The following is a 57,671-nucleotide window of genomic DNA, read 5'->3' as shown; positions in this document are numbered from 1 at the left end:
TCTTCGGACTCTCACCCGCACCCGAAGTGACGACCCCTGGGGCCGTCGGTGAACTGACCACCTGGCAGCAGCAGCCGGTGCTGCGCTGCGGTGACGCCTGGGTCAGGGTCGAACAGATCCAGCCCTTCGGCAAGGCCCGGATGGCCACGGCCGACTTCCTGCGCGGCCGCGGAGACGTGACCTTCGACCCCTATACCGAAGAGGATGCATAAAAGCCATGGCTGAGTCAGCAGGCAGAGACCGCCGAGGCGGCAGCCGCGGAAACGACGGCAATCACGGGCAGCGCCGAGGCGGCCCCCGAAACACAGAACGAGCGGGTAAGAACCTGCCGCGGCGCATCGCCTGGGAAGTCCTCCTCGACGTGGCGACGAAAGACGCCTACGCGAACCTGCTGCTGCCGGCTAAACTCTCCCGCACCCATATGGGCGCTCAGGACGCTGCCTTCACCACCGAGCTCACCTACGGAACCCTGCGTCGGCAGAAGTTCTACGATGCGGTCATCGAAATCGCCTCGTCCCGAGCCGTCGACAAGATCGATCCCGAACCCCTGGCCGCAATGCGGCTCGGCGCCCACCAGCTGCTGTCGATGCGGGTGCCCAACCATGCTGCACTGTCCGAAACCGTGGCCGTGGTCAAACGATCGGCGGCGAAGACCGCCGGATTCGTCAATGCCGTGCTCCGCCGTATCTCGGAAGCCGAACCCACCGAGTGGCTCGACCGCGTCACCGCCGAGGCCGACGAGACCACCCGACTGGCGATCGAACACTCCCATCCCGAATGGGTCGTCCGGGCATTGAACCAGGCGCTCAAGGGACATGGCCGCGATGCCGCCGAGCTCGAAGCTCTCCTCGAAGCCGACAACGCACCCGCAAAGGTCGGAGTGACCGCCCTGCCCGGACTCATCGACCGCGCCGAACTGCCGGGTGAACCCACCCCGCTGTCACCGATCGGCGTCACCCTGGAGACCGCGGTTCCCCGGGACGTGGCAGCTGTGGCCGACGGACGTGCCCGCGTCCAGGACGAAGGTTCCGCGCTCGTGGCCCTCGCTTTGGCCGATATCGACGCACCCACCGGAACCTGGGCCGACCTGTGCGCCGGACCCGGCGGCAAGGCCGCCGTCCTCGCAGCCAGAGCCGCCGGCGAATCGACGACATTGGAGGCCTTCGACTCCAGCGAGCACCGTGTCGACCTCGTCCGCGACTCCACCAAGGCGCTGACCAACGTCATCGCCGCCGTCCGCGACGGACGCGACGCCCGCGGACCCTACTCGAAGATCCTCGTCGACGTACCCTGCTCCGGACTCGGTGCCCTGCGCCGCCGTCCCGAAGCCCGCTACCGCAGACGGCCCGAAGACATCACTTCCCTGACCGGACTGCAGCGCGAACTTCTCGCCGCTGCCCTCGATGCCTGCGCGCCCGGGGGAGTGGTCGCCTACTCGACGTGCTCTCCGCACTACGCCGAAACCGTGCTCATCGTCGACGAGGTTCTGCGCCTGCGAGCCAAGTCGGGAAGCGCGGACATCGAGGTCCTCGACACCCCGGCCGCGCTGTCGGCGATCACCGGCACCGAGGCAGAGTCGTTCGCGTCGGTGACCCGGGAAGGCGGGCGATACGCCCAGCTCTGGCCCCATGTCCACAACAGCGACGGAATGTTCCTGGCTCTCCTGCGAAAGGCGAAATGACCCATGTCGATCGACATCAACCCCTCCATCCTGTCCTCGGACTTCTCCGATCTGCGCGGTGAGCTTACGAAGATCAGGACCGCCGATATGGCCCATATCGACGTCATGGACAACCATTTCGTGCCGAACCTCACCTTCGGCCCGCCCGTCGTCGAACGCATCCAGGCGATCTCGCCGATCCCGCTCGACGCCCACCTCATGATCGCCGATGCCGACCGCAACGCTCCCGTGTACGCGGAGATCGGCTGTGCCTCGGTGACCTTCCACGCCGAGGCAGCCGCCGCCCCCGTCCGTCTCGCCCGGGAACTGCGCCGCCTCGGGGCCAAGGCCAGCCTCGCCCTCAAACCGGCCACCCCGATCGAACCCTTCATCGACCTCCTCGGCGAATTCGATCAGATCCTCATCATGACCGTCGAACCCGGATTCGGTGGTCAGAAGTTCCTCGACGTGTGCCTGCCGAAGATCACGCGGACCCGCGAAGCGATCTCTGCTGCCGGACTCGAGATCAAACTGCAGGTCGACGGGGGAGTCTCCGCGGCGACGATCGACCGTGTCGTCGACGCCGGCGCCGACGTCCTCGTCGCCGGCTCCGCCGTCTACGGAGCCGACGATGCGGCAGCCGCCATCAGCGAACTGCGCACCCTCGCCGCCGCACACACCCACTGACCGAACCGAGCCGAACTATGCTTACGGCCCACACCTGAAGAGAGCCTGCGATGGACCTGTTCGACTGGTTGAACACCCCGGCATTCGAACTGCTGGGCAAGCCTGTGCCGTACTCCGACCTGTTCGGCAACATCTGTGCGCTGGCCACGGTCGTCCTGGCGCTGCGCCGGAACATCCTGTCCTGGCCGGTGCAGATCCTCGGCTCCATCCTCCTCTTCTCCGCAAGCCTCTCCGCCGGCCTCGGCGGCAACGCCTCTCGGCAGGTCGTCATCATCGTCGCCGCGGTCTGGGGATGGACGCAATGGAAGAAGTCCAAGGCCGCCGCCGGTGAAGTCCTCGTCCGCTGGGCGAGCTGGAAGGAACGGGCGATCCTGCTCGCAGCTCTCGTCATCGGCACCGGAGTCTTCGGCTGGGTCCTCGCCCTGGGCGGATGGTCCTGGAACCCCTACCCCGACGCCTATATCTTCATCGGTTCGATCGTGGCCATGTACGCCCAGGGCCGAGCCATCGTCGAATTCTGGTTCGTCTGGCTCGCCGTCGACCTCGTCGGCATCCCGCTGGCGATCTCCGGCGGACTCGTCTTCTCCGGAGCCGTGTACCTGTTCTTCCTCGTCATGGTCATCCTCGGACTCATCGACTGGTCGAAACGGTCACGCCAGACGATCTCTGCGCCTCACCGTCCGGCCACCGACATCGGCCGCGACCCCGAGGACTGAGGTCAGCCGCCGGCAGCACCAGTGAGACCCGGCCTGCCGCGTTCTAGAACATGAGACCCCGAATGCTGCGGCCGATGCAGATGCATTAGGCTGGAGAAGTGAAGACCTTTGAGACTCTCTACGCCGAACTCCAGCAGAAATCCCTCGATCGCCCCACCGGTTCGAAGACCGTGGCCGAACTCGACGCCGGAGTCCATGCGATCGGCAAGAAGGTCGTGGAAGAGGCCGCCGAAGTATGGATGGCCGCCGAATACGAAACCAAGGAAGAGCTCGCCGAGGAGATCTCGCAGCTGCTCTACCACGTACAGGTGATGATGATCGCCAAGGGACTGACCCTCGACGACGTCAACACCCACCTGTAAGACCCTCCCACGAACCTGACCGACCCGACGCCATCGAACTCCAAAGGGACCCCATGCTGCGTGTAGCCGTGCCCAACAAGGGCGCACTGTCCGAAGCCGCCTCCGACATGCTCAGCGAGGCCGGATACTCCACTCGACGCGGAACCAAGACCCTGGTCCATCAGGACGAGGTCAACGGAGTCGAATTCTTCTACCTGCGTCCCCGCGACATCGCCATCTACGTCGGCTCCGGAATCCTCGACGCCGGAATCACCGGCCGTGACCTGCTGCTGGAGTCACAGGCCGAAGCCGAAGAGGTGCTCGGACTCGGATTCGGTGCCTCGCGCTTCTTCTACGCCGGCACCGCCGGCTCGTTCACCTCGGCCGAGCAGCTGGCCGGTGCCCGCATCGCCACGAGCTTCCCGAACCTCGTGGATGCCGACCTGCAGCGACGCGGAATCGCGGCAACCACGGTGCAGCTCGACGGGGCGATCGAGGTCTCCATCCAGCTCGGAGTCGCCGACGCCATCGCCGATGTCGTCGAGACCGGCTCCACGCTGCGCGCCGCGGGACTCGAAACCTTCGGCGAGCCGCTGCTCGAATCAGAAGGTGTGCTCATCCAGCGCGCCGGAGCCGAATCCCGCATCGGCGTGCTCAAACGCCGCCTCGAATCGGTCATGGTCGCCCGCCAGTATGTGCTCGTCGACTACAACATCGAACAGCGCCTGGTTCCCGAGGCGATCTCGCTGACCCCGGGGCTCGAATCCCCGACCGTGTCCCCGCTGCAGGAGACCGGGTGGGTCGCTGTGCGCGTCATGGTCGAAGCGAAGGAAGTCAACAACGTCATGGACCGGCTCTACGGAGTCGGGGCGCGTGCGATTCTGGTGACGAACATTGGCGCCTGCCGAATCTGATCTGGCCGTGTTCCGGCCCCGACAGGTGCGCGTCGTCAGCATCGTCGGTGCCGTTGCCGTGACCGCTGGGTTCGCGGTCCTGTCCGTGGCGCTGTTCGTCGTGGACTGGGAACCGTGGACAGTGCTCGACATGATATGGATGAACCTGCTGGGCATTCTCTTCGGAGCCGCCCTGCTGCGCATCTCCGATATCCAGGCCCGGCCCACCGAGGACGGTCTGGTGGTCAAGAACATGGTGCGCACCCGTCGGCTCGACTGGGGACAGATCCTCGGTGTGACGTTCTCACCCGAGGGCGATGATCCGTGGCCCCTGTTGGACCTCACGGACGGCACCACCTGCGCGGTGATGGCGATCCAGCACGCAGACGGTCGCCGCGCCCATGCGGAGGTCGCACGATTGCGTATGCTCATCAAGAGACGCACCCACTTCAAGGAGGATTAGGAATGGCGAACGAGACACCCGAGGCAGGCCCCCTGACCGGATACACCGTCGTCGATCTCTCTCGTGCCCTGGCCGGCCCTCATGCAGGAATGATGTTCGGCGATCTCGGCGCGCGGGTGATCAAGGTCGAGAACCCCGGCAAGGGCGATGATTCGCGGTCGTGGGGACCTCCCTTCGTCGGGCCTGCGGACAATCCTCAGGCCACCTACTTCTTCTCGTGCAACCGCAACAAGGAATCCATCGCCCTCGACCTCAAATCCGACACGGGCAAGGACACCCTGACCGGACTCATCGCACGCGCCGATGTTCTCATCGAGAACTTCCGCTCCGGTGTCCTCGACCGACTCGGCTTCTCCACCGCCCGCTGCATGGAGATCAACCCGCGCCTGGTCATCCTGTCCATCACCGGATTCGGCCACGACGGTCCGGAAGCCTCCCGCGCCGGCTATGACCAGATCGCCCAGGGCGAAGCCGGGCTGATGTCGCTGACCGGCTCGGGACCCGATGATATGCAGCGCGTGGGCGTGCCGATCGCTGACCTGCTGGCCGGAATCTACGGCTCATACGGCGTGCTGGCGGCCCTGCTCGAACGCGAACGCACCGGCAAGGGCAAGGTCGTGCGCACCTCGCTCATCGCGGGAATGGTCGGCGTCCACGCCTTCCAGGGCACCCGGGCCACGGTCGCCGGTCAGGAACCGCAGCCCGGCGGCAACCACCACCCTTCGCTGTCGCCCTACGGACTCTTCAACTGCCGCGACGGCGCCGTGCAGATCTCCGTGGGCAACGAGAACCTGTGGCAGAAGTTCTGCACTGCCTTCGAGATCGATCCCGCCACCGAGGGCATGGCCGTCAACTCCGAGCGCGTGGACAACCGCGCCGCCGTCATCGAACTCATCGAAGACCGCTTCTCTGCCTACGACGCAGCCGATCTGCTGAACAGGCTCACCGAGGCGGGAATCCCGTCCGGCACGGTGCGCACCCTGCCCGAGGTCTACCAGTGGGAGCAGGCACTCAGCCAGGGACTCAAGGTCTCCGTCGACCACCCCGTGCTCGGCGACATCGACCTGCCCGGACCGCCGCTGCGTTTCTTCGACGCCGATTCCTCCGGTGAGGTCGAAACCACCCGCACCGCTCACGATGCCCCGCCGCTGCTCGACGAAGACGCGGAATCCATCGTGGCGTGGCTCGCCGACGGAAACTGAACGGAATCGCCATGACGCGTCTCAACGCACTCGAGCTCGTCGACATCGTCCTCGACGAAGGATCCTATCTGTCCTGGGACACCACTCCCGTCCAGCCCGCCGGCGGGATCTCTGACGCCTACGCTGCTGAACTCGAAGCCGCGGCGCAGAAGTCCGGAGTCGACGAATCCATCATCACCGGCGAAGGCACCATCGCCGGCCGTCGCGTGGCCGTGATCGCCGGCGAATTCCGCTTCCTCGCCGGGTCGATCGGCGTGGCCGCGGCCGAACGCCTCGTCGATGCCATCGAACGTGCGACCCTCGAAGGGCTGCCCCTGCTGGCCGGTCCCGCCTCGGGCGGCACCCGCATGCAGGAGGGCACCATCGCCTTCCTGTCGATGGTGAAGATCACGAACGCCGTCATCGCCCATCGCAAGGCCGGACTGCCCTACCTCGTCTACCTGCGCCATCCCACCACCGGAGGAGTCTTCGCCTCCTGGGGATCGCTGGGGCACGTCACCGTGGCCGAACCCGGATCCCTCATCGGATTCCTGGGCCCTCGAGTATTCGAGGCCATCTACGGAGAGAAGTTTCCGGAGAACGTGCAGACCGGGGAGAACCTGCACAAGATGGGCATCGTCGACGCCGTCATCGGACCCGAACGCATCGCCGGTACGGTCTCCCGCGTCCTCGACGTGCTCATGGGCGCCAAGGAGGTTCCCAGCTCGGTGCCGGACCCGGACACGGCCCCGGACAGCGTCGACCCGAACTCCGATGCCTGGGCCGCGATCACCAGCTCGCGTCGCCCCGAACGTCCCGGGGTCCGTGATCTGCTGCGCACCGCAGCGAACACCGTGCTGCCGCTCAACGGCACCGGCGAAGGGGAGAAGGACCCCGGACTGCTGCTGGCCCTGGCGAAGTTCGGTTCCGCACCGTGCATCGTCCTCGGCCAGGACCGATTCCGGCAGGACTCCCGCGAACCGATGGGCCCGGCGGCCCTGCGTGAGGCCAGACGCGGAATGCGATTGGCCGCGGAGCTGCACCTGCCGCTCGTGACCGTCATCGACACCCCCGGCGCGGCTCTGTCGAAGGAAGCCGAAGAAGGCGGCATCGCCGGCGAGATCGCCCGCAGCCTCGCCGACCTCGCCAACCTCGACGCTCCGTCCGTCTCGCTCATCCTCGGTGAAGGATCCGGGGGCGGAGCACTGGCCCTCATCCCGACCGATCGGGTGCTCAGCGCCGAACACGGCTGGCTCTCGCCTCTGCCGCCCGAAGGCGCCTCGGCGATCGTGCACCGCACGACCGAGAGAGCCGCCGAGATGGCTCAGAGCCAGGGCGTGCACGCTCCCATGCTGCAGGCCAACGGAGTCGTCGACCGAATCATCGCCGAACATTCCGACGCCAGCGACGAACCGCTCGACTTCGTCGCCAGGGTCGGTGAGACACTCGAATACGAACTCATCTCGCTCATGCGCGAACCTTCGGCCAGGCGGCTGGCCCGCCGAATGGATCGCTACCGGGGCCTGGGAATCTAGGAGGACTGCGTGGTAGCTGTCAGAGTCATCCCCTGTCTGGACGTGGACGGCGGACGCGTCGTCAAGGGAGTGAAGTTCGCCGACCTCAGGGACGCCGGCGACCCCGTCGAGCTCGCCCGCCGCTACGGCGAGTCCGGAGCCGACGAACTCACTTTCCTCGACGTCACGGCCAGCAGCGGTGACCGGGAGACCGTCCACGACGTCGTCCGCGCCTGCGCCGAAGAGGTCTTCATCCCGCTCACCGTCGGCGGAGGGATCCGCAGCGTCGCCGACGTCGACCGGCTGCTGCGCGACGGAGCCGACAAGGTCTCGGTCAACACCTCGGCGGTGAAGAACCCGGAACTCATCAGCGAGATCTCCCGACACTTCGGCAACCAGGTCCTCGTCCTCTCCCTCGACGCACGGCGCGCACAGGGCGCGAGCACGGAATCCGGCTTCGAGGTCACCACTCGCGGCGGCCGCGAAGGCACCGGCCGCTGCGCCATCGACTGGATCCGGGAAGCCGCCGACCGCGGGGTCGGCGAGATCCTGCTCAACTCCATCGACGCCGATGGCACACGTGAGGGGTTCGACCTCGAACTCATCCGCGCCGCCCGCGCCGCCGTCGACGTACCGCTCATCGCCTCGGGCGGCGCCGGAAAGGTCGAACACTTCGCTCCAGCAGTGGAAGCCGGAGCCGACGCCCTGTTGGCTGCCAGCGTCTTCCACTTCGGCACCCTGAGCATCGCCGAGGTCAAGGACGCCCTGCGCGCGGAGGGAATCGACGTCCGATGAGCAGCGACATCGACGCGACTCCGGAGAACTGGCGGGAGATCATCCGAACGAACGACGACGGGCTCATCCCTGTCATCGTCCAAGAGGCCACGAGCGCAGAGGTGCTCATGCTCGCGTGGATGGACGTCGAAGCCGTCTCCCGCACACTGGAGACGAACCGGGCCACCTACTGGTCCCGATCCCGGCAGGAATACTGGGTGAAGGGGGAGACCTCGGGTCATGTCCAGCACGTCCGCTCGCTCAGCCTCGACTGTGATGCCGACGCCCTGCTCATGCTCGTCGACCAGACCGGACCCGCCTGCCATACGAACACCCCGACCTGCTTCACCGGAAGGACCATCAGTGTCGACTGACCCAGCGGCGAACCCCACCGACCTGCCGATCCGACCCAGCCTCGACGAGTTCCGCGCCCTCGGCGCCGACCATCGCCTGGTGCCGGTCCACACCCAGGTGCTCGCGGACTCGGAGACCCCGCTGAGCCTCTACCGCAAACTCACCGACGGCGGACCGGGCAGCTTCCTCTTCGAATCCGCCGTCGCCGGATCCTGGGCCAGGTACTCCTTCATCGGCTCGGCGCCCGTGGCCACCCTCATCTCGACCGCAGACGGATTCCACTGGACCGGCACGCCTCCGGTCGGCGTCCCCACCGACGGCGACGTCCTCGACGCGGTCACCGCCACCCTCGACCTCCTCGCCGTGGCCGAAGCGGAATCGGAGCTGCCGCCCATGGTCTCGAGCTTCGTCGGCTACTTCGGATGGGACATCGTCCGTCGCTTCGAGAGGCTCGGGCCGCCGCGGCCCAACGAACACCACCTGCCGACCGTGCAGCTGATGATCCCCGGCGATATCGCCGTCTTCGACCACTATTCGGGAATGGTCACCCTCGTGGCCAACGTATTCAACGTCAACGGCGCCGATACCGGCATCGACGACGCCCACGCCTCGGGAGTCGCCCGCATCGCCGCGATGTGCGAGCGTCTGCAGCAGCCCAGCCCGGCAGATGTCCTGCGCCCCCGGAAGGCCGACCCCGAGGTGTCCACCCGCACCCAGCCGCAGGTGTACCTCGACGGTGTGGAGACGGCGAAGCAGAAGATCGTCGACGGTGAGATCTTCCAGGTCGTCATCGGCCAGCGCTTCGACACACCGTGCGAGGCCGATGCGCTGAGCGTGTACCGGATGCTGCGGCATGCGAACCCGAGCCCCTTCATGTACCTGCTCAACCTCCATGACGACGGAGGGGAACCGGTGAGCATCATCGGCTCCTCACCCGAAGCACTCGTGACCGTCCGGTCGGGAGAGGTGGTCACCCACCCGATCGCCGGTTCCCGCCCCCGCGGGACCACACCGGAAGCCGATGACTCTTTGGCCCGAGAGCTCCTGGCCGATGAGAAGGAACGAGCCGAGCACCTCATGCTCGTCGACCTCGCCCGCAACGACCTGGCGAAGGTCTGCGCGGCCGGAACCATCGACGTCAGCGAGTTCATGGACATCGTCCGCTACAGCCACATCATGCACATCAGCTCGACCGTGCGCGGCGAACTCGAACCCGGAACCACCGCCATCGATGTGCTGCGGGCGACGTTCCCCGCCGGCACGCTGTCGGGTGCGCCCAAACCCCGGGCGCTGCAGATCATCGACGAACTCGAACCCGTCGGACGCGGAATCTACGGGGGAGTGGTCGGCTATATGTCCTTCACCGGCGACCTCGACCTCGCCATCGCCATCCGCACCGGGGTGCTCCGGAACGGCACGATGAGTGTCTACGCCGGAGGCGGACTCGTCGCCGACTCCGTGCCCGAGTCCGAGTACCAGGAATCCGAGAACAAGGCCGCAGCTGTGCTGCGTGCCGCCGCCGCAGCCGACGCATTGGATGCGGCGGAGGGAAGTCAGAGGTGAGGCCATGACGAAATCACGTGGAGTCCTCATCATCCTCGTCATCGCCGCTGCCCTGTGGGCGCTGACGATCTCCGCCTGGCAGGCCGGTGCCGGAGGCGACACGCTCGGACCCAGCGGAGTGGCAAAGGTCACCGAGGATCCGAGCTCCCAGACCTCACCCGTGGCCACCGCGTGTGTGGCGATCATCGCGGTCTCGGGACTGCTCGCCGCAATGCTCGGACGGATCGGCCGCTTCGTCGTCCTGGGACTGGCCGGCATCGCCGGAATCGGCTACGGGATCACTGCACTGAGCGCCGCCTCGGCGCCGGGAGCCACTTCCTGGGCGATCATCGCCGCAGTGGCCGCAGGCATCGGCGTCATCGGCATCGTCTGGGTCGCCGTCGCCTCGAACGGGTGGACGAACTCCAACCGCTACGCCCGCACCGCCGAATCCGCTTCCGGGGAATTCGATTCCGCCGCGACCTGGGACGCACTGTCCCGCGGAGAAGACGTCGAAGACGCACCCGACGACGAAACGTCGACCGACCCGGACACCGACCCGGATTCGAAATGACCTTGTGACCGGGTCGGTGTCCGGTCAGCCGAAGAAGCGTGACACAATGGAGGAAAGTTTCCACACGCGTGTCACGCACTCACACAAAGGAGCGCCATGTCGCAGTCCCTCGCCCGCAACGGAGCCGCAGATCTCGACAAATCCACGATCGACTACGCAGCGATCGCCGATCCCGGTCACGGCAACTCGGTGGCGGGATGGACCGGAGTCGTCATCATGCTCATCGGCGTCACGGTCGGCTGTGTGGGATTCACGATCCACAACCCCACGATCACCTACATCTCCATCGGCATCGTCGCCCTCGGCGTCGTCGTCGGCCTGATCCTGCGCGCCATCGGACTGGGCAACAAGCCGAAGAAGAAATGACAGTCCTCATCGACATCATCTCCGGCGTGCGGGAAGATCTGCAGGCACGCCGGAACGAGGTACCGCTGAGCGAGATCACCGCGCGGGCCGCTGCGGCCGAACCGGTCCGCCCCTTCGACCTGTCCGCCGACTTCGGCGTCATCGCCGAGGTCAAGCGGAAGTCACCCTCCCGCGGTGACCTCGCCGAGATCCCCGACCCGGGCACGCTCGCCGGTCTGTACGCCGCCGGGGGAGCCCGGGCCATCAGCGTGCTCACGGAATCCCGCCGCTTCAACGGCAGTCTCGCCGACCTCGACTCGGTGCGCGCGGCCGTGGACATCCCGGTCCTGCGCAAGGACTTCATGGTCGACGAATATCAGTTCCACGAGGCCCGCGCTCATGGCGCGGACATCGTTCTGCTCATCGTCGCAGCACTCGATCCCGTGCAGCTGGGCGAGTTCCATGCCCTGGCCACGGAACTGGGGATGACGGCGCTCGTCGAGACCCACAATCGCGAAGAGCTGGAGACCGCGACGGAACTCGGTGCCGAACTCATCGGCGTGAACACCCGCAACCTCAAGGATCTCAGCGTCGACACCGACCGGTTCGCGCCCCTGGCCGAACTCGCTCCCGCCGGCTGCACCCTCGTGGCCGAGTCCGGCGTTGCCGGAGCCGCCGAGGTGTCGAAGTACGCGGACTCCGGAGCCGATCTCGTGCTCGTCGGCGAAGCCCTCGTCACCGGCGGCCGTCCGCAGGCCGCAGTCGAGGAGTACACCGCACTCGGCCGGGAACGCCGCTCCCTGTCCGTATCCTGAACCCTGCCCGCGTCGGCCGCTCCACGTGGCCGACGATGGGCTGACACTGCACCCATTCCGGCGTCCGGTGAGGCGGAGTCTCTCCGCCCCACAGGCCGGCGCCACGAGGAGATCGAGAAGGACCGCAATGACCGATTTGAGCGAGGAGACCGGACCGTACTTCGGCGAGTTCGGAGGCAGGTTCATCCCCGAAGCGCTGATCCCGGCACTCGACGAGATCGAAGAGACCTGGCGCAAATCCCAGGTGGATCCGGCCTTCACCGACGAACTCCTCACTCTGCAGCGCAGCTACATCGGCCGGCCCTCTCTGCTCACCGAGGCCACTCGCTTCGCCGAGCACTGCGGCGGTGCTCGAGTGTTCCTCAAACGCGAAGACCTCAACCACACGGGCAGCCACAAGATCAACAACGCCCTGGCGCAGGCTCTGCTGGCCAAGCGGATGGGCAAGACCCGTCTCATCGCCGAGACCGGTGCCGGACAGCACGGGGTCGCCACGGCGACCGCCGCGGCCCTGCTCGACATGTCCTGCGTGGTCTACATGGGCGAGGAGGACACTCAGCGCCAGGCCCTCAATGTCGCACGCATGCGTCTGCTCGGAGCTACGGTCAACGCCGTGACCAACGGCACCCGCACTCTCAAGGACGCGATGAACGAAGCCATGCGCGACTGGGTGGCCAACGTCGATGACACCCACTATGTCATCGGCACGGTCGCCGGTCCTCACCCGTTCCCGGCGATGGTCCGCTCCTTCCAGAACGTCATCGGGGTCGAAGCCCGCGAACAGATCCAGGACATGGCCGGTCGCCTGCCCGACGCCGTCTGCGCCTGCGTCGGCGGCGGATCGAACGCGATGGGACTCTTCGCCGCCTTCCTCGGCGATGCGGACGTGAAGATCTTCGGCTTCGAAGCCGGCGGCGAAGGAGTCGACTCCGGCCATCACGCCGCCCGGTTCTCCGGCGGACGCCCCGGTGTCCTCCACGGCTCCGCCACCTACATCCTCCAGGATGACGACGGTCAGACGCAGGCCTCCCACTCGGTCTCCGCCGGACTCGACTACCCATCGGTCGGCCCCGAGCACTCCCACCTCCACGACACCGGGCGCGTGACGTACGAACCCGTCGTCGATGAGGAGGCGATGGAGGCCATGCGACTGCTCTCCCGCACGGAGGGCATCATCCCCGCCATCGAATCCGCTCACGCCCTGGCCGGAGCCATGCGCATCGGCCGTGAGCTCGGACCCGACGCGGTCCTGCTGGTCAATCTCTCCGGCCGTGGCGACAAGGATATGACGACCGCCGCGAAATGGTTCGACTACATCGACGAAGGAGCGGTGCAGGTATGACGCACTCAGGTCCACGCACAGGAACCACCCTCGACGCCGTCGCCGAGGCTGGCCGCAAGGCCGCACTCATCGCCTACCTGCCCGTCGGCTTCCCGACCGTGGCCGGTTCGACAGAGGCGATGGTCGAACTCGTCCGCAACGGCGTCGACATCATCGAGGTCGGTCTGCCGTACTCCGACCCCGGAATGGACGGACCCGTCATCCAGCGCGCCGGTGAGGCGGCACTGGACAACGGTGTGCGCACCTCCGATGTCTTCACCGCAGTCGAAGCCATCGCCGAAGCCGGCGGCACCGCCGTCGTCATGAGCTACTGGAACCTCGTGCTCCAGTACGGCGTCGACAGCTTCGCCCGCGACCTGGCCTCGGCCGGAGGCGGCGGAATCGTCACTCCCGACCTCATCCCCGATGAGGCGGCACCGTGGCTGGCAGCTTCCGAGAAGTACCACCTCGACCGCATCTTCCTCGCCGCACCCTCGTCGACGCCGGAGCGCCTGGCCCGCATCGTCGAGCACAGCTCCGGATTCGTCTACGCCGCCTCGACCATGGGTGTCACCGGCGTCCGCTCCGAAGTCGACAACCATGCGCGCGATCTCGTCGCCCGGCTGAAGGAAGCCGGAGCCGAACGCGCCTGCGTCGGGCTCGGCGTGTCGAACCGCGAACAGGCGGCCGAGGTCGCCGAATATGCCGATGGCGTCATCGTCGGCTCCGCCCTCGTTCGGGCGCTGAACTCCGAAGGAGTGGCCGGAGTCGGTCGACTCGCCGCCGAGCTCGCAGAAGGGTGTGCATGAGCTTCAGCCCGGCATGGGTCGTCTTCACCGTCCTCGGCATCGGACTCGCGCTGTGGATGACAGGCATCCAATGGCGCGCCCGCGGCGGCCATAAGGGAGACCTGTGGGCCATCACGGTCGTCGGTCTGCCTGCGGCAATCATCGGCGGACGTCTCGGACATCTGCTCTCGGCACCGGACACCTACTTCGGCCCCGACGGCAGCCCGCTGCGGGCGCTGGCGGTCTGGGACGGCGGATTCAGCTTCTGGGGAGCCACCATCCTCGGCTTCCTCTCCGTCTGGGTGCTCACCCGTATCCAAGGCATCAGGTTCCGACCGCTGCTCGACTCGGTCGCACCGGGGCTCATCCTCGGCCACGTCGCCGGAGCCTTCAGCGATTGGTTCGACGGTCGCCTCGAACTGGTCACGGTGCTCACCGAATCGGCGTGGAACCTCATCGCCTGTGTTGTGCTCATCATCGTGTCCAAACGCCTCCGGCTCGGCTACGGACAGGTCTTCGCCCTGTATCTGTGCCTGTTCGGCCTCGGCCGCATTCTGCTCGAGGCCCTGCGGATCGGCACCCCCGCGGCCGAGGACGCGCGCCTGCTGTTCGGACTGCCGTTCAACGTGTGGACGGCCATCCTCGCCCTGCTCATCGGCCTCGGCTGGCTCATCGTCTCCCGACTGCGTCACCGCACCTATGAGACCGGTGTCTACATGCACGGGTCCCGGACCCTGCTGCGCCGCCATCGCCGCGGAAAGCACACCTTTGAGATCAATGCACCCAATATCGCCGAGGCGGCCGCCGCCTCCGGAGCCCCGTTGCCTTCGGTAGCGCGGGTGGCCGATCCGGACGATCAGCACGGTCACGACGGAGGCGGGGCACCGACATCACGGCGCTCGACCGTGAGAGCGTCCCCCGCCTCGGCTTCCGACTTGACTGCCGATGCTTCTGCGAGCCGTGCAGACGTCGACGATGCGGCGTCTGCGACAGGGGACAGCACCACGACTGGCGCCGACCCGGACGACTCGGAGCCCGAGGACGAATCCGGAATCGATCTCAGCGGTCGCCACAGCTTCGGATTCTTCGGGGCGGTCACCTCGGCGATCTCGATCGTGCCGGATGTGCGCGGGAAGTCAGCCCCCGCAGCGCACGACGCAGACCCTCGAACGTCCGATACTCAAGACAAATAGGTTCGCACTTCGTTCCTTTTTCTGCTTTTTCTCACATTGCACATGGTGTAAGTTGATACTCCGGCTGTGAGAGTCATCTCACAGCCGGGTCCGGGGACACCCTTTCCGGACTCGTCCAAACCGCAGAGGACAGCGCCGTCTTTTCGGGAAGCACTCAACACCGAGAAGGCAGTATATGAACCACAGCGCTCAGTCGACCCCCAAGACCACGGCCCCACCTGGCCGCATCGGGCTCTACGATCCGGCGCTCGAACACGACAACTGCGGTCTGGCCCTCATCGCCCGTTACAGAGGCGGAGCCGACCACACGGTCATCACCCAGGCCCTCGACGCTCTGCGCAGGCTCGAACACCGCGGCGGAATCGGTTCCGACGATGGGACCGGAGACGGTGCCGGACTGACCATCCAGATCCCGCACGACTATTTCGCCGCCGTTCTCGGCGAATCCGGAATCTCTCTTCCGGCGCCGGGCAGCTATGCCATGGGCATCGGCTTCTTCGCTCAGGACTACGCCGCCGATCTCAACGCCGCCACCGCTCCGCTGACCAAGGAGACGCAGCCCGATTTCAGCGTTGACGCCGCAGGCGTCGACCAGGACGCACTCGTGTCCAGGATCGCCGCGGAAGAAGGACTGCAGGTCCTCCACGTGGAATCCGCGGCTGTCGACCCCGGAGTGCTCGGTCGGATCGCCGCCGAGACCATGCCGGCCATGCGCTACGTGTTCTTCGGCTGTGATGAGAACCATCCCGCCCGAGATGAGAACGATCTCGCTCGCCGGGCGTTCATCGTGCGGAAGCGACTCGACAACGCCGGCCTCTACTTCCCGTCGCTGTCGCCGACGACGCTGACGTTCAAAGGAATGCTCTCCACCGCCCAGCTCGACCGCTTCTTCACCGAACTCGGTGACGAACGCCTCACCTCGGCGATCGCTCTCGTCCACTCCCGGTTCTCCACGAACACCTTTCCCTCCTGGCAGCTGGCACAGCCGTTCGGCACGATCGCCCACAACGGCGAGATCAACACGGTGCGCGGCAACCGGAACTGGATGCAGGCACGCGAATCCGCCCTGGCCAGCGACCTCCTCGAATCTCCGGTCGCAGGGACGTCCAAGGGACTCGAGCGGATCTTCCCGATCATTCCTGCCGGAGCCTCGGACTCCGCCTCTTTCAACTCGGTCCTCGAACTCATGGTCGCCTCCGGCCGGTCGCTGCCGCAGGCCATGCTGATGATGATTCCCGAAGCCTGGGAGAACAACCCGGCCATGTCCGAGGAGCGGCGGGCCTTCTACGAATACCACTCGCTGCTCATGGAGCCCTGGGACGGGCCGGCCTGCGTCGCCTTCACCGACGGCCGACTCGCCGGAGCCGTGCTCGACCGCAACGGCCTGCGCCCGGCCCGGTACATCATGACCGAGGACACCGTCGTGCTCGCCAGCGAAGCCGGAGTCGTCGACCTGCCCGAAGCCGAAGTCACCGCCCGCGGACGACTGACCCCCGGCAGGATGTTCCTCGTCGATGTGGAGGCCGGACGCATCATCTCCGACACGGAGATCAAGAACAGCCTCGCCACCGAACATCCCTACCGGGAATGGGTCGACGCCTCGGCCACCCGACTGGCCGAACTGCCCACCCGCGTCCACGTCAGCCACCCCGGCGCCTCGGTTCGGAGACGACAGCGGACCTTCGGATACACGGAGGAAGAGCTGCGTGTGCTCATCGCCCCGATGGCCGAAACCGGGGCCGAGCCGCTGGGCGCGATGGGCAGCGACACCGCGATCGCGGCGCTGAGTACCCGCCCCCGGCTGCTCTTCGACCACTTCCACCAGAACTTCGCCCAAGTGACGAACCCGCCGCTGGACTCCATCCGCGAGGACATCGTCACGAGCATGTCGGCCGGAATCGGCCGCGAAGGCAACCTGCTGTGCTCCACCGGGCCGGACTCCGCACATATCCTGCTCGAGCGGCCGGTGATCGACAACGACGAGCTCACGGCGATCGCGCACCTGTCCGGCAGCCACCTCGGCGAGGGAATCACCCGCCCCTCGGTGACGCTGTCGGGTCTGTACCCGGTCGGCGCCGGTGAGGACGCGATGGCTTCTCGCCTCGCCGACCTCTGCGCGGAGGCGAGCGCCGCGGTCGCCGAGGGCGCAGTGTTCCTCATCCTCACGGACCGGGAGTCGAACTCGGAATACGCGCCGATCCCGTCGCTGCTTCTCACCTCGGCCCTGCACCACCACCTCGTCCGCGAGCGCAGCCGCACGCAGGTGAGCATCATCGTCGAGGCCGGAGATGTTCGCGAGGTCCACCATGCAGCCACGCTCGTGTCCTTCGGCGCCTCGGCGGTCAACCCGTATCTGCTCATGGAATCGGCCGAGGATCTTGTCACGTCCGAACGGATCCGAGGCATCAGCGCCGAAGCGGCCGTGGCCAATGTGCTCACGGCGCTGAATAAGGGCCTGCTGAAGATCATGTCGAAGATGGGCATCTCGACCGTCCAGTCCTACCACGGGGCGCAGACCTTCGAGGCTCTCGGACTGGCGGATTCGGTCATCGATGAGCACTTCACCTCGACCCCGCATCAGCTCGGCGGCAAGACGCTGGACGACATCGCGGCCGAGACGACGGCGCGGCACGCCGATGCCTATCGTGAGGACCATCCGCGTCCGGCTCACCGGAACCTGCTCGTCGGCGGAGAATTCCAGTGGCGGAGGGAAGGCCCGGGGCACCTGTTCAACCCGGAGACGATCTTCAAACTGCAGCATTCGACGGCCACCGGTCGCTTCGACATCTTCCGGCAGTACACGCGTGCCGTCGACGAACAGTCCGCCGAGCTGATGACTCTGCGCGGGCTCTTCGACCTGGTCCCGACCGAATCGGGTCCGATCGACATCTCCGAGGTCGAACCCGCCGAAGCCATCATGCGCCGGTTCTCCACCGGGGCCATGAGCTACGGCTCGCTGTCGGCCGAAGCGCACGAGACGCTGGCGATCGCGATGAACCGGATCGGCGGAAAGTCGAATACGGGCGAGGGCGGCGAGGACACCGAGCGCCTGCTCGACCCGGAGCGTCGGTCGGCGATCAAGCAGATCGCCTCCGGTCGGTTCGGTGTCACCAGCCACTACCTCACCGCCGCCGACGACCTGCAGATCAAGATGGCCCAAGGTGCCAAGCCCGGCGAAGGCGGTCAGCTGCCGGGGGAGAAGGTGTACCCGTGGATCGCGAAGACCCGCCACGCCACTCCCGGAGTCGGTCTCATCTCGCCGCCTCCGCATCACGACATCTATTCCATCGAAGACCTCGCTCAGCTCATCCACGACCTCGGTCGGGCCAATGCTGCTGCCCGCGTCCACGTCAAACTCGTCTCCGGAATCGGAGTCGGCACGGTGGCCGCCGGAGTGGCGAAGGCCGGAGCCGATGTCGTGCTCATCTCCGGCCATGACGGGGGCACGGGTGCCAGCCCGCTCAACTCGCTCAAACACGCCGGAACCCCGTGGGAGCTCGGACTGGCAGAAGCCCAGCAGACCCTTGTGCTCAACGGTCTGCGCGAGCGGATCAGCGTCCAGGTCGACGGGCAGCTGAAGACCGGCCGCGACGTCATCATCGCCGCCCTGCTCGGGGCCGAGGAATTCGGCTTCGCCACCACCGCCCTCGTCGTCTCCGGATGCATCATGATGCGGGTCTGCCACCAGGACACCTGCCCGGTCGGCGTGGCCACGCAGAACCCGAAGCTGCGCGAACGGTTCCACGGTCAGGCCGACCATGTCGTGAACTTCTTCACCTTCATCGCCGAGGAGGTCCGCGGCTACCTCGCACAGCTGGGACTGCGCAGCCTCGACGAGGCGATCGGCGCCGTCGAACGTCTGCGCATCGACGCAGATCGGGCGACCGCCTCGGGACTGGATCTCGACCTGACACCGATCCTGACGGTTCCGACCGATCTCGACGGCGCTCCCGCCTCGGCGAGGGTGAGCCAGGCGCGCACACCACGTGACTTCGCGGGCGAACTCGACGTTCGACTGCTGGAGCAGGCAGGAGCGGCTGTCGCTGCCGGTTCCCCGGTGCACCTGAACGCCGAGGTGGAGAATACGGACCGGTCGGTCGGCACCCTGCTGGGCCACCGAGTGACTCAGGCCCACGGCGCGGACGGGCTGCCCTCGGGAACCGTGCGGGTGTCCCTGAACGGCACGGCCGGTCAGTCCCTGGGCGCCTTCATGCCGCGCGGTGTGAGCATCGATCTGCGCGGCGACGCCAATGACTACGTCGGGAAGGGACTGTCGGGCGGTACGATCAGCGTCGCGCCTCGCCCGGAGAACTCCACCCGACCGGAACACAACGTCATCGCCGGCAACGTCATCGGCTACGGTGCGACGTCCGGGTCGATATTCCTGTCCGGTACGGTCGGCGAGAGATTCCTCGTGCGCAACTCGGGCGTCGAAGCCGTCGTCGAAGGCATCGGAGACCACGGACTCGAATACATGACCGGGGGAGTGGCGGTCATCCTCGGACCCACCGGACGCAACTTCGCGGCCGGAATGTCCGGAGGCACGGCCTTCGTCCTCGACTTCAATCCCAGTCGACTCAACCCGAAGGAACGAGCCGCGGGCGTCTTCAGATTCGGCGGCATCGGCGACTCCGATGTGCCGATCCTGCAGAGACTGCTCAGCGACCATGTCGCGGCGACCGGTTCTCCGCTGGCCGGCGAACTGCTGGCCGGACTCGACCGCGGGCAGGACATCCTGTCCCGTTTCACCAAGATCATTCCCGTCGCCTATGCGCGAATCAAAGACATCCAGGAAGAGCTCGAGAACAGCGGCGAAACTGCCGATTCCGAGAACACCTGGCAGACCATTCTGGAGGCCGCACATGGCTGATCCGCGAGGATTCCTCACCACCACCGAACGCGAACTCCCTGCCCGCAGGCCCGTGCCGATCCGGCTCATGGACTACTCCGAGGTCTACGAGAAGGGTGATCCGGCACAGCTGCGCCGACAGGCTTCTCGCTGCATGGACTGCGGAGTGCCTTTCTGCCACCAAGGATGTCCGCTGGGCAACCTCATTCCGGAGTTCAACGACGCCATGTATCGCGGGGAGCTCTCCCGCGCCGTGGAACTGCTCCACGCGACGAACAACTTCCCCGAATTCACCGGCCGGGCCTGCCCGGCACCGTGTGAGAACGCCTGCGTGCTCGGCATCAACCAACCCGCCGTGACGATCAAACAGGTCGAAGTCTCCATCGTCGACGACGGATTCGCCGCCGGACTCATCACCCCCGTCGTCCCCGACCGGATCACCGGGCACACCGTCGCCGTCATCGGCTCCGGACCGGCCGGACTCGCCGCCGCTCAGCAGCTGACCCGAGCCGGGCACACGGTCGTCGTCTTCGAACGCGAGGACCGCCTCGGCGGACTGCTGCGCTACGGCATCCCGGACTTCAAACTCGAGAAGCACCATATCGACCGCCGCCTGACCCAGATGCGTGCCGAAGGCACTCGGTTCGAAACCGGAGTCGAGATCGGCCGCGACATCGACTTCGCCGCACTGCAGACTCGCTTCGACGCGGTGCTGGTGGCGACCGGAGCCACCGTGCCGCGCGATATGGAGCTTTCCGGGCGCGGACTGGACGGAATCGAATTCGCGATGGACTACCTCGTACCGTCCAACCGGGCACAGGCGTCCGACGCGGCCTCGGCGGCAGACTCGGCACCGTTCATCGACGCGGCCGGCAAGCACGTCGTCATCATCGGCGGCGGCGACACCGGGGCGGACTGCCTGGGCACGGCTCTGCGCCAGGGAGCCGCCTCGGTGACGACCCTGGCCATCGGCGCCCAGCCGCCGGTCGACCGCGATGCCGACTCGCCGTGGCCGACTGTGCCGCGGATCTTCGAGGTCCAATCCTCACATGAGGAGGGCGGAACCAGGCGGTATCTGGCCTCGACGACACGGTTCGTCGGAGACGACTCGGGCAAGGTGAGCGGAATCGAAGTCGCACAGACGCAGTTCGCCGACGGCCGCCGCATCCCGACACCGGGCACCGAGCACGTCATCCCCGCCGATCTCGTGCTGCTGGCACTGGGATTCAGCGGACCGGAGACCGCGCAGATCGATCTGGAAGCCGGTGCAGGTGGGGCATTCGACCGGGCCGAGGACTATGCGGCGCAGCCGGGAGTCTTCGTCGCCGGCGATGCCGGACGCGGACAGTCGCTCATCGTCTGGGCCATTGCGGAAGGCCGTGCCGCGGCCGCGGAAGTCGACCGGTTCCTGACCGGGTCGACGCGACTGCCGGCACCCGTGCGGCCCACCGACGAAGGGTTCAAATGCTAAGATAATGCATGTCAGGAATTGAGAAAGGGTGGTGGTGCGGCACAGCGAAGTGCCGCACTCTCACCGCCCGTGACCAGCGTAGAGCGGTGGAAACCGCCCGCTGAGACTTTAGGTAGGGTGGAGCGTATGAGGCGTGCAAAGATAGTCGCAACTTTAGGTCCGAACCAGAACTCCTATGAAGAGATCCGCGAGCTCGTCGATGAGGGCGTCGATGTCGCCCGATTCAATCTGAGCCACGGAAAGCGAGAAGAGCACGAAGAGAAGTTCGCCTGGGTCCGCCAGGCCGCCCTCGACACCGGACGCCCCGTCGCCGTCCTGTTGGACCTGCAGGGTCCGAAGATCCGCGTGGGCACCTTCGCCAACGGGAAGGAAGAGCTCGTCGAAGGGGCCACCTTCACCATCACCAGCCGTGACGTCCCCGGCACCGCAGAGCTCGTATCCACGACCCTGCCGACCCTGGCAGAAGACGTGTCCGTGGGTGATCCGCTGCTCATCGACGACGGGCGCCTGCGCCTGCGCGCCACCGAGGTGACCGACACCGATGTGGTCACCGAGGTCGAGATCGGCGGAACCATCTCCAACCACAAGGGCATCAACCTCCCCGGCGTCCCGGTCTCCGTCCCCGCCCTGTCGGAGAAGGACGTCGACGATCTCAAATGGGGGCTTCAGCTCGGCTTCGACTGGGTGGCCCTGTCCTTCGTCCGCAGCCCCGAGGACATGAACGATGTGCGCGCGGTCATGGACGAGGTCGGCATCACGGCTCCGGTCATCGCCAAGCTCGAGAAGCCGCAGGCCGTCGACCAGCTCGATGAGGTCATCGATGCCTTCGACGGAATCATGGTCGCCCGCGGCGACCTCGGCGTCGAACTGCCGCTCGAACAGGTGCCGATCGTGCAGAAGCGGGCCGTTGAGATCGCCCGCCAGCAGGCCAAGCCCGTCATCGTTGCCACGCAGATGCTCGAGACGATGATCGATGCGCCGCGGCCCACCCGCGCCGAGGCCAGCGACTGCGCGAACGCCGTCCTCGACGGCGCCGATGCGCTCATGCTCTCCGGTGAGACCTCGGTCGGTGCGCACTGGGTCGAGGCGATCCGGACGATGAGCCGGATCATCGGCTCCACCGAAGAGCACGGTCTCGAGCGGATCCCGGCACTGGGCACCGTCCCGCACACGAAGGGCGGAGCCGTCACCGCCGCTGCCGTGCAGATTGCTGAGCAGCTCGATATCGACCTCCTGTGCACCTTCTCACAGACCGGCGACTCCGTGCGGCGCATGTCGCGGCTGCGCCCTGCTTGGCCCATCCTCGGCTTCACGCCCGACCCGCAGGTCCGCCACCAGCTGGCGCTGACCTGGGGAGTGCGCCCGTACCTCGTGAAGACCGTGCGCCACACCGACCAGATGGCGCGTCAGGTCGACGCCGTTCTGCTCGCGGACGGCACCGCCCGCGAAGGCGATCAGAGCATCCTCGTGGCCGGTTCGCCTCCCGGGATCCCCGGTTCGACGAACGCCCTGCGCATCCACACCATCGGTGATGCCGCCAAGGGTGTGACGGCCGCCTATCAGGATGCCTCGGATTCCGAGGAGGACCCGCTGGCCGGATACGGAGTCGTGGCTGAAGCGCCGATCACCCGTGAAGTGCCGATCGTGCGCGAGGGCCACTCTCCCCGCCACTGACCGCTACGAGGCTCAAACGCCGGCGGCGCCTGCCCCATGATCACGGGGCGGGCGCCGCCGGCGTCTCTGTGTCCGGGGCCGCGCGTGGACCGATTCCAAACTGCGAGACAGATCACAGGTGGCCCGGGAATTTTGCCGATTGCTCAACAGTTGTGCTCTCTGTTGCCTATTCCTCCCTGCGGATCTCAGAGGGGAGGACCCGCTAGGAGAGGAATTCAATGAGACTGCCCGCGTGGAGCAAGTCCTTCGGAGTGCAGGTGACCATCGCACTCGTCGCCGGTGTCATCCTCGGGCTCATCGCCCGCTCATGGGGACCGGTCAGCGACACCGCTGACAACTGGCTCGGCCAGACCCTGGACACCATCGGCTCGTCGTATGTCACACTGCTCAAGGCCGCCGTCGTCCCACTGGTCATCACCGCGATCATCGCGAGCATCGGCAACCTGCGCAAGGTCACCAACGCCGCCAGGCTGGCGATGTCGACCCTGCTGTGGTTCGCCCTCACCGCTCTCATCGCCGTCGTCCTCGGACTCATCATCGGCATCGTCATGCAGCCCGGCGCGCACGCCGATGCCGCTTCGCTCAATGCCGGTGCACCCGACTCCCAGGGCAGCTGGCTGGGCTTCCTCACCGGACTGATCCCGGTGAACTTCCTCGGACTCGAGGTGGCCACCGCACCCGATGACGCCGGAGCCATGACCTCCGAGGTCAACTTCAACATCCTCCAGCTCATCATCGTCTCCGGCGCCATCGGCATCGCCGCGGTCAAGGTCGGCAAGGCCGCAGAGCCGTTCCTCCAGTTCACCGAGGCGGCCCTGGCCGTGGTCCAGAAGGTCGTCTGGTGGATCGTGCGCATCGCCCCGATCGGCACGCTCGGCCTCATCGGCAACGCAGTGAACTCCTACGGCTGGTCGACGATGGGCTCGCTGCTGTGGTTCGTCGTCGCCGTCTACATCGGCCTCGCGATCGTCTTCTTCATCGTCTATCCGGCCCTGGCTCGCGCCAATGGACTGTCGGTGCGCCAGTACTTCTCCGGAGTCTGGCCGGCCACTCAGATGGGCTTCGTCTCCCGGTCGTCGATCGGCACCATGCCCGTGACGCAGAAGGTCGCCACCGACAACTTCGGGGTGCCCCACTCCTACGCCGCCTTCGCCGTGCCCTTCGGTGCGACGACGAAGATGGACGGCTGCGCTGCGATCTATCCGGCCATCGCTGCCGTGTTCGTCGCCCAGTTCTTCGGCATCGATCTCTCCCTCATCCAGTACCTGCTCATCATCTTCGTCGCCGTCATCGGCTCGGCCGCAACTGCCGGCACGACAGGTGCGACCGTGATGCTCACCCTGACCCTGTCGACCCTGGGTCTGCCCCTCGAGGGCGTCGGACTGCTGCTGGCCATCGAGCCGATCGTGGACATGGGCCGCACCGCGCTCAACGTCTCCGGTCAGGCACTCGTCCCGGCCATCGTGGCCAAGCGGCATGAGATCCTGGACGTCGAACGCTACGATGCCCCGCGCATCAACGGCTACGTTCCGACCGAGGAGGACGCAGAGGTCGACGAGACCCGCACCGAGGACGCCCGCAGTCAGAGTTGATCTCCTCCCTGCCGAGGGGGTGGCCGAGCACGATGTCCTGCAGGTGACATCGCTGCTCGGCCGCCTCGTCGATGCAGGTGCCGCTCTCGGCTGGGTCTCAGCTCCGCCTGTCGAAGAGATCGCAGATCTCATCGGCAGCCTGGCCGCGGGCACTGACACCGGGGATTCCGCTGCCGCAATCGCTCGCACCGGAACCGAGATCACCGGCTTCGCGTACTGGAATCGGTACGCTCGCCCGACGTTCCGCCCCCATGTCGACATCGAAAAGGTGGCCGTCGCCCCGGACGCCCAAGGTCAGGGCGCGGGCAGGAAGCTGATGGAGGCGCTCATTCGGGCGGCACGTCATCACTGCACGGAAGTGGTCACTCTCGACCTGCGCGGAGACAATGCGGCCGCCATCGGCCTCTATGAATCCCTCGGCTTCACCCCATACGGACGACTCCCGGACTTCGTGGCGGTGGGGGAGAAGCGTTACGACACGCTGCTGTACTCCCTCGACCTGCGCGCAGGCCGCTGATCTTCGGTCGCCCATCGGCTCCCGGGGAAATGCAGAAGGCACTGTCGACATCACGTTCGACAGTGCCTTCGTCTGTACCGGATGCGGGACTCGAACCCGCACGTCTTTCGACAATGCATTTTGAGTGCACCGCGTCTACCGATTCCGCCAATCCGGCGCGTCACGAGCTGTCCTGTCAGGACCGCCTGTGCAACGGGGACGATTCTACTGCGCGCGCGGACCGATTGCACAATCGCCACCCGCCGAGGATGCCCTCCGGTGGCCACCGTCACCGCCCGTGGCCACCCTCACAGAATAAACTTCCGGGTCCGCTGGCCATGACGCTGAGCGCCTGGTCTAGACTGGTGCCGTGCTTTCAAACAGCGAAGAATCAACTTCAGATGAGTCCGTGCCGGTCCGCCGCGTAGTCGTGGCCGAAGACGAGGCCGTGATTCGTCTCGATATCGTAGAAATGCTCCGCGAGGTCGGCTATGACGTCGTCGGTGAGGCGGCGGACGGCGAATCCGCCATCCGCCTGGCTGAGGAGCTGCGCCCGGACCTCGTCGTCATGGACATCAAGATGCCCATCCTCGACGGAATCTCCGCCGCCGAGCGCATCGCCAGGGCTCGCATCGCGCCGGTCGTGCTGCTCACCGCCTTCTCGCAGAAGGAGCTCGTCGAGCGAGCCCGCGATGCGGGTGCCATGGCCTATGTCGTCAAGCCGTTCACCTCGGCCGACCTCATCCCGGCCCTGGAGATCGCGCTCTCGCGTCATGCCGAGATCAGCTCGCTCGAGTCCGAGATCTCCGATCTCACCGAACGCTTCGAGACTCGCAAGCTCGTCGAGCGCGCCAAGAGCCTGCTGCAGACCTCCATGGGTCTGAGTGAGCCCGAAGCCTTCCGCTGGATCCAGAAGACCTCGATGGACCGTCGCCTGACGATGCGCGAGGTCGCTGAGACCGTGCTCAAGCAGATCGGCACGAAGAAGTAATCACCTCCCGGACCGGCCACGGTCCGGATCCGGAACCCGAGAGGGCCGGCGAATCCCGAGATGGATTCGCCGGCCCTCTGCTTTCGCTGTGGACTTTCGGCTTTCGCTGTGGACTTTCGCCGAGGCGGCGCTGTGCCTCAGCCCTTCGGCTCGGTCTTCAGGATCATATTCGTGATCCGCACGATCGAGAGCAGGCGCCCCGCCTCGTCGGTCATCTTGACCTCATGGGAGACGATCGTGCGTCCCTGGTGGAGCACCTCGGCGCGACCGGTCACCACGCCCTCTCGCGCGGCACGCAGGTGAGTGGCGTTGAGATCGACCCCGACGACGTTCTTACCGCCGGAGAGCAGATACGAATGCATCGACGCCAGGGATTCGGCGAGAACGACGTGGCCGCCTCCGTGGAAGAGACCCATCGGCTGCCGATTGCCGACGACCGGAGCGGTGGCCACGACATGATCGTGAGCGAGCTCGACGAACTCGATTCCCATCCTCTCGGCCAGCTCACCCCCGGACCCCGGCGTGCGCAGCTGCCCGAGCAGCGTGTCGATCTCCTCAGGGGAGGTGTGAGCGGTCAGGGACACGTCGGGACGCAGCATCGGTTCTCCTTCAAGTCAGCTTCGAACGCTAGGCTATGCCATGTGAGTCACTCAAACGAATCCCTCCTGCTCATCGACGGACACTCCCTGGCCTACCGGGCATTCCACGCCCTGCCGGTCGAGAACTTCTCCACCAGCACCGGCCAGACGACGAACGCCATCTACGGCTTCATCTCCATGCTCATCAACGTCCTCCGCGACGAAGAGCCCAGCCACGTGGCCGTGGCCTTCGACCTCGGACGCCAGACGTTCCGCCTCGAGGAATACCCCGACTACAAGGCCGGACGGGCGAAGACTCCACCCGAGTTCCACCCGCAGATCGACCTCATCAAGGACATCGTCACGGCGATGGGCATCCGGGTGGTGACGAAGGAGGGCTTCGAGGCCGATGACGCTCTGGCCACGATGGCGAAGATGGGCACGGATGCCGGCTCGTTCGTCGAGGTGATGAGCGGAGACAAAGATTCGTTCCAGCTCGCCTCCGACCGGGTGACGATCCTCTACCCGAAACGTGGAGTCAGCGATCTCAACCGGATGACGCCGGCCGCGGTCGAGGAGAAGTACGGGGTGAGCCCCGCGAACTACCGGGGGCTGGCCGCGCTCGTCGGTGAGAAGGCCGACAATCTGCCCGGTGTGCCCGGAGTCGGTGACAAGACCGCCGCGAAATGGCTCACCGCACACGGCGATCTGCCCGGGGTGTTGGACAACGCCGACAAGATCGGCGGCAAGGTCGGTGAGAAGCTGCGCGACCATATCAGCGAGGTGGAGCGGAACTACCGACTCAACCGCCTCCTCGACGACGTCGACTTGGGACTGGAGTTCGACGACCTGGCCTGGGGCGAAGGCGACCCGGCCGAGCTGTCGAGCCTGTTCGACCAACTCGAGTTCCAGGCCCTCGGCAAGCGTCTGGCCGCGATCTTCCCCGAGGCCGGAGCCGAGTCCGAACCGGCACCGACACGCGAGACGAACATCGAGACCGTCGACATCGACACTCTGCTGACGAAGATCGCCGACCACGATGTGCTGGCGCTTGATTCCGACGCCTCCTTCGAACTCGGCCACGGTCAGGCACGGACCCTGGCGGTCTCCGCCGAACCCGGCCAGGCCTGGGTCGTCGACCTCGCCGAGGCGGGGCAGAAGGCCGTCGGCGCGCTCGGTTCCGCCCTGGGCGGGCATTCGCTCATCCTCCACAGCTCGAAGCTGCAGATCAAAGCGTGGGAGTCGATGGGACTGTCCGTGACGGATATCGCCGGGGACACGGCCCTGGCTGCCTACCTCCTCGTTCCCGATGCCCGGTCCTACGAACTCGGTCAGATCGCCGCCGACCGCGCGGGAATCGATCTCAGCGAACCCGAGGCTGATTCCGGACAGCTCGCCCTCGACCTCGACTCCGATGCCGCGGTGACCACGCACGGCCAACGCGCCGCCGCCCTGCTCGAGGTCCACGAGGTGCTCGCGAAGGCCGTCGAAGACGCGAACATGACGCAGGTCTACCGCGAGATCGAACTGCCGCTCGTGCCCGTGCTCGCGCGCATGGAAGCGACCGGGATCGCCGTCGACGAGACCGAACTGTCGAACCTCATCGACGAATTCACGAAACAGGCCGAAGCCAGCGCAGGAGAGGCCTATGACGCGATCGGCCACGAGGTGAACCTCGGTTCTCCCAAACAGCTGCAGACCGTGCTCTTCGACGAACTCGATATGCCCAAGACCAAACGGACGAAGACCGGCTATACGACCGATGCCGACGCCCTGGCCGAACTGTTCGTCAAGACCGAACACCCCTTCCTCCAACACCTGCTGGCCTACCGGGATTCGACGAAGCTCAAGCAGACCGTCGTCGGACTGCTCAAGACTGTTGCCGACGACGGCCGCATCCACACCACCTACCAGCAGACCGTGGCCGCCACCGGACGGCTTTCGTCCCTGGACCCGAACCTGCAGAACATTCCGGTGCGGACCGAATCAGGCCGCCGCATCCGAGACATCTTCATCGCCGACCCCGAGGTGGCTGAGGGGACTCTGCTCACCGCCGACTACTCGCAGATCGAAATGCGGATCATGGCTCATCTGTCCGGCGATGCCGCGCTCATCCAGGCGTTCAAGGACGGCGAGGATCTCCACTCCTATGTCGGCTCGAAGGTCTTCGGAGTCGGCATCGACGAGGTTGACTCCGAGATGCGCTCGAAGGTCAAGGCCATGTCCTACGGGCTGGTGTACGGGCTCTCCGCCTACGGCCTCTCCCGGCAGCTTGCGATCGGCGTCGATGAAGCCAAGGGGCTGATGGACCAGTACTTCGAACGCTTCGGTGCAGTCAAGGACTATCTCGACGACATCGTCGAGCAGGCTCGCGCCAAGGGATTCACGGAGACCATCATGGGCCGTCGTCGTTATCTGCCGGCGCTGCACAGCGACCGTCGGCAGCTGCGGGACATGGCCGAACGCGCCGCACTCAACGCTCCGATCCAGGGATCGGCAGCCGACATCATGAAGATCGCCATGCTCAAGGTGGCCGCCCGTCTGGACGGTCTCCGCTCGCCGATGCTGCTGCAGGTCCATGACGAGATCATCGTCGACGTCCGTCCGGACGAGATCGATGAGGTGAAGACGATCGTCACGGAGGAGATGGGGTCGGCGTTCGAACTCGATGTGCCTCTGGACGTCAACGTCGGCACCGGACGCTCCTGGCACGCCGCCGCCCACTGAGCTGCTGCCCGCTGTCCAGTCGAACTCGTTCAAGCGCAAGCGCAGAAAACGGTCTCGCCCACGCTCGTTCAAGCGTCCCCGCAGTTTTCGCGCCGTGTACCACACGACATCCGCGCTAGCGCTTGAACGAGAGCGCGACGGGTGAGTTGCGCGGTCCTGCCCCAGCCGGGAGTCGATGATGTCGTCCGCGAACGCGGCGTCGCCTCGGGGGAGGCTCACACGGACCTTCGAGCTCGTCGTCCACGGCATCGACATCGCATCGACACTCGGTGCCGAACCACTTGTTCCGGAGGCCGCGCTCCGGGAAGCATTGGCGATCGCAGCGGGGCTGGCGATGCAGAGCGGGAAAGGAAGTTCAGTGCTCGCCGGGCTGACCGGGCGCGGGGGACTGGCCGAGGACTTCACAGTCCTCGGCTGAGGATCGTCCCCGTTCCGGCCCCGTCAGTCCTTGGTCAGGGTGGTGGAGAAGATCGCGGTACCGGGCATGAGCGCACCGCGCAGCGGTGACCAGCCGCCCCAAGCGGTCCGATTCTCCTCGGGCCATTCGGGTTCGGTCACCGAATCGAGCGTGAAGCCGGCTTCGACGAGGAGACGGACCCAATCGCTCATCGTCCGGTGATGCTCGGCGTAGACCGGCTGACCGTCCGAGGACAGCTCGACGTACGGAGTGCGATCGAAGTACGAGTACTCAACCGTCAGGCCGGCCTCACCCGGAACATCGGGGAACATCCACCGCATCGGGTGAGTCGTTGAGAAGACCCACTGTCCGCCGTTGCGCAGCACTCGCGCCACCTCGGCGAAGACGACCTCGGCGTCCTTGACGAAGGGCAGGGCGCCGTAGGAGGAGAACGCGCGATCGAAGCTGTTCGATGCGAACGGCAGCTGTCGGGCATCGGCGAGGAGGAACGTCGGGGGAGTCGCCTCGGCGCTCAGGGGATGTTCGCGCTGCAGACGCGAGGCCTGCTCGAGCATTCCGGCGGAGACGTCGACACCTGTGGTGATCGCGCCCTGCTCGGCCAGCCACCGGGAGCACTGACCGGCACCGCAGCCGACCTCGAGAACCTGCTTCCGGGCGACATCGCCGAGGAGGCGCACATCGGATTCGTGAATTCCCTCCGGACACCAGATGAAATCCGAAGCCCCGAGAAACGTGCCGTGTTCGGCGAGATACTCCTCGGCCGAGTTGTCCCAATAGCTGCGATTGGCCCGGACGGAAGCCTCTTCGTCGATCGGGAGATAGCCACCGCTGATGACCTCGGCTCCGTCAGTTCCTTCGCTCATGGTTCCTCCGTGGCCCCAGGTGGTGATGATTCGTCTCTTCGGCGTGCATTCACACCCGAAAAGGTGCTAGCATTGACAACCGTATGCGCCTGTGCATACAAGTCCAAATTCGCAATCGAGACCGGATTCGGTTCTTGCGGCAACTTACACGACCTGTCGCCAGGGTACCGGATCTGGACCAATATTCCATCGGAGTCCCTACCTATATGACCACCACCACGCCGGAATCGGTGCAGCCGAAGCAGGTCGCTGTCAACGACATCGGAACCGCTGAGGATTTCCTCGCCGCCGTCGATGAGACCATCAAGTACTTCAACGATGGCGACATCGTTGAGGGCGAAGTCGTCAAGGTCGACCGTGACGAAGTCCTCGTCGACATCGGATACAAGACGGAAGGCGTCATCCTCGCACGTGAGCTTTCCATCAAGCACGATGTCGATCCCGGCGAAGTCGTCGAGGTCGGGGACGAAATCGAAGCCCTCGTTCTTCAGAAGGAAGACAAAGAGGGTCGTCTCATGCTGTCGAAGAAGCGCGCTCAGTACGAGCGTGCCTGGGGCGACATCGAGAAGATCAAGGAAGACGACGGCGTTGTCACCGGCACCGTCATCGAGGTTGTCAAGGGCGGTCTGATCGTCGACATCGGACTGCGCGGCTTCCTGCCCGCGTCCCTCGTCGAGATGCGCCGCGTCCGCGACCTCGCCCCCTACATCGGCCAGCAGGTCGAAGCCAAGATCATCGAGCTCGACAAGAACCGCAACAACGTGGTCCTGTCGCGCCGTGCCTGGCTCGAGCAGACCCAGTCGGCCGTCCGCCACGACTTCCTGCAGACACTGCAGAAGGGCCAGGTCCGTCCTGGTGTCGTGTCCTCCATCGTCAACTTCGGTGCGTTCGTCGACCTCGGTGGTGTCGACGGACTCGTCCACGTCTCCGAACTGTCCTGGAAGCACATCGATCACCCGGGTGAGGTCGTCACCGTGGGCGACGAAGTCACCGTCGAGGTTCTCGACGTCGACATGGACCGTGAGCGCGTTTCGCTGTCGCTCAAGGCCACCCAGGAAGATCCTTGGCAGCACTTCGCTCGCACGCACGTCATCGGACAGATCGTGCCGGGCAAGGTCACCAAGCTCGTTCCGTTCGGTGCGTTCGTGCGCGTCGAAGACGGCATCGAAGGCCTCGTCCACATCTCCGAGCTGGCCGTGCGCCACGTGGATCTGCCCGAGCAGGTCGTTTCGGTCGACGAGACCATCTACGTCAAGGTCATCGACATCGACCTGGAACGCCGCCGCATCTCGCTGTCGCTGAAGCAGGCGAACGAAGGCGTCGACCCCGAGGCCGAAGAGTTCCTCGACCCCGCTCTGTACGGCATGCCGCAGGAGTACGACGAGGACGGCAACTACAAGTACCCCGAGGGCTTCGACCCCGAGACCAACGAATGGGTCGAGGGCTACGAAGCTCAGCGCGAGACCTGGGAGCAGCAGTACGCCGCAGCTCAGGAACGCTGGGAAGAGCACAAGAAGCAGGTCGCCAAGGCCATCGCAGCGGATGCCGAGGCCTCCGCAGCCGATGCCGTCGGATCTGCCGAAGCCGCTCCGGCCACCGGATCGTTCTCCTCCGAAGAGGCGAGCGACGAGGGCACCCTGGCCAGCGACGAAGCTCTTGCAGCCCTGCGTGAGAAGCTTGCAGGCAGCTGATAGCAGCCACCAGAAGGGCTCCCGGTCGGAAGGCCGGGAGCCCTTTCTGTATGCTCCCACGGCTCGGGCATGCCTGCGCCCGTGGCTGTGGTACACCCTCATCCTCTGTGTCGGCAGCCTGATCGTCTTCGGCTCCGTCGCCGCGGACCCCGGCGGCAGCGTCGTCGCCTCCAACGACGACACCTCACTCTTCATCTGGTGGCTCGGGCACGGCGCGCAGGTTCTCGCAGACATCCTCGGATTCGGACCGGGGGCAACCGGCGGCCTGCTGTACACGGAATCGATGAACGCCCTCGGCGGGGGAGTCAACGGAGCCTGGAACACCTCGCTCGCAGGGTTTGCGATCCTGCTCGCTCCTGTGACGTGGGTGGCCGGCCCCATCGTGAGCTACAACCTCCTCATCCTCGCCTTCCCGGTGCTCGGCAGCCTGGCCACAGCTGTGCTCTTCCGCCGCTTCCTCGACCGCCCGCCCGCTTTCATCGCCGCTGCCGGAGTCGGCTTCTCCAGCTATGTCATCGCCCAGCTCGGCGGCCACCCGAACCTCGCCTATATCGTCACCCCGCCCCTGACCGCCTGGGCGATCCTCGCTCTCCTCGACCTCGGCCGCGCGACACAGGTGGATCCCGGCCGTTCTCTGCTGCGCAGCCGTCGCCTGTGGCTGCTCGGAGGAGGGTTCGGGCTCCTCCTCGGCTTCCAGTTCTACGTCTCCACCGAAGTTCTGGCCGGAACCTTCCTCGCCGCACTCTGCTTCCTGGCCAGCCTCGCCGTCTTCGGACGCCGCCTCTACCGCGCCCGGTCATGGGTCGCCCTCGGTCTCGGTTCCGCAGTCGCCGGCTGTATCGCCGTGCTGTGTGCGATCCCGCTGCTGGTGACCATGTCCGGACCGAACGCCCCACAGGGCGCCATCCGCCCACACGGAGTATGGAACACCGACCTGCTCGATCCGATCCTGCCCGCAGCCCCGGCCTGGCTGAGTTCCGGAGTGTCTCCTCTGCCCCGAATCATGGAGATCGACCCCGCCGAACTCGGCGCCTACGTCGGCGCACCAGCTCTGGCGGCGGCTGTGCTCATCGTTCTCGGCCTCGCCCACCGGTCCGCACACGCGGTGCCGGTGCGCATCGCCGCGGCAACCGGCATCCTCGTCGGCCTGCTGGCACTCGGGTCACCGATCCTCCTCGGCGGCCGGATCGCCCTCGAGACCGGTCCGTTCGCGCTCATCGAAGCCATCCCCGTACTCAACAACATCCTGCCCATGCGGCTCGTCCTCCACTCGACGATCGCGCTCTTCGCCGTGCTCGGAATCGGCCTCCAGTGGGCGCTGAGCCACCGGAAGCTGCTTCGCGCCCGCGCCCTCCTCATCCTGTTCGTCCTCGCCGCCGTGGCCATCCTCCCCGCTCCGCAGACCGCCCATGAGGTGACAGTTCCGGAGTTCTACGAGCACTCCATCGCCGAGGTGATCCCCGCCGGATCCGTCGTCAAGACCTTCCCCCGCCCCCTGGCATGGGCCGAGCCCCACGCCGACGAAGCCATGGTGTGGCAGTCGGTCAGCGGATTCCGCTACCACGAGACCGGCGGCTACTTCATCGGTTCGAGCCCGGAATCGCCGGTGACCTATTCCGCCCCCGAAGATGCCCTCGACGAACTCCTGCACGGCTCCGTCTTCGACGGCGAGCCCATGCCGGGCGCGGACAGCCCGGAAGTCGTCTCGGCGATCGCCGAACTGAGGGAGACCGGGGTCGACTTCATCGTCCTCGCCCCCGAAGCTCCGCTCCTGCCGGGCGGTGAGGGAGAGTATGCGGCCTTCCTCGATGCCGCCGTCGGAGATCCGATCTTCGCCGATGAGGGAGTGCGGGTCTACCGACTGGATCAGTAGGATGATCCCATGCTGAGAATTGGTCTCACCGGCGGAATCGGCGCCGGAAAGTCAACTGTGTCCGCAATGCTCGTCGAACACGGGGCAGTGCTCGTCGACGCCGACAGGATCGCCCGCGAAGTCGTTGAACCCGGACAGCCGCTGCTCGAGAAGCTGGCCGAGGCCTTCGGGCCGCAGGTGCTGCACTCCGACGGTTCGCTCGACCGGCCGGCACTGGCCGCGGCAGCCTTCGTCGATTCCGAGCACACAGCACGGCTCAACGGCCTCATGCATCCGGCGATCCGCGACCGCACCGCCGAACACTTCGCCATGTACGCCGACGCCGAGATCGTCGTCCACGACGTCCCGCTGCTCGTCGAGAACGACATGACACCGGCCTACCACCTCAATCTCCTCGTCGACGTGCCCGCCGAAGTGCGCCTGCAGCGGCTCATGGACTCCCGTGGAATGGACCGCGACGATGCCGCCGCACGGATCTCCCGCCAAGCCGATGACGACACCCGCCGAGCAGCCTGCGATGTCATCATCGACAACTCCGGTCCCGTCGAAGAGACGAAGGCCGCGGTCGCCCGGCTCATCGAATCGCGGATCCGGCCCTTCTCCGCCAATCTCGCGTCCGGGCAGCGGGCACCGAAGGCAGCCCTCGAACTCGTCGATCCCGCGCATGCCGACTGGATCGGTGACGCGCAGAGAGCGATCAGGAAGCTGCGACACGGCACGGGCGAGGAGTTCGCCATCGAACATATCGGCTCCACCTCTGTGCCGGGACTGCCCGCCAAGGACGTCATCGATCTGCAGCTCCTCGTCCCCGATCTCACCGCCGCCAGGGAGCTGGCACCCCGACTGGCCGAACTCGGTTACCCGGGAGCCGAGATGAGCGACCACCTCGGCGAAGAGTCGACCGAAGGGAAATGGTTCCACGCGAACACGGACCCGGGCCGCGCCGTCAATCTGCATGTGCGCACCGCGGACTCGGTCGGTGTGCGCTTCGCGCGCGCGTTCCGTGACCTGCTGATCGCGGACACGGGGGAGCGGGACCGTTACCTCGAGTTGAAGAGAGACCGTTTGGCCGAAGCCAAGGCTGCGGGCGGGACGAACGGGCAGATGATGCGAACATATGCGGAATCGAAGGAACCGTACTTCCTGCAGATGCGCCGCCGACTGGTGCCCGACAGCTTCGACTGACACGCTGACACATGTCGGCAGGCAATTCGCCGAGGCTGCCGTTCCGACTCCGGTCTGCCCAATCTCAGGGGCGGGGGCTAGGGTTGGACTATGAGCTCAGAACGCCCCCTGCCAGCGATCGGCCACCGCCCCGACGTCACCCGCGAGGTGGCGCCGTTCGAGGTCGTCTCCGAGTACTCTCCCTCCGGTGACCAGCCGACGGCGATCCGAGAGATCTCCGACCGGCTCGACGCGGGTGAGCGGGACATCGTCCTCCTCGGTGCCACCGGCACAGGCAAGTCGGCGACGACGGCATGGCTCATCGAGCAGGTGCAGAGACCGACCCTGATCATGGCGCCGAACAAGACTCTCGCCGCGCAGCTGGCGAACGAGTTCCGACAGCTGCTGCCCAACAACGCGGTCGAGTACTTCGTCTCCTACTACGACTACTACCAGCCGGAAGCCTATGTGCCGCAGACTGACACGTTCATCGAGAAGGACTCCTCGATCAATGACGAAGTCGAACGTCTCCGGCACTCGGCCACGAACTCGCTGCTGACCAGACGCGACGTCGTCGTGGTCTCGACGGTGTCGTGCATCTACGGTCTCGGCACTCCTGAGGAATACGTCGATCGGATGGTCACCCTTCACAAGGGCGACGAATGCGATCGGGACGAACTGCTCAAACGCTTCGTGTCGATGCAGTACGCCCGCAATGACATGGCTTTCACCCGCGGGACCTTCCGCGTGCGCGGAGACACCGTCGAGATCATCCCGCAGTACGAGGAGCTCGCGCTGCGGATCGAATTCTTCGGCGACGAGATCGAATCGCTGCAGACCCTCCACCCGCTGACGGGCGAGATCGTGCGCGACGAGGACACCATCCACGTGTTCCCGGCCAGCCACTACGTCGCCGGTGAGAACCGGATGGCCACCGCGATCAGCGGCATCGAGGACGAACTGCAGAAGCGGCTGAGCGAGTTCGAATCGCAGAACAAGCTGCTGGAAGCCCAACGGCTGAAGATGCGCACGACCTATGACCTCGAGATGATGGAGTCGATGGGCTTCACCTCCGGCATCGAGAACTACTCCCGGCACATCGACGGCCGCGATCCCGGTTCGGCACCGAACTGCCTGCTCGACTACTTCCCCGAGGACTTCCTGCTCGTCATCGACGAGTCCCATGTCACGGTCCCGCAGATCGGCGGAATGTACGAAGGCGATATGTCGCGCAAGCGCACCCTCGTCGAACACGGATTCCGCCTGCCCAGTGCCATGGACAACCGGCCGCTGAAGTTCGACGAGTTCCGGGAGCGCGTGGGACAGAGCGTGTATCTGTCGGCCACACCCGGCAACTTCGAACTCGGCAACGCCAACGGGTACGTCCAGCAGATCATCCGCCCCACCGGACTCGTCGACCCCGAGATCAAGGTCAAGCCGACGAAGGGGCAGATCGATGATCTCCTCGACGAGATCAAGACCCGAGTCGACGCGAACGAACGTGTGCTCGTGACGACGCTGACGAAGAAGATGGCCGAAGATCTCACCGACTACCTGCTCGAACACGATATCCGGGTCCAGTACCTCCATTCCGATGTCGACACTCTGCGACGTGTGGAGCTGCTCACAGAGCTGCGTGCGGGCGAATTCGATGTGCTGGTCGGCATCAACCTCCTGCGTGAGGGTCTCGACCTTCCCGAGGTCTCGCTGGTGGCGATCCTCGATGCCGACAAGGAAGGCTTCCTCCGGTCGTCGACATCGCTCATCCAGACGATCGGTCGTGCCGCACGTAACCTCAACGGCCAGGTGCACATGTACGCCGATACGATCACGGATTCGATGCGCACCGCCATCGACGAGACCGACCGCAGGCGCGCCATCCAGATCGCCTACAACGAAGAGCACGGAATCGATCCTGCCCCGCTGGTCAAGCGGATCGCCGACATCACCGAACGACTGCAGCGTGAGGACGAGGACACTCGAGAGCTGCTCACCGAATTCGACTACGGCAAGGGCAAGCGCGGCTACAACTCGACCCTGACCGACGAACAGAGGGAAGCCGCCGGCAAACCCGGTTCGCTGCGCCCGCCGGCGGCCGACCTCACCGAACTCATCGAATCGCTGACCTCGCAGATGCATTCGGCCGCCGCGGAGCTGCAGTTCGAACTCGCCGCACGACTGCGCGACGAGCTCGCCGACCTCAAGCAGGAGCTGCGCCAGATGAAGGAGGCCGGGCACGCCTGATCCGCACCGGTGACGCGCGAGTGATGCTCGCGTGTTTATACTGGTGTGCTGGCGAAAGGGAGTATCCCGTCCATCCGCGGTCGTCACCACGACCCCACAAGGGGTCCGGCCGCGGAGCGCACGCAGCATCACCGCGTGGGAGAGACTTTCGACCTGGATACATCCTGTTCACCACGAAAGGCATCCATGGATATTCTGTCCTCCACGCTCGCGGCCGGCGGCAACGCCGCTGCTGCGAGCGAATCTCCGATTCCCGTCTGGTTCATGATCACCTCGGGAATCATCGTCGTTGCGATCCTCGTCTTCGACCTCCTGCTGGTCGTCAAGCGACCACACACCCCGTCGATGCGGGAAGCGAGCATCTGGGTCGCCTTCTACGTCGCCCTGGCTCTGGTCTTCGCCGGCGCGCTCTTCGCCATCGGCGATGCCCAGCACGGCAGCGAGTTCCTCACCGGCTGGCTGCTCGAGTACTCGTTGAGCATCGACAACCTGTTCGTCTTCATCATCATCATGGGCAGCTTTTCGGTACCGCGGAAGTACCAGCAGGAAGTGCTCATGGTCGGCATCATCATCGCCATCATCTTCCGCGGCATCTTCATCCTCGCGGGTGCGGCGATCATCAGCGCCTTCGTCGAGGTCTTCTTCATCTTCGGCATCTTCCTCCTCATCGTCGCCTACCGGCAGGCCTTCAGCTCCGAAGACGACGGCGACGGCGAAAACGGTCTCATCCGGTTCCTGCGCAAGCGGATCAACGTCGTCGACGAATACCACGGCAACAAGCTGCGGGTGACCCTCGACGACAACAAGAAGTACTGGACCCCGATGTTCATCGTGTTCATCGCCATCGGCTCGACCGATGTGATGTTCGCGCTCGACTCGATTCCCGCGATCTTCGGCGTCACTCAGAATGCGTTCCTCGTGTTCACCGCGAACGTGTTCGCTCTCATGGGATTGCGTCAGCTGTACTTCCTGCTCGGGGGACTCGTCGACAAGCTCGTCTACCTCCACTACGGAATCGCCGCGATCCTCGGCTTCATCGGCGTCAAGCTCATCATCCACGCTCTGCATTCGAGCGATTGGGAGTTCCTCTCGTGGGGTCACTCGATCCCCGAGGTGCCGACGTGGCTGTCCCTGACCGTCATCGTCCTCGCCATGGTGGTGGCCACCGTCGCCTCACTCGTGAAGATGAAGAAGGACGGCATCTCCTTCAAGGACGTCAGCTCGAACGAATCCGAAGAGGCCTGAGCCGATCGGACCCGGTCGCGCTGACACCGCCTCGGTGTCGGCACAGAACGAGCGGGGTCCGTCTCGATCTCTCGAGACGGACCCCGCTCGTGTCTTCCCGGTCAGGGCAGAACCGGACCGGCAGTGCGACGCTCAGCCCTGGGCGAAGGGGCCGAACACGGGAGTCCATTCGCGGATGTCCGTCGACTCGATGACACCGAGCGAGGCATAGGGATCGGCGGCGAGGTGGCCTTCGACCTCCGCACGGTCGGCAGCGTTGAGGATCAGCAGCCCTCCCGGCTGCGGATCGTTGTCCAGGGGACCGGAGGCGAGGATCGTCCCGGCCTCATTCAGCTCCGCCTGCCAGCGGCGATGCGCAGGGCGGTGTTCCATCCGCGTGTCCGTAGCGGGACCATAGTGGTAGGTGACGGCGAAGACCGGCATATGTGACTCCTCGGTGTCGAGCAATAGGATGGAATCAGTCTAATCGGAAAGGTCTGTGCATCAGCGTGGCCAGATTGCAGGAGATCCCAGCGGAATTCGCTGACGACGACACGATCTACGAGTCCTTCGGCGAATACTGCCGAGAGATCGGTGTCGAGCCTTACCCGGCTCAGGACGAGGCGTTCCTCACGATCCTCGCCGGAGACAATACGATCATGGCGACCCCGACCGGCTCGGGGAAGTCACTCGTCGCTCTGTTCGCTCTCTACCAGTCCTTCACCCGCGGGATCCGGTCGTACTACACGGCCCCGCTCAAGGCCCTGGTGAGCGAGAAGTTCTTCTCCCTCATCGACGCTTTCGGCGCCGAGAACGTCGGGATGATCACCGGCGACTCCACCGTCAACCCGGAGGCGCCCGTCATCTGCGCCACGGCGGAGATCCTGGCCAACCAGGCGCTGCGCGAAGGCGGAATGCTCGACGCAGGAATGGTCGTCATGGACGAATTCCACTACGTCGCCGACCCCTCCCGCGGTTGGGCCTGGCAGGTGCCCCTCCTCGAGATGCCGCAGACCCAGTTCGTCCTCATGTCCGCCACCTTGGGCGACACCACCGACATCCGACGGACGATGACGGAGACGACCGGACGCGACTCCTCCGTGGTCACCTCGGCGACCCGGCCGGTCCCGCTCGACTACGAATATTCGACGGAGACGCTCTCGGACACTCTCCGCGGACTCGTCCGCAACGACAAGGCCCCGGTCTACGTCGTCTCCTACTCTCAGAACGGTGCCATCGACCTCGCCACCAACCTGCTCTCGGTCGACCTTGCCTCCAAGGAACAGAAGGCCGCCATCGCCGCAGCCATCAAGGGCTTCACCTTCGGCAAGGGATTCGGGACCAGTCTGCGCAAACTGCTGCTGCACGGCGTCGGCGTCCACCACGCCGGAATGCTGCCGAAGTACCGCCGCCTCATCGAACAGCTCGCGCTGAAGGGACTGCTGCTCGTCATCTCCGGCACCGACACCCTCGGTGTGGGCATCAATGTGCCCATCCGCTCCGTGCTGCTGACCGGACTGACGAAGTTCGACGGGCGGAAGATGCGCCGACTCAGCGTCCGCGAGTTCCAACAGCTCGCCGGACGTGCCGGCCGCGCCGGATTCGACACCCGCGGCTACGTCATCGCCCAAGCCCCCGAACACGTCATCGACAACCTCAAGGCGGATGCCAAAGCGGCCAACGATGACAAGAAGAAAAAGAAGAAGGTCAAGAAGAAGGCCGCCCCGGTCGGCTTCGTCGGCTGGTCCGAAGAGACCTTCGCAAAACTCATCGAAGGCGAATCCGAGACCCTGCGGCCGCGGATGAAGATCGACCATTCGACGATCCTCAACCTCGTCGCCCGCCCCGGCTCCGATGTGTCGACGATCAGCGACTTCATCGACAAGACACATGAGACAAGGGAACGCCGGCTCGACCTCAAACTCACCGCGATCAGCATCGGACGCTCCCTCATCGACGCCGGACTCATCGAGGTCCGCGGCAGCGAACTCATCGCCACCCAGGACCTCGGCCCCCAGTTCGCGCTCAACCAGCCCCTGGCTCCTTTCGTGCTTGCCGCACTGGAGCTTCTCGACGATAACGACGACACCTACGCCCTCGACGTCGTATCCATCGTCGAGGCGACCACCTCGGTGCCGTTCCAGATACTGAAGGGCCAACTCGACCGGATCAAGGGAGAGACCCTGGCTGAACTCAAGGCCGAGGGCGTCGAATACGCCGAACGAATGGCGATCCTCGACGAGATCGAAAGTCCCGCACCCCTGGCCGAGATGCTCGACCCGGCCTTCGACCACTTCGTCGAGACTCATCCCTGGCTGCACCGAGGCGGCTTCGAACCCAAATCCGTCGTCCGCGACATGCTCGAGCAGGCCATGGGCTTCACCCAGTTCGTCGGCTACTACGGTCTCGCCCGGGCCGAGGGCAGCCTGCTGCGCTACCTCACCGACGTCTACCGCGCACTGCTCCACAACGTCCCCGCGGAGAACAGGACCGAGGAACTCGAGACCATCATCGAATGGTGTGGTGAGACCATCGCCCGGACGGATTCGTCGCTGCTCGACGAATGGCGGACCCTGCAGGGACTCGACCCCACCGAAGCCGCCGACGAGCTGCCGGCACTCGACCGCCGATTCTCCGAGAATACGAAGGTGTTCACCGCAGAGGTCCGCAATGCCCTGTTCCACCGAGTGCTGCTGGCCGAACGTGCTAACTACACGGAACTCGGCCGCCTCGACGCCGAATCCGGATTCGACTCCCGGGCCTGGGAAGACGCGATCGAGGACTTCTACGACGAATACGGGGAGCTCATCGTCGACCAGAAAGCCCGCGGTCGGGAATATATCGACATCAGCCCCGGTTCAGACACATGGAGCGTCCGACAGATCCTCGCCGATCCCGACGACAACAGGGACTGGGCCATCGACGCCGAGGTGGACGTGGCCGCCAGCGACGAATCCGGAGATATCGTGCTGCGCATCCTCTCCGTCGGGGAGATCGGCAGATGAGCCGGAAACCGCTGCGAATACAGCAATGTCAGTGCCGAGTAATACAGTGGTCAGGTGATGAAAACCAATAACGGTGAGCAAGTGACAGGCGTCTCCCATCTCGACACCCTGTGGGTCAAGGGAGCGCGAGCACACAATCTCAAGAACGTCGAGATCGCGCTGCCGCGCGATTCGATGGTCGTGTTCACCGGCTTGTCCGGTTCCGGCAAATCCTCGCTGGCCTTCGACACGATCTTCGCCGAGGGGCAGCGACGCTACGTCGAATCCCTGTCCTCCTATGCACGGATGTTCCTCGGGCAGATGGACAAACCCGACGTCGACTTCATCGAAGGGCTGTCTCCAGCGGTGTCGATCGACCAGAAGTCGACATCGCGCAATCCGCGTTCGACCGTCGGCACGATCACCGAGGTCTATGACTTCCTCCGCCTGCTGTGGGCGCGGATCGGCATCCCGCACTGTCCCGTCTGCGGTGAGGTCATCACGAAGCAGACCCCGCAGCAGATCGTCGACCAGCTGCTCGAACTCGAGGAGCGGACGAAGTTCCTCGTCCTCGCTCCCGTCGTCCGGTCCCGCAAGGGCGAATTCGTCGACCTCTTCACCGACCTGCAGTCCAAGGGCTTCTCCAGGGCCATCGTCGACGGCGAGCAGATCAGCCTGAGCGAACCGCCGACCTTGGAGAAGCAGTACAAGCACACGATCTCCGTGGTCGTCGACCGCCTCGTCGCCAAATCGGGAATGCGCCCGCGGCTGACCGACTCCGTCGAGACCGCCCTGGGGCTCGCCGACGGACGCATCGACATCGAACTCGTCGACGAAGGCACGACCCGCACTTTCTCCGAGCACATGTCGTGCCCGAACGAGCACCCGCTGACGATCGACGAGATCGAACCCCGCTCGTTCTCCTTCAACTCGCCCTTCGGCGCCTGCCCCACCTGCGACGGCATCGGCACCCGCCTGCAGGTCGACGAAGATCTCGTCGTCCCCGACGAGGACCTCAGCCTCGGCTCCGGGGCCATCGCCCCCTGGTCGGGAGGCAAACAGGTCTCGAAGTACTTCAACCGTCTGCTCAAGGGCCTCGGCGACGAACTCGGCTTCGATATGAAGACGCCGTGGAAGAAGCTGCCGAAGTCCGCGAAGACCGCGATTCTGACGGGCAAGGACTACAAGGTCCACGTCAAGTACAAGAACCGCTTCGGGCGTGAACGCACGTACTCGACGGGCTTCGAAGGCGTCTACCAATACATTCAGCGCAAGCACGAGGAAACAGAATCCGAGTGGTCGCGGGAACGCTACGAGTCCTATATGCGCGAGATCCCGTGTGCCAGCTGTGACGGTACGCGCCTCAAACCGGAGATCCTCGCCGTCAAGGTCGGAGACAGGTCCATCGCCGAGGTCTCCGAACTCGCCCTCGACGAAGCGGCTTCCTTCCTCGGCTCCCTCGAGCTGAGCTCCCGCGATGCCGCCGTGGCGGCGCAGGTGATGAAGGAGATCAACGCCCGCCTCGGTTTCCTCCTCGACGTCGGCCTCGACTACCTCAGCCTCAACCGGGCCGCCGGTACGCTCTCCGGCGGTGAGGCCCAGCGCATCCGCCTGGCCACGCAGATCGGCTCCGGCCTCGTCGGCGTCCTCTACGTCCTCGACGAGCCCTCGATCGGACTGCATCAGCGCGACAACCGCCGACTCATCGAAACGCTCAACAAGCTCAAGGATCTCGGCAACACCCTCATCGTCGTCGAACACGATGAAGACACCATCGAATCCGCCGACTGGATCGTCGATATCGGACCCGGTGCCGGCGAGCACGGGGGCGAGGTCGTCTACTCCGGTCCCGTCACCGGCCTCAAGGATGCCGAAGGATCGATCACCGGCGACTATCTCTCCGGCCGACGAGCGATCCAGATCCCGCCGACCCGCCGCCCCGTCGACAAGGACCGGATGGTCACCGTCGAGAAGGCCGTGGAGAACAACCTGCGCGACGTCACGGTGTCCTTCCCCCTCGGTGTGCTCACCGCCGTCACCGGCGTGTCCGGTTCGGGCAAATCGACTCTGGTCAACGAGATCCTCTACACACAGATGGCCAACGTCCTCAACGGCGCCTCCCGGGTGCCGGGACGGCACAAGCGCGTGACCGGCCTGGACAATCTCGACAAGGTCGTCCACGTCGACCAGTCTCCGATCGGTCGCACCCCGCGGTCGAATCCCGCGACCTACACCGGCGTCTTCGACCATGTGCGCCGGCTGTTCGCCGAAACCGAATCGGCGAAGGTCCGGGGCTATCTGCCCGGTCGGTTCTCCTTCAACGTCAAGGGCGGACGCTGCGAGAACTGCAGCGGCGACGGCACGATCAAGATCGAGATGAACTTCCTGCCCGACGTCTACGTCCCCTGTGAGGTCTGCCAGGGCGCCCGGTACAACCGGGAGACCCTGGAAGTCACGTTCAAGGGCAAGAACATCGCCGAGGTCCTCGACATGCCCATCGAGGAGGCCAACGACTTCTTCGCTGCGATTCCCGCGATCTCGCGACACCTCAAGACCCTCGTCGAGGTGGGGCTCGGCTATGTCCGACTCGGCCAACCGGCCACGACTCTCTCCGGCGGCGAGGCTCAGCGTGTCAAGCTCGCCGCCGAACTGCAGAAGCGCTCCCGCGGTCGCACCGTCTACGTGCTCGACGAACCGACGACCGGTCTGCACTTCGAGGACATCTCGAAGCTGCTCATGGTCCTCCAGGGACTCGTCGACAAAGGCAATACGGTCATCGTCATCGAACACAACCTCGACGTCATCGGCAATGCCGATCACATCATCGACCTCGGACCCGAGGGCGGCCGCGGCGGTGGGCAGATCATCGCCCAGGGCACTCCCGAAGAGGTCGCCGAGGTGGCCGAATCACACACCGGACGGTTCCTCAAGCCGATGCTCAAGTTCTGATCCGAATGCCTGATCCATCCACCTACCGTCCGGCCACCGGGTCGATCCCCACATCGGCCGGGGTCTACAAATTCCGTGACCCCGACCGGCGGGTGATCTATGTCGGAAAGGCGAAGAACCTCCGCAACCGACTCAACTCGTACTTCGCCAACCCTGCCCAGCTGCACCCGCGCACCTCGACGATGGTCCACACCGCGAACTCGGTGGAGTGGACCGTCGTCGACACCGAGGTCGAAGCTCTGCAGCTCGAATGGACGTGGATCAACGAGTTCAACCCGCGGTTCAATGTCATGTTCCGCGACGACAAGTCCTACCCCTACCTCGCGATCACGATGAATGACGAGGTGCCTCGGGCCTTCATCACCCGGGGAAAACGACGCAAGGGCGTGAAGTACTTCGGTCCCTTCGCTCAGGTGTGGGCGATCAAGGACACCCTCGACCTGCTGCTCAAGGCCTTCCCGATGCGCACCTGCACAGCAGGGGTCTACCGGCGGGCCGAACGCAGCGGCAGGCCCTGCCTGCTCGGATATATCGACAAATGCGCCGCTCCCTGCGTCGGTCAGATCAGCAAGGACGATCACAAGGACTTGGCCCGCAGCATCTCCGACTTCATGTCCGGAAACACCGGCCGGTTCATCAGCCACCGGCAGAAGGAGATGGCCAAAGCCGCGGCCGAACTCGACTACGAACGCGCGGCCGGTCTGCGCGACGAGATCTCCGCCCTGCAGAAGGTCCTCGACAAATCCGCCGTCGTCCTGTCGGTGAGCGCCGACTGCGATATCTTCGCCCTCGTCACCGAGGAGCTCGAAGCCTCCGTCCAGGTCTTCCACGTGCGCCAGGGTCGTATCCGCGGCCAACGCGGCTGGATCATCGAACGCTCCGATGATCACACGCCCGCGGAACTGACCACCGACTACCTGCGACAGGCCTACTCCGGACTCGATGCCGATGCGATTCCGAAGGAGATCCTCGTCGACACACTGCCGGCGGATCTGGAATCCCTGGAGGCCTGGCTGAGCGAGCAGCGCGGTTCGCGGGTGACCGTGCGGGTACCCGAGCGCGGGGAGAAGAAGGCGGCCCTGGAGACCGTGGGGAAGAACGCGAAGGAAGCGCTCATCCAGCACAAGCTCAAACGCTCGTCCGACCTGACGACCCGCAGCCAGGCTCTCAAGGAGATCCAGGAGCACCTCGACCTGCCGGAAGCACCGCTGCGCATCGAATGCATCGACATCTCCCATACCCAGGGCTCGAACGTCGTCGCCTCCCTCGTCGTGTTCGAAGACGGAATGGCGAAGAAGCGCGACTACCGACACTTCGCCATCCACGGTGAAGCCGCGGCCGACGACACGGCTTCGATGTACGACGTCGTCTCCCGTCGCTTCAGCCGCTACCTCGAACAGATGACCTCCGAGGAGCCCGATGAGCGCTTCGGCTATCGACCCAGCCTCCTCGTCGTCGACGGTGCCGGCCCGCAGGTTGCGGCAGCGACGCGGGCACTGACGGATCTCGGCATCGTCGACATCTCCGTCGTCGGTCTGGCCAAACGGCTCGAAGAGATCTGGATACCGGACGATCCGTTCCCGGTCATCCTCCCACGCAACTCCGAAGGGCTCTTCCTCATGCAGCGCCTGCGTGATGAGGCCCACCGCTTCGCCATCACCTATCACCGGTCGAAACGTGCGAAGGCGATGACGAGTTCCGTGCTCGACGACATTCCGGGTCTCGGAGAGTCGAAGCGCACCGCTCTGCTGCGCCATTTCGGATCTGTGAAGAAGGTCCGTGCTGCCACCGCCGAGGAGATCTGCGAGGTCAAGGGAATCGGTCCCTCCCTCGCCGCGAAGATCGTCACGGCTCTGGCCGACTGAGCTCTGCGATTCTGCCCTAGAGTAGTGCCGAGAGGTACAGTGCCCACCGACCGATCGGGCACGGACAGAGGAGGACGAGTGAGCGTGCAGGCCGAATCGAACGGATCCGACCACCCCATCGAGGTTGTGCTCGTCACCGGCATGTCCGGAGCAGGCCGCACCACCGTGGCCAATGTGCTCGAAGACATGGACTGGTATGTCGTCGACAACCTTCCGCCGCAGATGATGCGTCCGCTCGTCGAACTCGTCGCCCGTGCCGACGGCGCCCTGCCGAAGATCGCCATCGTCATCGACGCCAAAGGGCGGACGAAGTACACCGAACTGCAGGAGACGATCAGCGATTTCGTCGATCAGGGTCTGTCCCTGCGCATCGTCTTCCTCGACGCCTCCGACGAAGTCCTCGTCCGACGTTTCGAATCGACCAGGCGGCCCCACCCACTGCAGGGGGAGGGGACCCTGCTCGACGGCATCGAAGCCGAACGTGCCGAACTCGAGTCCCTCAAACACCGCGCCGATATCATCGTCGACACCTCCGACCTCAACGTGCACCAGCTCTCCGCGGAGGTGCGCAAACGCTTCAGCGACGACGACACCCCGCCGCTGCGGCTGACGGTGATGAGCTTCGGCTTCAAATACGGCCTGCCCAAGGACGCCGACCACGTCGCCGACGTCCGCTTCCTGCCGAATCCGTACTGGATTCCCCATCTGCGCGGACACAACGGACTCGACTCCGATGTCGCGGCCTACGTCCTCGAGCAGAACGGCGCCGAGGAATTCATCGAACGCTATGCCGCAACCCTGTCCACCGTCGCCGAGGGATATCTGCACGAGGGCCGCGGCTACGCGATGATCGGCATCGGCTGCACGGGCGGCAAACACCGTTCCGTGGCGATCAGCGAAAGGGTCGGACGACTGCTGTCGGCCCAGACCGGGATCCCAGTGGCCGTGCGTCACCGCGATCTGGGAAGAGAATGACATGGAGACCGAAGATCTGCCCGTCATCTCCACGGGCGCTCAGAAGGACGGTCCCAATATCGTCTCCTTCGGCGGCGGTCACGGACTCTACGCGGCGCTGAGGGCGTTCCGTCTGCTCACCGAAGACCTCACCGCGGTCGTCACAGTCGCCGACGACGGCGGCTCATCCGGACGACTGCGCGACGAACTCGGCGGACTGCCTCCCGGCGATCTGAGGATGGCTCTGGCCGCACTCTGCGACGACGGCACGTGGGGCCAGACCTGGCGTGATGTCATCCAGCACCGGTTCGAATCGACAGGTGAGCTGCACGGTCACGCGGTGGGCAATCTGCTCATCGCAGCACTGTGGCAGATCCACGGCGACCATGTGGCCGGCCTGGACTGGATGGCCCGGCTGCTGCGCGCTCACGGTCGAGTGCTGCCGATGTCCTCGGTGCCGCTGACGATCGAAGCCGATGTGAAGTTCCCCGGCTCCTTCCAGGTCGTGCGCGGACAGTCCGTGCTCGCCTCCACGATCGGCCACGTCGAGACCGTGCGCCTCGACCCGGCTGCCCCACCGGCCCGCTACGAGACGATCGAAGCCGTGGAGGAGGCCGAGGTTCTCAACCTCGGCCCCGGCTCCTGGTACACCTCAGTGATGCCGCACCTGCTCGTGCCTTCGCTCGCCGAGGCGATCGTGGCCTCGACAGCGGTGAAATCCCTCACGCTCAACCTCAGTTCCACCGACGGTGAGACGAAGGACCTGAGCCTCGGCGAACACCTCGTCTCCCTCCACCGTCATGCCCGCTCACTGACCTTGGACTATGTTCTCGTCGACGAGGCGGCCACCGAACTCGAACCCGACCTGCCGCAGCGGGCCGAGGACATGTTCGGAGCGAAACTCTGGGAACGTCCCCTGCGCTCACGGAGGCAGGGACAGCATGACAGCCTCAAGCTGGCGGCATGCTACCGTGACATGTTGTTGGACGCCGGGATCGGCGTCGCCGAGCAGTGGTAGAACTTCAGGTGCAGGAGGACGAGCTATGGCACTGACCGCTCAGGTCAAGGACGAGTTGGCGCGAGTGAAGATCACTCGCACCTCCGCCCGCAAGGCCGAGGTGTCCTCGATCTTCCGCTTCTCCTCCGCCCTCCACCTCGTCAACGGCTCGATCGTTCTCGAAGCCGAACTCGACACTGCCCAGGCCGCCAAACGGCTGCGAGCGGAGATCAAGGATCTCTACGGTCAGCATGCCGACATCGTCGTCATCAATGCCGCCGGAATCCGCCGCTCCAACCGCTACCTGCTGCGCGTCACCCGTGACGGGGGAGCACTGGCCCGCCAGACCGGACTCGTCGACAACCGCGGCCGTCCCGTGCGCGGACTGCCCTCGGCCATCGTCAACGGCTCCGTCGCCGATGCCGAAGCCGCCTGGCGCGGAGCCTTCCTCGCCCACGGATCACTGACCGAGCCGGGGCGCTCCTCGGCGTTGGAAGTCACCTGCCCCGGCCCCGAGGCGGCTCTTGCCCTCGTCGGCGCAGCCCGCCGACTCGGACTGAGTGCGAAAGCCCGCGAGGTCCGGGGAGTCGACCGCGTCGTCATCCGCGATGGCGACGATATCGCCGCGCTGCTCACCCGCATGGGCTCCCACAGCGCCGTGCTGGTCTGGGAGGAACGGCGGATGCGCAGGGAGGTCCGCGCGACCGCGAACCGCCTGGCGAACTTCGACGATGCGAACCTGCGTCGCTCGGCACGGGCCGCCGTGGCCGCCGGCGCCCGGGTCGAACGCGCCCTGGAGATCCTCGGCGACGACGTCCCCGAACACCTCCGCTACGCCGGTCAGCTTCGCGTGACCCACAAACAGGCGTCCCTCGAAGAGCTCGGTCAGCTCGCCGACCCGCCGATGACGAAGGACGCGGTGGCCGGCCGGATCCGCAGGCTGCTGTCCACTGCGGACAAGCATGCGGAAGAACTGGGAATTCCCGGCACCGAAGCCAGTCTGACCCCGGAAATGCTCGAGGATCGCTAAGATCGAGGCATGAGACGAATCGCCATCAACGGCTTCGGCCGCATCGGCCGTGCCCTGTTCCGTCTGTCCCTCGAACCCGATGCTGATTTCGAGGTCGTGGCCATCAACGATCTCACCGATACGACGACCCTGGCTCATCTGCTCTCCCACGACTCCGTGTGGCCTCGCTTCGACCATGATGTCGACGCCGCCGACGAGGCGATCATCGTCGACGGACGAGAGATCGCGGTGACGAGCCAAGCCGACCCGTCCGCCATCGACTGGAGTTCGCACAAGGTCGAACTCGTCGTCGAATCCACCGGACGCTTCACCCGGCAGGACCAGGCCGAGGCCCACCTCGGCGGCACCGTGCAGACCGTCGTACTCTCCGCCCCCGGAAAGGACGTCGACGCGACCCTCGTCATGGGCGTGAACGAAGACACCTTCGATCCGTCCGCGCACTCCGTCGTCTCGAACGCCTCGTGCACGACGAACTGCATGGCCACCGTCGTCAAGGCGCTCGACGACGCCCTCGGCGTCGAATCCGGTCTGCTCAACACCGTTCACGCCTACACAGGCGACCAGATGCTCGTCGACGGACCCCACCGGGACCTGCGTCGCGCCCGAGCCGCCGCCGTCAACATCGTGCCGACCACCACCGGAGCCGCACGCACCGTCGGCCGCGTCATGCCCCACCTCGAGGGCAAGCTCGACGGACTCGCCGTGCGTGTACCCGTGCCCGCCGGATCGATCATCGACTTCACCTTCACCACCTCCACGAGCGCCGACCGCGACGAGGTCAACGCGTTCCTCGCCTCCGCCGCGGACGGATCGCCCTACCTCGACTTCTCCACAGACGAACTCGTCTCCAGCGACATCGTCGGCACCACCGCCTCGGCGATCGTCGATTCCAAGCTCACGATGGTGCTGGGCGACCAGATCAAGGTCGTGGCCTGGTACGACAACGAGTGGGGATACACGAACCGACTCAAAGACATGGTCAGCTACATTCTCAGCGAAAGGGACTCATGAGGACATTCGACGATGCGGGCATCTTCGCCGGACACACGGTGCTCGTCCGCAGCGATCTCAACGTGCCGATGGACGACGGCACCATCACCGACCGCGGTCGCATCCTGGCCTCGGCCGGAACGATCAGGTCCCTCGCCGAGGCGGGAGCCAAGGTCATCGTGATGTCGCATCTGGGCCGGCCGAAGGGAGAACCGGATCCGCAGTTCTCACTGGCCCCGATCGTCCCCGAACTCGCCGAAGCCATCGGCCGTCCGGTCGCCTTCGCCGCCGACACCATCGGTGACGATGCGCAGACGAAGGCCGCAGCCCTGTCCGACGGTGACGTGCTGTTGCTGGAGAACCTGCGCTTCAACCCGGGCGAAACGGCGAAGGACGATGCCGAGCGCCAAGAATTCGCCACCCAGCTGGCAGCGCTGGCCGACGACTTCGTCTCCGACGGATTCGGCGTCGTCCACCGCAAGCAGGCCTCGGTCTACGACATCGCCGGCCTCCTCCCGCACTATGCCGGCTCACTCGTGCGTGCCGAAGTCGAGGTCAGCGACAGGCTGCTCAACAACCCCGAACCACCGTTCACCGTCGTCCTCGGCGGATCCAAGGTCTCGGACAAACTCGGCGTCATCGACAACCTCATCGACCGCGCCGACAATCTGCTCATCGGCGGGGGAATGGTCTTCACCTTCCTCGCCGCACTCGGCCACGACATCGGATCGAGCCTGGTCGAGAAGGACCGTATCGACGACGTCAAGGGCTACCTCGAACGCTCCCGATCCGGTGGTGCACGCATCGTCCTGCCCACGGACATCGTCATGGCCGCCTCCTTCGCCGCCGACGCCGAGCACTGGGTCCGGCCCGTCGCCGAACTCGAAGACACTCCGGCCGGAGGCGACGGCCTCGGCCTCGACATCGGCCCCGAATCGGCTCGCGCCTATGCCGAGATCATCGCAGGCTCGACCACTGTGTTCTGGAACGGGCCGATGGGCGTCTTCGAGTTCCCGGCCTTCGCCTCCGGCACCAAAGCCGTAGCCCAAGCTCTGGCCGACGAAGGCCACAACGGGGGACAGAGGCTCACCGTGGTCGGCGGCGGCGATTCCGCAGCCGCCGTGCGCAGCCTCGGCTTCGCCGATGACGCCTTCGGCCACATCTCCACCGGCGGAGGTGCCAGTCTCGAATATCTCGAAGGCAAGACCCTGCCCGGACTCGACGTACTCGGATGAGGAAGACAGACACCATGAGCGACCGCACCCTGCTGCTGGCAGGCAACTGGAAGATGAACCACGATCATCTGGAGGCGATCTCCGCTGTCCAGAAGCTCGCCTGGGCACTCGAGGACGCCAAACTCGACGACAGCGACTGCGAAGTCGTCGTCATTCCGCCGTTCACCGACATCCGTTCGGTGCAGACACTCGTCCAGGGGGACAAGCTGTGGCTGAAGTACGGTGCCCAGGACGTCTCCCAGCACGCTCCCGGAGCGCATACCGGAGAGATCGCCGCATCGTTCCTCTCCCGCCTCGGCTGCAGCTACGTGGTCATCGGCCACAGTGAACGCCGTGCCGACAACCACGAGACCAACGAGGTCGTGGCCGCGAAGATCAAGGCCGCACTTTCGGCCGAACTCACACCGATCCTCTGCGTGGGGGAGTCGCTGGAGCAGCGGCAGGAGAAGAGCCACGTCGAATTCACCCTCGGACAGCTCGACGAGTCGCTGGCCGGATTCGACGCCGCCGACCTCTCCGGCCTCGTCATCGCCTACGAACCCGTCTGGGCGATCGGCACCGGAGAGACAGCCACGGCCGCCGATGCCGCCGAGATGGCGTCGGCCATCCGCGCGCGCATCGGTGAGAAGTACGGCGATGCTCTTGCCCAGACCACCCGCATTCTCTACGGCGGGTCGGTCAAGGCCGACAACGTCGCCGAGATCGTCGCCTCCGCGGACGTCGACGGCGCACTGGTCGGAGGTGCGAGCCTCAGCGGCCCGGACTTCGCCGCTTTGTGCAAGGCCGCAGTCGCGAAGTAGACTGACAGACGCATCATTCGACGAAACACTCGACGAAACATAGGTTGAATCCGACGTGGAAATCCTCAACATCATTCTCATCGCTCTGCTCGTGCTCACGAGCATCTTCCTCACCCTGCTGATCCTCATGCACAAGGGCAAGGGCGGTGGCATGTCCGACATGTTCGGCGGCGGAATGTCCTCGTCGCTGGGGTCCTCGGGCGTCGCCGAGCGCAACCTCAACAGGTTCACGACGCTCATGGCGATCATCTGGGCGGCCTGCATCATCCTGCTGGGCGTCCTCACCCGGTTCAACTCCTGAGCCATCGCGGCCCGCTGATGCCGAGACCGTGAGACACCGACACCGAGGCGACGCCCCGGTGGACGAATGAGAAGGACCCCGACCGAATCGGTCGGGGTCCTTCTCTGTTCGTGCCCTGTCCCTCGCTCCGGCGGATCAGTGCCGTTTCAGGCAGATCAGTCGTGGCCGAAGTGGTGGCGCGGGCTGATCGACCCGATCGCCTCCCGCAGCTGTTCGAGCCCACGAGAACGATCAAGCAGGTGCAGACGCACCACGGGTCGGCCCTTCTCACTCAGCACCGCCGCATCGCCGGCGGCCTGGGCGCGCTGCAGCTGAGCGAAGCCGAAGTCGCGTCCCGGCACCAGCAGGTCAGTGCGAGCCTCACCGGTGATCTGGAGGAACACTCCGTTCGGATGACCGCCCTTGTGGTACTGACCGGTCGAATGCAGGTAGCGGGGGCCGAAGCCGAAGGTCGTCTGCACTCCGGCATGCGTGGACACGAGCGGACGCAGATCCGCAGCCTCGGCATCGGCGATCCGATCGAGGTAGGCCTGAATGCCGACATATCCGTACTCGTCGACCTGCGAGAACAGCTCCTCCAGAGCTCCGACGAGATCAGTGGCCTCGTCGACGACCTCGAGAACGTCGATGTCTCCCTCACGGAACCGCGGCTGCTCCGTCGAACCCGAGTCCGGTCCGTCGAGCAGATGCCTGGCCTGTGCCTTCGCGGCCTCCACATCAGGCTGGTCGAAGGGATTGACCCCGATGCTGTATCCGGCGATGGCCGTGGCGTATTCCCAGAACAGGAACAGCTCGCCCAACCCACCGGTGATAGTCGCTTCGAATCCGGACGGCGCACCCAGCTCCGAGTCATCGGCTGCCGGCCCGAGCAGGCACAGGAGTGCGTCTGCGCGTGCATCGGAGAACCCGATGTCGGCAGGTGAATCGACGACGACGGGAAGGATGCCCTGACCGTCCTTGCCGAGGGATTCGGCGATGAGCTGCTCGACCCAGGCCCCGAGCCCGTTCAGCTGCTCGGCGGTCTCGGCGAGGACGAGCTTCTCCGTCGTCCGGGCGTGGGCGATGCTCAGCCAAGCGCCGAACCGCAGTGCAGGATTGTCCAGACCGTCGGCAGACAGGTCGGCGGCGGCCGCGGCGGACTCTGCGACGATCCCGCGCACATCGACACCGGCCAGACCCGCGGGGACGAGTCCGAAGGCCGAGAGAGCACTGAAGCGTCCGCCGACCGTGGGGTCGACGAGGAAGGTCGCAAGGAAGCCCTGATCGGCGGCCAGCGTCTCGAGTTCGGTTCCCGGATCGGTGATCGCGATCATCCGGGACGCCGGATCGACGCCGATCGATTCGAAGGCCGCGGCGAAGCTGCGGCGGATCGAATCCGTCTCCACCGTGGTTCCGGACTTCGACGCGATGATGAGGACCGTGTGTTCGAGATCGGTGCCGATCGCCTCGGCGACCTGATTGGGATCCGTCGAATCGACGATCTCGAGTCGGACACCGGCCGTCTGCGCCATCACCTCGGGAGCGAGCGATGACCCGCCCATTCCGGCCAAGCTGATCGTGCGCAGACCCTGCTCCTGCAGGCGCGCCCGCAGGGATTCGATCTCATCGAGCAGATCTGCGGCGTTCTGCGGAAGATCCACCCAGCCCATCCGGTCCGCTGCATCGGCGGCCCCGTCGAACAGTTCCGCATCCTTGGCGCTCAGCCGGGAAGCCAGGCCGGCGTCGATGAGACGCGCGGCCTCTGCCTCGAACTCCTCATCGACGGGGACAGAGAGTGAGAGCTTCATGAGCGGTCCAGAGCCGTACGGATCGTTTCCTGGAGTTCGGTCCAACTGACGTCGAACTTCTCCAGCCCCTGCTCTTCGAGCACGGTCATGACCTCGGCGTAGTCGATGCCCAGTCGTGCCAGAGCATCGAAGACCTCGTCGGCGGCACGGTAGTGCTCGGACGTGATCTGGCCGGTGACCTCACCGTGGTCGGCGAACGCCTCCAGGGTGGGCTCGGGCATCGTGTTCACGGTGTTCGGTGCGATGAGCCCGGTCACGTACATCGTGTCGGCGTAGTCGGGATTCTTCACTCCGGTCGAGGCCCACAGCAGACGCTGCGGACGGGCCCCGGCGAGTTCGAGGACTCGGAAGCGTTCGGAGGTGAACAGCTGCGAGTGGATCTCATGGGCGAGCACGCAGTTCGCGATGCCCGCCTTGCCCTTGAGCTCCACGGCCTTCGGGTCGTCGATGGAGTCGAGACGGGAATCGATCTCGGAGTCCACCCGGGAGACGAACACCGAGGCCACCGACCGGATCGTCGAGAGGTCATGGCCGGCGGCGCGGGCCTTCTCCAGCCCCTGGAGGAAGGCTTCGACGACGTGGCGGTAGCGGGTCAGGGAGAACACGAGCGTGACGTTGACGCTGATCCCGGCCGCGATCGTTTCGGAGATCGCGCGGAGTCCCTCCTCGGTGGCCGGGATCTTGATCATCGCATTCGGTTCGCCGACCCGTTCCCACAGGGCCTTCGCCGAGGCGACGGTCGCTTGCGCATCATGAGCCAGCGGGGGAGCGACCTCGATCGACACGCGACCGTCCTCACCGTTCGTGGACTCGAAGACCGGACGGAACAGGCGGGCCGCCTCGGCGACATCCGCTGTGGTCAGTGCCTCGATGGCCTCATCCACATCGGCACCGGAGGCACCGAGCTCGGCGACCGCAGCGTCGTAGTCGTCGGCCGCCGAGATCGCGTTCGCGAAGATCGTCGGGTTCGTCGTCACACCCGTGACGGAGGATCCCGCGATGAGGCGGGCGAGATCCCCGGATTCGAGTCGGGTGCGGGAGAGGTCGTCGAGCCAGATCGAGACTCCGGCCGCGCTGAGCTGCTGGAGACGTTCACTCATGCTTCCGCCTTTGCTGCGTTGATGGATTCCTTTGCTGCGTCGACGACGGCCGAGGCCGTGATGCCGAACTTCTCGTACAAGGTCTGGTAGTCCGCGGATGCACCGAAATGTTCGATGGACACGGCACGACCGGCATCGCCGAGGTACTTGTGCCAGCTCATCGCCGAGGCGGCTTCGATGCTCACCCGTGCCTTCAGCGTTCGCGGCAGCACAGTGGCCCGGTAGTCCTCCGGCTGAGCGTCGAACCATTCCTGGCACGGCATGGAGATGACGCGAGCGGCTGTGCCCGATGCCTGCAGAGCTTCGGCGGCCTCGAGAGCGATGGCGACCTCGGAACCGCTGGCGATGATGGCCACCTCGGGCTGGTCACCGGTATCGGTGAGCACATAGCCGCCGCGTGCGGCCTCGGAGGCGGGGGCGTACTTCTCACGGTCGAGGACCGGCACGGCCTGTCGGGTCAGCACGAGTCCGCTGGGGCCGTCGGTGCGTTCGAGGATCTTCCGCCATGCGACCGCGGTCTCGTTCGCATCGGCCGGTCGGACGAGGTCGAGGCCGGGGATCGCCCGCAGCGCGGAGAGGTGCTCGATCGGCTGGTGGGTCGGTCCGTCCTCACCGAGGCCGATCGAATCGTGGGTCCACACGAACAGGTTCGGCAGCTGCTGGAGGGCAGCCAGGCGCACGGCCGGCCGCTGGTAGTCGCTGAAGACGAGGAACGTGCCGTTGTACGGGCGGGTTCCGCCGTGCAGGGCGATGCCGTTGCCGATGAGACCGGCGGAGAACTCGCGGACGCCGAAGTGGATATTGCGTCCGTACTCGTGGCCGGAGAATGCACCCGTGGAGCGGTGAGCGGGCAGGAAGCTCGGCTCACCCTTGATCAGAGTGTTGTTCGAGCCCGCGAGGTCGGCGGAACCGCCCCAGAGTTCGGGCATGGTCTCGGCGATCGCATTGAGAACCTGACCGGACGCTGCGCGGGTGGCGATGCCCTTCTCGCTGGCTTCGAAGACCGGGAAGGCCGCATCGAGGCCGGCGGGCAGTTCGCGCTTGGACAGACGGTCGAAGAGAGCAGCGTTGTCCGGGTTGGCGGTGCGCCATTCGGCGAAGGACTTGTCCCATTCGAGGTGGGCGGCACGACCGCGGTCCAGGGCCTGACGAGTGTGGGCGAGAACCTCGTCGTCGACGGCGAAGGTCGACTCCGGGTCGAAGCCGAGGACCTCCTTGGTCGCACGGATCTCGTCCTCGCCGAGGGCCGCACCGTGGGACCCGCCGGTGTTCTGCGCGTTCGGGGCGGGCCAGGCGATGATCGTGGACAGGCGGATAAACGAGGGGCGGGAATCCGCGCGAGCGGCCTCGACGGCGGCGTGGAAGGCTTCGATGTCCTCGTGGTAGTCACCACCGGCAGTGAAGTCGACGTGCTGGACGTGCCAGCCGTAGGCGGCGTACCGGGCGGCCGTGTCCTCCCCGAAGGCGATCGCGGTGTCGTCTTCGATGGAGATCTTGTTGTCGTCCCAGATCACCAGCAGGTTCGACAGCTCCTGCGTCCCGGCCAGCGATGACGCCTCACCGGACACTCCCTCTTCGAGGTCGCCGTCCGAGGCGAGCACGACGATGTTGTGGTCGAACGGTGAGCTGCCGGGAGCCGCCTCGGGGTCGAAGAGTCCGCGTT

47 protein-coding genes and 1 tRNA gene (2 of these 48 cut by a window edge) are annotated in these 57,671 nt (G+C 65.7%); 41 read left to right on the top strand and 7 right to left on the bottom strand.

Annotated features, from left to right (window positions below):
- The 23 genes from HK108_RS03745 to HK108_RS03635 form a co-directional block, all read left to right on the top strand.
- On the top strand, positions 1-212 hold the 3' portion of the coding sequence (locus HK108_RS03745) for a methionyl-tRNA formyltransferase (RefSeq protein ID WP_172169691.1). 721 nt of this gene lie to the left of the window's left edge; the window shows 212 of its 933 coding nt (coding positions 722-933); the start codon falls outside the window, past its left edge; the stop codon is at positions 210-212.
- 5 nt (positions 213-217) lie between these two features.
- Positions 218-1,681: an RsmB/NOP family class I SAM-dependent RNA methyltransferase gene (locus HK108_RS03740; protein WP_172169689.1), complete on the top strand. Its 1,464-nt coding sequence runs from the start codon at positions 218-220 to the stop codon at positions 1,679-1,681.
- Positions 1,682-1,684: 3 nt separating this feature from the next.
- The gene (rpe, locus tag HK108_RS03735; RefSeq protein WP_181270537.1) at positions 1,685-2,347 is read left to right on the top strand and encodes a ribulose-phosphate 3-epimerase; all 663 of its coding nucleotides are present in this window, start codon (positions 1,685-1,687) and stop codon (positions 2,345-2,347) included.
- Positions 2,348-2,397: 50 nt separating this feature from the next.
- Positions 2,398-3,063, top strand: a complete 666-nt coding sequence (locus HK108_RS03730) for a nicotinamide mononucleotide transporter family protein (RefSeq protein WP_101544373.1) — start codon at positions 2,398-2,400, stop codon at positions 3,061-3,063.
- Between the two features lie 98 nt (positions 3,064-3,161).
- Entirely contained in the window at positions 3,162-3,425 is a 264-nt protein-coding gene (locus HK108_RS03725) for a phosphoribosyl-ATP diphosphatase (RefSeq protein ID WP_101544371.1), read from the top strand.
- A 53-nt stretch (positions 3,426-3,478) separates the two neighbouring features.
- The gene (gene hisG / locus HK108_RS03720) at positions 3,479-4,318 is read left to right on the top strand and encodes an ATP phosphoribosyltransferase (protein WP_172169683.1); all 840 of its coding nucleotides are present in this window, start codon (positions 3,479-3,481) and stop codon (positions 4,316-4,318) included.
- A 7-nt stretch (positions 4,319-4,325) separates the two neighbouring features.
- Positions 4,326-4,760 carry a PH domain-containing protein gene (locus HK108_RS03715; protein WP_229663936.1) on the top strand — a complete coding sequence of 145 codons (435 nt, stop codon included), beginning with the start codon at positions 4,326-4,328 and terminating at the stop codon, positions 4,758-4,760.
- A 2-nt stretch (positions 4,761-4,762) separates the two neighbouring features.
- Entirely contained in the window at positions 4,763-5,962 is a 1,200-nt protein-coding gene (locus HK108_RS03710; RefSeq protein ID WP_181270536.1) for a CaiB/BaiF CoA transferase family protein, read from the top strand.
- An 11-nt stretch (positions 5,963-5,973) separates the two neighbouring features.
- Positions 5,974-7,476, top strand: a complete 1,503-nt coding sequence (locus HK108_RS03705) for a carboxyl transferase domain-containing protein (RefSeq protein ID WP_139467319.1) — start codon at positions 5,974-5,976, stop codon at positions 7,474-7,476.
- Between the two features lie 9 nt (positions 7,477-7,485).
- Complete coding sequence (gene hisF / locus HK108_RS03700; protein WP_139467318.1) at positions 7,486-8,250, top strand: imidazole glycerol phosphate synthase subunit HisF; 765 nt, start codon at positions 7,486-7,488, stop codon at positions 8,248-8,250.
- Complete coding sequence (gene hisI / locus HK108_RS03695; protein ID WP_172169676.1) at positions 8,247-8,603, top strand: phosphoribosyl-AMP cyclohydrolase; 357 nt, start codon at positions 8,247-8,249, stop codon at positions 8,601-8,603. The genes hisF and hisI overlap by 4 nt, the downstream gene beginning before the upstream one ends.
- Entirely contained in the window at positions 8,506-10,146 is a 1,641-nt protein-coding gene (gene trpE / locus HK108_RS03690) for an anthranilate synthase component I (protein WP_181270535.1), read from the top strand. The genes hisI and trpE overlap by 98 nt, the downstream gene beginning before the upstream one ends.
- Positions 10,147-10,150: 4 nt before the next feature.
- Positions 10,151-10,699: a Trp biosynthesis-associated membrane protein gene (locus HK108_RS03685; RefSeq protein WP_139467315.1), complete on the top strand. Its 549-nt coding sequence runs from the start codon at positions 10,151-10,153 to the stop codon at positions 10,697-10,699.
- A 96-nt stretch (positions 10,700-10,795) separates the two neighbouring features.
- Positions 10,796-11,065 carry an HGxxPAAW family protein gene (locus tag HK108_RS03680; protein WP_139467314.1) on the top strand — a complete coding sequence of 90 codons (270 nt, stop codon included), beginning with the start codon at positions 10,796-10,798 and terminating at the stop codon, positions 11,063-11,065.
- Positions 11,062-11,859 carry an indole-3-glycerol phosphate synthase TrpC gene (gene trpC / locus HK108_RS03675; protein ID WP_172169674.1) on the top strand — a complete coding sequence of 266 codons (798 nt, stop codon included), beginning with the start codon at positions 11,062-11,064 and terminating at the stop codon, positions 11,857-11,859. Before HK108_RS03680 ends, trpC begins: the two co-directional genes overlap by 4 nt.
- 127 nt (positions 11,860-11,986) lie before the next feature.
- On the top strand, positions 11,987-13,201 hold the full coding sequence (trpB, locus tag HK108_RS03670) for a tryptophan synthase subunit beta (RefSeq protein ID WP_172169672.1): 1,215 nt from the start codon (positions 11,987-11,989) through the stop codon (positions 13,199-13,201).
- Positions 13,198-13,989, top strand: a complete 792-nt coding sequence (gene trpA, locus HK108_RS03665; protein ID WP_172169670.1) for a tryptophan synthase subunit alpha — start codon at positions 13,198-13,200, stop codon at positions 13,987-13,989. Before trpB ends, trpA begins: the two co-directional genes overlap by 4 nt.
- A complete protein-coding gene (locus HK108_RS03660; RefSeq protein WP_172169668.1) occupies positions 13,986-15,161 on the top strand; it encodes a prolipoprotein diacylglyceryl transferase in 1,176 nt (391 codons plus the stop codon). The genes trpA and HK108_RS03660 overlap by 4 nt, the downstream gene beginning before the upstream one ends.
- Before the next feature lie 175 nt (positions 15,162-15,336).
- Positions 15,337-20,031 (top strand): glutamate synthase large subunit, encoded by a 4,695-nt coding sequence (gene gltB, locus HK108_RS03655; protein WP_172169666.1) that lies wholly within the window; start codon positions 15,337-15,339, stop codon positions 20,029-20,031.
- Positions 20,024-21,481 carry a glutamate synthase subunit beta gene (locus HK108_RS03650; RefSeq protein WP_172169663.1) on the top strand — a complete coding sequence of 486 codons (1,458 nt, stop codon included), beginning with the start codon at positions 20,024-20,026 and terminating at the stop codon, positions 21,479-21,481. The genes gltB and HK108_RS03650 overlap by 8 nt, the downstream gene beginning before the upstream one ends.
- A 126-nt stretch (positions 21,482-21,607) precedes the next feature.
- The gene (gene pyk / locus HK108_RS03645) at positions 21,608-23,155 is read left to right on the top strand and encodes a pyruvate kinase (RefSeq protein ID WP_139467307.1); all 1,548 of its coding nucleotides are present in this window, start codon (positions 21,608-21,610) and stop codon (positions 23,153-23,155) included.
- Positions 23,156-23,373: 218 nt separating this feature from the next.
- The gene (locus HK108_RS03640) at positions 23,374-24,747 is read left to right on the top strand and encodes a dicarboxylate/amino acid:cation symporter (protein ID WP_181270534.1); all 1,374 of its coding nucleotides are present in this window, start codon (positions 23,374-23,376) and stop codon (positions 24,745-24,747) included.
- Positions 24,748-24,766: 19 nt separating this feature from the next.
- Positions 24,767-25,264 carry a GNAT family N-acetyltransferase gene (locus HK108_RS03635; protein WP_181270533.1) on the top strand — a complete coding sequence of 166 codons (498 nt, stop codon included), beginning with the start codon at positions 24,767-24,769 and terminating at the stop codon, positions 25,262-25,264.
- Between the two features lie 75 nt (positions 25,265-25,339).
- Here HK108_RS03635 and HK108_RS03630 read toward each other — a convergent pair.
- A tRNA-Leu gene (locus tag HK108_RS03630) sits at positions 25,340-25,421 on the bottom strand.
- Positions 25,422-25,613: 192 nt separating this feature from the next.
- Between HK108_RS03630 and HK108_RS03625 the strand changes: the two genes are divergently transcribed.
- Entirely contained in the window at positions 25,614-26,234 is a 621-nt protein-coding gene (locus HK108_RS03625; protein ID WP_373284070.1) for an ANTAR domain-containing response regulator, read from the top strand.
- Positions 26,235-26,371: 137 nt separating this feature from the next.
- Here HK108_RS03625 and HK108_RS03620 read toward each other — a convergent pair whose 3' ends face one another.
- A complete protein-coding gene (locus HK108_RS03620) occupies positions 26,372-26,833 on the bottom strand; it encodes a PaaI family thioesterase (RefSeq protein ID WP_139467304.1) in 462 nt (153 codons plus the stop codon).
- Between the two features lie 42 nt (positions 26,834-26,875).
- Between HK108_RS03620 and polA the strand changes: the two genes are divergently transcribed.
- Together polA and HK108_RS03610 are read left to right on the top strand one after the other, a co-directional pair.
- Positions 26,876-29,539, top strand: coding sequence for a DNA polymerase I (gene polA / locus HK108_RS03615; RefSeq protein WP_181270532.1), 2,664 nt, complete (start codon positions 26,876-26,878; stop codon positions 29,537-29,539).
- A 178-nt stretch (positions 29,540-29,717) separates the two neighbouring features.
- Complete coding sequence (locus HK108_RS03610; protein ID WP_181270531.1) at positions 29,718-29,957, top strand: DinB family protein; 240 nt, start codon at positions 29,718-29,720, stop codon at positions 29,955-29,957.
- A 23-nt stretch (positions 29,958-29,980) separates the two neighbouring features.
- On the opposite strand, the gene HK108_RS03605 is transcribed toward HK108_RS03610, so the two are convergent.
- Positions 29,981-30,820, bottom strand: a complete 840-nt coding sequence (locus tag HK108_RS03605; protein ID WP_139467301.1) for a class I SAM-dependent methyltransferase — start codon at positions 30,818-30,820, stop codon at positions 29,981-29,983.
- 206 nt (positions 30,821-31,026) lie between these two features.
- Here HK108_RS03605 and rpsA point away from each other — a divergent pair, with 206 nt between their 5' ends.
- The 5 genes from rpsA (at position 31,027) to HK108_RS03580 (ending at position 39,037) form a co-directional block, all read left to right on the top strand.
- Positions 31,027-32,511 (top strand): 30S ribosomal protein S1, encoded by a 1,485-nt coding sequence (gene rpsA / locus HK108_RS03600; protein ID WP_139467300.1) that lies wholly within the window; start codon positions 31,027-31,029, stop codon positions 32,509-32,511.
- The gene (locus tag HK108_RS03595) at positions 32,489-34,384 is read left to right on the top strand and encodes a hypothetical protein (RefSeq protein ID WP_229663934.1); all 1,896 of its coding nucleotides are present in this window, start codon (positions 32,489-32,491) and stop codon (positions 34,382-34,384) included. The genes rpsA and HK108_RS03595 overlap by 23 nt, the downstream gene beginning before the upstream one ends.
- A 9-nt stretch (positions 34,385-34,393) precedes the next feature.
- Positions 34,394-35,569, top strand: coding sequence for a dephospho-CoA kinase (coaE, locus tag HK108_RS03590; RefSeq protein WP_181270530.1), 1,176 nt, complete (start codon positions 34,394-34,396; stop codon positions 35,567-35,569).
- Between the two features lie 90 nt (positions 35,570-35,659).
- Positions 35,660-37,792: an excinuclease ABC subunit UvrB gene (uvrB, locus tag HK108_RS03585; protein WP_229663933.1), complete on the top strand. Its 2,133-nt coding sequence runs from the start codon at positions 35,660-35,662 to the stop codon at positions 37,790-37,792.
- Between the two features lie 186 nt (positions 37,793-37,978).
- Positions 37,979-39,037, top strand: coding sequence for a TerC/Alx family metal homeostasis membrane protein (locus HK108_RS03580; RefSeq protein WP_139908084.1), 1,059 nt, complete (start codon positions 37,979-37,981; stop codon positions 39,035-39,037).
- A 132-nt stretch (positions 39,038-39,169) separates the two neighbouring features.
- Here HK108_RS03580 and HK108_RS03575 read toward each other — a convergent pair whose 3' ends face one another.
- Complete coding sequence (locus HK108_RS03575) at positions 39,170-39,460, bottom strand: YciI family protein (RefSeq protein ID WP_181270529.1); 291 nt, start codon at positions 39,458-39,460, stop codon at positions 39,170-39,172.
- A 65-nt stretch (positions 39,461-39,525) separates the two neighbouring features.
- Here HK108_RS03575 and HK108_RS03570 point away from each other — a divergent pair, with 65 nt between their 5' ends.
- The 10 genes from HK108_RS03570 (at position 39,526) to secG (ending at position 53,121) form a co-directional block, all read left to right on the top strand.
- A complete protein-coding gene (locus HK108_RS03570; protein WP_181270528.1) occupies positions 39,526-42,021 on the top strand; it encodes a DEAD/DEAH box helicase in 2,496 nt (831 codons plus the stop codon).
- A gap of 57 nt (positions 42,022-42,078) precedes the next feature.
- Positions 42,079-44,949 (top strand): excinuclease ABC subunit UvrA, encoded by a 2,871-nt coding sequence (gene uvrA, locus HK108_RS03565; protein ID WP_139467441.1) that lies wholly within the window; start codon positions 42,079-42,081, stop codon positions 44,947-44,949.
- A gap of 5 nt (positions 44,950-44,954) precedes the next feature.
- On the top strand, positions 44,955-46,814 hold the full coding sequence (gene uvrC, locus HK108_RS03560) for an excinuclease ABC subunit UvrC (protein WP_139908081.1): 1,860 nt from the start codon (positions 44,955-44,957) through the stop codon (positions 46,812-46,814).
- An 84-nt stretch (positions 46,815-46,898) separates the two neighbouring features.
- Positions 46,899-47,789 (top strand): RNase adapter RapZ, encoded by an 891-nt coding sequence (gene rapZ, locus HK108_RS03555; RefSeq protein ID WP_373284074.1) that lies wholly within the window; start codon positions 46,899-46,901, stop codon positions 47,787-47,789.
- A 1-nt stretch (position 47,790) separates the two neighbouring features.
- On the top strand, positions 47,791-48,786 hold the full coding sequence (locus HK108_RS03550) for a gluconeogenesis factor YvcK family protein (RefSeq protein ID WP_101544310.1): 996 nt from the start codon (positions 47,791-47,793) through the stop codon (positions 48,784-48,786).
- A gap of 25 nt (positions 48,787-48,811) precedes the next feature.
- On the top strand, positions 48,812-49,795 hold the full coding sequence (gene whiA, locus HK108_RS03545) for a DNA-binding protein WhiA (RefSeq protein WP_139467292.1): 984 nt from the start codon (positions 48,812-48,814) through the stop codon (positions 49,793-49,795).
- A gap of 9 nt (positions 49,796-49,804) precedes the next feature.
- Positions 49,805-50,806, top strand: coding sequence for a type I glyceraldehyde-3-phosphate dehydrogenase (gap, locus tag HK108_RS03540; RefSeq protein WP_181270527.1), 1,002 nt, complete (start codon positions 49,805-49,807; stop codon positions 50,804-50,806).
- Positions 50,803-52,020: a phosphoglycerate kinase gene (locus tag HK108_RS03535; protein WP_181270526.1), complete on the top strand. Its 1,218-nt coding sequence runs from the start codon at positions 50,803-50,805 to the stop codon at positions 52,018-52,020. The genes gap and HK108_RS03535 overlap by 4 nt, the downstream gene beginning before the upstream one ends.
- Positions 52,021-52,034: 14 nt before the next feature.
- Positions 52,035-52,820: a triose-phosphate isomerase gene (gene tpiA, locus HK108_RS03530; protein WP_181270525.1), complete on the top strand. Its 786-nt coding sequence runs from the start codon at positions 52,035-52,037 to the stop codon at positions 52,818-52,820.
- Between the two features lie 55 nt (positions 52,821-52,875).
- The gene (gene secG / locus HK108_RS03525; protein ID WP_101544300.1) at positions 52,876-53,121 is read left to right on the top strand and encodes a preprotein translocase subunit SecG; all 246 of its coding nucleotides are present in this window, start codon (positions 52,876-52,878) and stop codon (positions 53,119-53,121) included.
- 155 nt (positions 53,122-53,276) lie between these two features.
- On the opposite strand, the gene HK108_RS03520 is transcribed toward secG, so the two are convergent.
- The 3 genes in view from HK108_RS03520 to tkt are tightly spaced (each overlapping or abutting the next) and all read right to left on the bottom strand, a layout consistent with a single transcriptional unit that may run on beyond the window.
- Entirely contained in the window at positions 53,277-54,908 is a 1,632-nt protein-coding gene (locus HK108_RS03520) for a phosphoglucose isomerase-related protein (protein WP_181270524.1), read from the bottom strand.
- On the bottom strand, positions 54,905-56,008 hold the full coding sequence (gene tal / locus HK108_RS03515) for a transaldolase (protein ID WP_139467287.1): 1,104 nt from the start codon (positions 56,006-56,008) through the stop codon (positions 54,905-54,907). Before tal ends, HK108_RS03520 begins: the two co-directional genes overlap by 4 nt.
- Positions 56,005-57,671: the 3' portion of a transketolase gene (gene tkt, locus HK108_RS03510; RefSeq protein ID WP_139467286.1), read on the bottom strand. 415 nt of this gene lie beyond the right edge of the window; only the last 1,667 of its 2,082 coding nucleotides appear in the window; the start codon falls outside the window, past its right edge — the gene reads right to left on this strand; its stop codon occupies positions 56,005-56,007. The genes tal and tkt overlap by 4 nt, the downstream gene beginning before the upstream one ends.

This window comes from Brevibacterium sediminis (assembly GCF_013623905.1).
In the GTDB taxonomy this organism is placed as follows: Bacteria; Actinomycetota; Actinomycetes; order Actinomycetales; family Brevibacteriaceae; genus Brevibacterium; species Brevibacterium sediminis.
The sequence above is the reverse complement of the archived record's forward strand: the minus strand, read 5'-3'. Positions and strand labels throughout refer to the sequence as shown.

Bases quoted from the DNA above. Each gene is read 5' to 3' on its own strand.
- HK108_RS03740 (WP_172169689.1), top strand. From the start codon at position 218: ATGGCTGAGTCAGCAGGCAGAGACCGCCGAGGCGGCAGCCGCGGAAAC.
- rpe (WP_181270537.1), top strand. From the start codon at position 1,685: ATGTCGATCGACATCAACCCCTCCATCCTGTCCTCGGACTTCTCCGAT.
- HK108_RS03730 (WP_101544373.1), top strand. From the start codon at position 2,398: ATGGACCTGTTCGACTGGTTGAACACCCCGGCATTCGAACTGCTGGGC.
- hisG (WP_172169683.1), top strand. From the start codon at position 3,479: ATGCTGCGTGTAGCCGTGCCCAACAAGGGCGCACTGTCCGAAGCCGCC.
- HK108_RS03710 (WP_181270536.1), top strand. From the start codon at position 4,763: ATGGCGAACGAGACACCCGAGGCAGGCCCCCTGACCGGATACACCGTC.
- HK108_RS03705 (WP_139467319.1), top strand. From the start codon at position 5,974: ATGACGCGTCTCAACGCACTCGAGCTCGTCGACATCGTCCTCGACGAA.
- hisI (WP_172169676.1), top strand. From the start codon at position 8,247: ATGAGCAGCGACATCGACGCGACTCCGGAGAACTGGCGGGAGATCATC.
- trpE (WP_181270535.1), top strand. From the start codon at position 8,506: ATGCCGACGCCCTGCTCATGCTCGTCGACCAGACCGGACCCGCCTGCC.
- HK108_RS03685 (WP_139467315.1), top strand. From the start codon at position 10,151: ATGACGAAATCACGTGGAGTCCTCATCATCCTCGTCATCGCCGCTGCC.
- HK108_RS03680 (WP_139467314.1), top strand. From the start codon at position 10,796: ATGTCGCAGTCCCTCGCCCGCAACGGAGCCGCAGATCTCGACAAATCC.
- trpC (WP_172169674.1), top strand. From the start codon at position 11,062: ATGACAGTCCTCATCGACATCATCTCCGGCGTGCGGGAAGATCTGCAG.
- trpB (WP_172169672.1), top strand. From the start codon at position 11,987: ATGACCGATTTGAGCGAGGAGACCGGACCGTACTTCGGCGAGTTCGGA.
- trpA (WP_172169670.1), top strand. From the start codon at position 13,198: ATGACGCACTCAGGTCCACGCACAGGAACCACCCTCGACGCCGTCGCC.
- HK108_RS03660 (WP_172169668.1), top strand. From the start codon at position 13,986: ATGAGCTTCAGCCCGGCATGGGTCGTCTTCACCGTCCTCGGCATCGGA.
- gltB (WP_172169666.1), top strand. From the start codon at position 15,337: ATGAACCACAGCGCTCAGTCGACCCCCAAGACCACGGCCCCACCTGGC.
- HK108_RS03650 (WP_172169663.1), top strand. From the start codon at position 20,024: ATGGCTGATCCGCGAGGATTCCTCACCACCACCGAACGCGAACTCCCT.
- pyk (WP_139467307.1), top strand. From the start codon at position 21,608: ATGAGGCGTGCAAAGATAGTCGCAACTTTAGGTCCGAACCAGAACTCC.
- HK108_RS03640 (WP_181270534.1), top strand. From the start codon at position 23,374: ATGAGACTGCCCGCGTGGAGCAAGTCCTTCGGAGTGCAGGTGACCATC.
- HK108_RS03620 (WP_139467304.1), bottom strand. From the start codon at position 26,833: ATGCTGCGTCCCGACGTGTCCCTGACCGCTCACACCTCCCCTGAGGAG.
- HK108_RS03610 (WP_181270531.1), top strand. From the start codon at position 29,718: ATGTCGTCCGCGAACGCGGCGTCGCCTCGGGGGAGGCTCACACGGACC.
- HK108_RS03605 (WP_139467301.1), bottom strand. From the start codon at position 30,820: ATGAGCGAAGGAACTGACGGAGCCGAGGTCATCAGCGGTGGCTATCTC.
- rpsA (WP_139467300.1), top strand. From the start codon at position 31,027: ATGACCACCACCACGCCGGAATCGGTGCAGCCGAAGCAGGTCGCTGTC.
- coaE (WP_181270530.1), top strand. From the start codon at position 34,394: ATGCTGAGAATTGGTCTCACCGGCGGAATCGGCGCCGGAAAGTCAACT.
- uvrB (WP_229663933.1), top strand. From the start codon at position 35,660: ATGAGCTCAGAACGCCCCCTGCCAGCGATCGGCCACCGCCCCGACGTC.
- HK108_RS03580 (WP_139908084.1), top strand. From the start codon at position 37,979: ATGGATATTCTGTCCTCCACGCTCGCGGCCGGCGGCAACGCCGCTGCT.
- HK108_RS03575 (WP_181270529.1), bottom strand. From the start codon at position 39,460: ATGCCGGTCTTCGCCGTCACCTACCACTATGGTCCCGCTACGGACACG.
- uvrA (WP_139467441.1), top strand. From the start codon at position 42,079: ATGAAAACCAATAACGGTGAGCAAGTGACAGGCGTCTCCCATCTCGAC.
- uvrC (WP_139908081.1), top strand. From the start codon at position 44,955: ATGCCTGATCCATCCACCTACCGTCCGGCCACCGGGTCGATCCCCACA.
- HK108_RS03550 (WP_101544310.1), top strand. From the start codon at position 47,791: ATGGAGACCGAAGATCTGCCCGTCATCTCCACGGGCGCTCAGAAGGAC.
- whiA (WP_139467292.1), top strand. From the start codon at position 48,812: ATGGCACTGACCGCTCAGGTCAAGGACGAGTTGGCGCGAGTGAAGATC.
- gap (WP_181270527.1), top strand. From the start codon at position 49,805: ATGAGACGAATCGCCATCAACGGCTTCGGCCGCATCGGCCGTGCCCTG.
- HK108_RS03535 (WP_181270526.1), top strand. From the start codon at position 50,803: ATGAGGACATTCGACGATGCGGGCATCTTCGCCGGACACACGGTGCTC.
- tpiA (WP_181270525.1), top strand. From the start codon at position 52,035: ATGAGCGACCGCACCCTGCTGCTGGCAGGCAACTGGAAGATGAACCAC.
- HK108_RS03520 (WP_181270524.1), bottom strand. From the start codon at position 54,908: ATGAAGCTCTCACTCTCTGTCCCCGTCGATGAGGAGTTCGAGGCAGAG.
- tal (WP_139467287.1), bottom strand. From the start codon at position 56,008: ATGAGTGAACGTCTCCAGCAGCTCAGCGCGGCCGGAGTCTCGATCTGG.